We start from the raw sequence: 56,365 nt of genomic DNA, 5'->3' as shown, positions 1-56,365 counted from the left end.
ACTTTATCGTCGTCGACGACGATGGCGTTATCTAGACTGCCGCCCAGCGCTAGATTGTTTTCGCGTAGAAATTCGATGTCCTTCATGAAGCCGAAGGTACGGGCGCGACTGACTTCCTTGACGAAGGTGGTCGAAGAAAAATCCATCACCGCCGTTTTCAAGTGTTCGGAAAACGCCGGGTGCTCAAAATCGATCGTGAATGTCACCTTGAAGCCTTCGAAGGGTTCGAAGGCCGCCCATTTATCGCCTTCCTCGACCCGAATCGCCCGCTTGATGCGAATGTATTGCTTGGGCACGTCCTGTTCGACCACGCCGGCGGATTGCAACAAAAACACGAAGGGACCGGCGCTGCCGTCCATGATCGGTACTTCGGCGGCGCTGACGTCGATGATCGCGTTATCGATGCCCAGACCGGCCAGGGCGGACAGCAGGTGCTCGACCGTGGATACTTTAACGCCGTCGCGTACCAGCGTCGTCGACAATTTGGTTTCGCCGACATTCTCCGGGCGGGCGGAAATTGTCACCGGTTGGTCCAGATCGACCCGGCGGAAGCGGATGCCGGTGTCCGGATCGGAAGGATGCAGAGTCAGATAGACCTTGTCGCCGGTGTGCAAACCCACGCCGGTGGCCCGGATGGTGTTTTTTAAGGTACGCTGTTTAATCATGAAGTGCCGATAAAAAGGTAAAACAAAGCGGGGAGTCTACCACAGTTTATGCGATAGCTCTCCCCTGGCCCCGGTCCGGTCGCCTCATGGCAAAGCCGGCGTTGCTTAGTCGGCCTGGCGTCTCAAAAAGGCCGGCACGTCCAAGTAATCCAGATCGACATCGTTGCGCGGTTGAGCGCCGAATCGCGATTCGCGGGCCGATTCCTGTTTTTGCTGGCGGATCACGGTCGGTTTTTCCAATTGACCGTAATCGACTTCGCCGGCCGCCACTTTCTTGACCAGACTGATCGGCGCGGCCGCCTTGACTTTTTCGCCCATGCCGGTGGCGACGACGGTGACCTTAACTTCGGTACCCATGGCCGGATTGACCGCCATGCCGATTTTGATGTCGGCATCGTCGGACGCGAAGGCATGCATGATGCTGCCGATTTCGTCGAACTCGTTCAAGCCCAGGTCGCCGTTGGACGTGACGTTCACCAGAATGCCGCGCGCGCCTTGCAGATTGATGTCTTCCAAGAGCGGGCAAGCGATGGCTTTTTCGGCGGCCAAACGGGCACGGTTTTCGCCGCTGGCGACGCCGGTACCCATGATCGCGCTACCCATGTTGGACATTACGGTGCGGACGTCGGCGAAGTCCACGTTCATCAGACCCGGATGGGTGATCAGCTCGGTGATGCCTTGTACCGCGTCCAGCAGCACGTCGTTGGCGACCCGGAACGAATCGACCAGCGAACGGTTATTGCCCAGTGTCGGCAGCAGTTTTTGGTTAGGGATAATGATCAACGAATCGACCAGTTTTTCCAGGTCGCGCAAGCCGGACTCGGCAACCGCTTTCTTTTTGGTGCCTTCAAAGTCGAAGGGTTTGGAGACCACCGCCACGGTCAACACGCCCAGTTCCTTGGCGACTTCGGCGAAGACCGAGATCGCGCCGGTGCCGGTGCCGCCGCCCATGCCGGCGGTCAAGAACACCATGTCGGCGCCGTCCATGACTTCGCGAATACGCTCGCGGGTTTCCTCGGCGGCGGCGCGGCCGACTTCCGGCCGGGTGCCGGCGCCCAGACCCTTGGTCAGTTCCACGCCGAGTTGCACGATGGTATCCACGCTCATTTGTCTCAGGGCTTGGGCATCGGTATTCGCGCAAATGAATTGCACGCCGTCGATGCCGGTTTCCACCATGTGATTGACGGCGTTGCCGCCGCCGCCGCCGACGCCGATGACTTTGATAACCGCCGTGCCGCTACTGTCCAATAATTCATATTTCATTTTTACGCCCTCCAGACAAACAATTAAAAATTACCTTGAAACCAGCTTTTGATTTTCGAAAACAAATCCAGACCTTCTTCGTTCAACCCCAACGCCCGGCCATGATGGTCCTTGCCGTATAGCAGCAAGCCTACCGCGGTCGAATAAATCGGGTTTTCCGCCACATCGGTCAATCCCGACACGTGCAGCGGAACACCCATGCGGACCGGCATGTGGAATATCTCCTCCGCCAACTCCGTCAAACCCTTCACTTGCGAACTGCCGCCGGTGATGACCATGCCGGCGGCGATCAAATCTTCGTAACCGCTGCGGCGCAGTTCGGCCTGCACCAACAGCATCAATTCCTCGTAGCGCGGCTCGACGATCTCGGCCAGATTTTGCGCCGAGATCTTGCGCGGCTCGCGGTCGCCGATGCTGGGCACGTCTATCGTTTGTTGCGGATCGGCCAGTTGGGTCAGCGCGCAGGCAAACTGGCGCTTGATGTCCTCGGCGTTCTTGGTCGGCGTACGTAGTGCGACCGCAATGTCGTTGGTGACCTGGTCGCCGGCGATCGGGATCACCGCGGTGTGCTTGATCGCGCCTTCCGAAAAAATCGCCAGGTCGGTGGTGCCGCCGCCGATGTCGATTAAACACACGCCCAAATCCTTTTCGTCGTCGGTCAACACCGCCGAGCACGAGGCCAGTTGTTCCAGCACGATGTCGTCGACGTCCAAACCGCATTTGCGGATGCATTTGACGATGTTTTGTTCGGCGCTGACGCTGCTGGTCACCATATGTACCTTGGCTTCCAAACGGATGCCGGACATGCCGATCGGCTCCTTGATGCCTTCCTGCTGGTCGATCACAAACTCCTGCGGCAGGATGTGCAGGATTTTCTGATCGGCAGGAATCGCCACCGCCCGCGCCGAATCGATCACCCGGTCGATGTCGTGCTGGGTGACTTCCTTTTCCTTGATCGCGACGATGCCGTGCGAATTCAGACTTTTAATATGGCTGCCGGCAATCCCGGCGAACACCGATTTGATTTGGCAGCCGGCCATCAGCTCGGCTTCCTCGACCGCGCGCTGGATCGAGTGCACGGTCGATTCCAGATTGACGACGATGCCTTTTTTAAGGCCCTTGGACGGTGCCGTGCCGATGCCGATGATTTCGATTTCATCGCCGCCCCGGTACTCGCCGACGATGGCCGCGACCTTGGACGTGCCGATGTCCAGCCCCACTAAAATATTTCGATCTGTCTTTTTGGCCATTTTCGTTTGCTCTGTAAGCGTTTAAATCAAGTTCTTATTCTTTTCCACAATGGCTTTCCAATCGATGGCAGCCACTTCCGGTTTCCAGGTCACCGCGTATCCGTTCGGATAGCGGGTATCGACGCTGGCCATCATGGCCACTTGCTCGGCGCCCAACAAATCCATCGTTTTTAAAAAGCGTTGCATGTTTTCCAGCGGCGCCTTGCGGCCCAACTGCATTTCCAAGCCGCTGGCCAACTTGAGCCGCCAGGCGCGCCGCTCGTTGACGTGAAACTCCGCCAGCTGCAACGATTTATCCTTCAAGACGATATAAACGCCCTTCATGATTTCCAGCAGTTTCTTCTCTTGACCGGACGGACCGGTAATCAACGGCAGATGCCGAAACGGTTCGATATTGTCCGGGGTCAGCACATCGCCCTGCTTGTTTAGCAAGGCATTGCTTCCCCAGCGAACCACCGGCTTGTGCTCGACGATTTTGATATGCACCGCGTCCGGCCAGACCCGCTTGACGTCCACCTTGTCCACCAGCGGCAAATCCTTAATGGCCTGATGAACCGCCTGCATATCGGCATGGTAATAACCCAGCTTCATTTGCGGCGCCAACACCTGTTTCAGGCGCTCCTTATCGGTATATTGAAAGGCGCCCTCGATCTTCACGTAGCGGATCGGCTGGTTGCGCAGCATGCCGGTACTGACTTTTTGCCAGCCCCACCAACCGCCGCCGCACAGCAAGGCCGCGAGCAATAAAGTCCTAAGCCTGATCACCGCTCGCCACCATACTGGTTTCCAAAATTCGCCAGACCAGTTCTTGGAAATCGATGCCCACCGCCTTGGCCGCCATCGGTACCAAGCTGTGGTCGGTCATGCCCGGCACGGTATTGACTTCGATCAATTGCAGCCGGCCGCTGTCGTCGATGAAGGCATCGACCCGGCCCCAGCCGCTGACGCCGACGGTCTGACAGGCTTTCAATGCCAGGGCTTGCAGTTCTTTTTCCCGTTCATTGTCCAAGCCGCAAGGGCAGTGATATTGAGTGGTGTTAGCACGGTATTTGGCGTCGAAATCGTAAAAAGTGTGCGGCGTTTCCAGCCGGATCGCCGGCAGCGCCTCGCCGTTTAGCATGCCTATCGTGTATTCCTGGCCTTGTATCCATTGTTCGGCGTACACATCGCAACGGTATTGGCTGGCCAGTTTCAGCGCGGCAGCCAGTTCTTCACGATTGTGGGCCTTGCTCATGCCGATGCTGGAGCCTTCTTGGGCCGGCTTGACGATGACAGGAAAACCCAGCGCATTGATGCAGGTGTCGAGGTCCTGGTCGCCGGTCAGCAAAAACCAGCGCGGCGTGGGTAGACCGGCGCCTTGCCAGCACAATTTAGTGCGCAGTTTGTCCATCGCCAACGCCGAGGCCAGCACGCCGGAACCGGTATACGGCAATCCCAATGCTTCCAGCACCGCTTGCAACACGCCGTCCTCGCCGCCGCGGCCGTGGATCACGTTAAAAACTCGGTCGAAGCGCTGGCCGGCCAACGCGTCGATCGGGCTGGCGGTGACATCGATCGCCACGGCGTCGACGCCGCCGGCTTTCAACGCCTGGTAAACCGCATTACCGCTGTTCAGCGACACTTCCCGCTCGGCGGCGGTGCCGCCCAGCAACACCGCGACCTTGCCGAATTCGCTCGGGTTTTTGATTTGCAAGGGTTTCATTGTTTCTCACCTATCCGGCAAACTTCGGTTTCCAGCGCAACGCCGAATTGCGCCTGTACCCGGTTTTGGATCAGTTCGATCAGCGTTTCTATGTCCGCCGAACTGGCCTTGCCGCTGTTTTCGATAAAATTGGCGTGCTTCTCCGAGACCACCGCGCCGCCGACCGCGTAGCCTTTCAGGCCGCAGGCTTCGATCAGCCGCGCCGCGTAATCGCCGGGCGGGTTTTTGAACACCGAGCCGCAGGTGGGCTTGTTGGTCGGCTGGCTGGCGTTGCGTTTTTCCAGCAAACTCTTGATGTGTTGCTGACTGGCTTCGCTATCGCCCTTACGCAACAGCAATTGGGCCGATAAAAACCATTCGTCTCTCAGACCTTGCACCGAGCGGTAGGCCACTTCGAATTCGCCGTGATTGCGCAACGCGACGGCGCCGGCGCGGTTGATCGTTTCCACTTTATCGACGATACGCCAGGTTTCGCCGCCGAAGGCACCGGCGTTCATCCGCAACGCACCGCCCATCGTGCCGGGAATCCCGGCCAAAAACTCGGCGCCGACCAGCCCCAGATCGCTGCAAAACCGGGCGACGTGGGCACAGGGCACGCCGGCTTCGACGTAGACGCGTTCGGAATCGAGCAAATACAGGTCTTTCAATCGATTCCGGGTGTGGACCACCGTGCCTTTGACACCGCCGTCGCGCACCAAAAGATTGCTGCCCAGCCCCAACCAATACAAGGGTTCTTCGACCGGCAACTCGGCGATGAACGCGATCAGGTCGGCTTTGTTTTCTGGTACATACAGGCGCTCGGCAGGGCCGCCGACCCGCCAACTGGTGTACTTGGCCAGCGGCTCGTCGGTCAGCAAAGTGCCTTTCCAGGTCGCGGTAGCCATCATGTCGCCAGCCTCTGGGAGGCCAGCGCCTCGGCCAGTTTTTGCGGCAGATCGGCGGCGATCTGGCCGACGTTGCCGGCGCCCATCGTCAAAATCACATCATCCTTGGCAACGATACCGGCCAATATCGTCGGCAAGTCCTCGCGGTTTTGTACGAACACCGGATCGACCTGACCGCGGGTTCGGATCGAACGGCTCAGAGCCTTGCCGTCGGCGCCCGTGATCGGCGCTTCCCCGGCGGAATAGACATCCAGCAAGATCAGCACGTCGACGCCGGACAAGACTTCGACAAAATCCTCGAACAGATCGCGGGTGCGGGTATAGCGGTGCGGTTGAAATACCACCACTTTGCGGCGTGTCGGCCAGGCTTGGCGCAGAGCTTCCAAGGTCGCGGCCAATTCGCGCGGGTGATGACCGTAGTCGTCGACCAGCGTCAGCTTGCCGCCGGCAAATTCGATGTCGCCGTTGATTTGAAACCGCCGACCTACGCCCTTGAATTCGGCCAGACTTTTGACGATGGCCTCGTCGGCCACGCCCAGCGCGGTGGCGATCGTGGTCGCCGCCAGCGCGTTCAGCATGTTGTGCCAGCCGGGCAAATTCAGCGTGACTTGCAACGCCGGCAAATTGCCCCAACGCAGTACCGTGAAGTGGGTGCGCAGGCCGTCTTGCTGGATGTCGACCGCTCGCACGTCGGCGTAGCTGCTGACGCCGTAGGTTTTGACCGGTTTGGACACGTTAGGCAGCACGTCGCAAACGCCGGGGTCGTCGATGCACATCACCGCCAACCCGTAGAACGGCAGTTGGTGCAAGAACTTCAGGAAGGTTTCCTTCAGTTTGCCGTAGCTGCCGCCGTAGGTTTCCATGTGGTCCTGGTCGATGTTGGTGACGATCGCCATCATCGGTTGCAGGAACAAAAACGAGGCATCGCTTTCGTCGGCTTCGGCGACCAGATATTTGCCCAAACCGAGCTTGGCGTTGGCGCCTGCGCTGTTCAAGCGCCCGCCGATCACGAAAGTTGGATCCAGGCCGCCCTCGGCCAGCATCATCGTCGTCAAACTGGTGGTCGTGGTCTTGCCGTGGGTGCCGGCGACGGCGATGCCGAAGCGGAAGCGCATCAGTTCGGCCAGCATTTCCGCGCGGGGAATCACCGGAACCCGATTTTCGTAAGCGGTGACGATTTCCGGGTTTTTACGGTCGACGGCGGTCGACGTGACCACCACATCGACATCGGCGACGTTTTCGGCCCGATGGCCGAAATAGACTTTGACGCCCAGGCTTGCCAGGCGATCGGTCACCGGCGATGCCTTGATGTCGGAGCCGGACACGCTGTAACCCAGGTTACTCAACACTTCGGCGATACCGCTCATGCCGGTGCCGCCGATGCCGACGAAATGGATTTTGTCGATATCGCCGAGCGCCTGATTGGCGGCGGGAATGCTGGGGCGGTTCATGACGCGGCCTCTAGGCTAAGCAACTCGGCGCACAAGTCGGCGACGGTTCGGGTGGCGTCGGGGCGGGCGAGGGCCTTGGCGGCGCGGCTCATTTCAGGTAATGCGGTCATCGCTTGTTGGATAGCCTTGCGCAGATTTTGCGCGTTCAATTCGGATTGCGGCAGCAGCAGCGCGGCGCCGGTCTCGGTTAAATAGCGGGCGTTGGCGTTCTGATGGTCGTCGATCGCGTGCGGCAACGGCACGAATATCGCCGGCAGCCCGCATGCGGCGACTTCGCTGACCGTCATCGCGCCGGCCCGGCAAACGATCAGATCCGCCCATTGGTAGGCGCCGGCCATGTCGTCGATAAAGGCGAGCGCTTCGGCGTTTATTGCCAACTCGCGGTAACGCGCGGCGACCTCGGCTTGCATGGCGCCGCCGGTTTGGTGTTTGACGTCCAGTTTGTCCAGGCCGGCCAGGGCGTCCGGCAGCGTCTCGTTCAAGACCTTCGCGCCCTGACTGCCGCCCAGCACCAGAATCCGGACATTTCTGCCGGCGCTCGGCGTCCATTCGGATTTATCGGCGATTTCGGCGAAAGCCTGTCTGAGCGGATTGCCGGTACAGATGGCGCCGACGTCACTTTCGAAGCTGTTCGGAAACGCTTCCAATACCTGGCGGGCCGCCAAACGGGCTAGCCAGCGGTTGGTCGTGCCGGGCACCCGATTTTGTTCGTGGATTATCAGCGGGATGCCCAACCATTTCGCCATCAAACCGCCCGGACCGGCGACGAACCCGCCCATACCTAAAACCAGGTCGGGATGGCGTTGCCGCAAGATGGTTCGCGCCTGCCAGCAGGCTTTTAGTAAACGCAAGGCGCCGGCCAGCTTAGCGAGCAAGCCCTTGCCGCGTAGGCCGGCCACGGCCAGCCAATCGATTTCGAATCCGTGAGTAGGCACCACCTTGGCTTCCAGGCCTTTTTCGGTGCCCAGCCAACTAACCCGCCAGCCGCGTTCGCGCAACTCTTGGGCGACGGCCAATGCTGGGAAGACGTGGCCGCCGGTGCCGCCGGCCATGATTAAAATGTGCTCGCTCATACCGGCCGCCCTTTCACGTTGTTCTTGTTGTGTTCGGTTACTTCATAATGAATCCGAAACAACACCGCCACCGCTCCGCACATGACGATCATGCTACCGCCGCCGTAACTCATCAGCGGTAAGGTCAAGCCCTTGGTCGGCAGGATGCCCATGTTGACGCCCATGTTGACGAAGGCTTGAAAGCCGAACCAAATGCCCAGACCGTAAGCCACCAGGCCGGAGAACTGCAGGCCGGCGAGTTGGGCTTGCTCGCCGATCGCGAAGGCACGGATCAACAACGCCGTGAACAGGCCAACCACCAGAATGACGCCCAACAAGCCGAGTTCCTCGCCCAATACCGAAAACAAGAAGTCGGTGTGGGCTTCGGGCAGATAAAACAGTTTTTGCAGACCGTTCCCGAGGCCAACCCCGGCAAACTCGCCGCGGCCGAAGGAAATCAGCGCCTGGGTCAGCTGATAGCCGCTGTCCCTGGCGTGTTCCCAGGGGTCCAGAAAGCTGATCACCCGCTTCCAGCGATACGGCGAGGTGTAGGCCAGCATCGCGGCGGCCATCGAAACCGAAGCTACCAGCACGACAAAAGGCGACAAACGCGCGCCGCCCAGAAACATCATGCCCATGGCGATGATCAAAATGACCACGGCCGAACCGAAATCCGGTTCCAGAAGCAGCAACATGCAGGCTACCGAGAACAGCATCAACGGTCGAAGCAGGCCGAAAATCGAGCGTCGGACATGATCGCCGTGCCGAGTGATATAGCCGGCCATGTAAATGACCGAAATGAATTTGACCACTTCGGAAACCTGAATCCGCAGGCCGAGTATCGATAGCCAGCGAATACTACCGTTGACGCGGACGCCGACCCCCGGCACCAGCACCACCAACAGCAATACCAGTCCGGCGATGAACAGCGGCTGGCCCATTTTTTCCCAACTTTTCATCGGCACATTCAATACAGCGGCGGCAAAACCCAGGCCCAGCGCGATGTGCACCAATTGCTTAAACGGAAAATGCGAAATGTCTTCCGCCATCTTGACGCCCAAATGTAGCGAGGCGGACACGACCATGATGAAGCCCACGCCGAGCAGGCTGAAGCAAGCCAGCATTAACACCGGATCGACGTGGAGCCGATTTTGCGCGCGGGGTTTCGGGGTCGGTTTCAGCATGACGGCAGTTCCATCACCGCTTCGGCGAATTTGTTGCCGCGATCCACGTAGCTGCGGTATTGATCCAGACTGGCGCAAGCCGGCGACAGCAATACCGTGTCGCCTTCGCCGGCCAGACCGGCGGCGATTCGGACCGCCTCCTTCATATTGCCGGCGAAATGAACCGGCACGCGCTCTTGCAACGCGGCGGCGATCAGATCGGCATCCTTGCCCATCGCGACGACCGCCTTGGCCTTTTCGGCAACGGTCGGTGCCAGTTCGCTCATGTCGGCGCCCTTGGCGTCGCCGCCGGCAATTAGAATCACTTTGCGTTCGTAGCCTTGCAACGCGGCGATACAGGCGCCGACGTTGGTGGCCTTGGAATCGTTGACCCAGTGCGCGCCGGCTTTTTCGGCGATTTTCTGCATTCGGTGCGGCAGTCCCTTGAACTTGCGTAATGCGTCGCACATCGCGGTCATGCTCAAACCGACCGCTTGGCCCAGCGCCAGCGCCGCCAACGCGTTGGCGAGGTTGTGGCTGCCCTCCAGGCGCAAGCGATTGGCGGCCATCAGGGCTTGCTCGCCGTGCATCAAATAATCGGTTTCGCCGCGACGCAGATAGAAGTCGGCGGTGTCGCGGATCGAGAAGGTCAGGCAGGGGCGGTCGGCTTCGCGCATCGCCATCACCAGCGGATCGTCGAGATTCAACACCATCGCGCCGTCGCCCCTGAATACCCGTTGTTTTTCGGCGGCGTAGTCGGTCATGCCGGCGTGGCGATCCAGATGATCCGGGGTGACGTTCAACACCGTCGCGGCCGTGGCGTTCAGCGCGGTGGTCCGTTCCAACTGAAAGCTGGACAATTCCAGCACGTATAGATCGGCGTCTTGCTGCAATAAATCCAGCGCCGGCGTGCCCAGATTGCCGCCAATCGCGGTTTTAACCTCGGCCGCGTTGCCCATGTCGCCCAGCATGGTAGTGACGGTGCTTTTACCGTTCGAGCCGGTAATCGCGACGACCGGCTTGTCGGTCGCGCAAGCAAACAAATCGATATCGCTGATGACACGGACACCAGCTTGTATGGCTTGGCAAATCGCGGCCTCGGCCAGCGACACGCCGGGACTGATGACCAGATGGGTGGCGACGGCCAGGGCCGATTGATCGAAACCGCCGGTGAACACCGGCACGTCAGGCATTTGTTCGCGCAAGACATCGATCAGCGGCGGATTTTTCCGGCTGTCGACGACCGCGAATTTCAACGGGGTTTTTTGCAGGAATTGGGCAACCGACAGGCCCGTTGCGCCCAGTCCGACGATCAACAGCTTGCTGTTCGCCGCGGTCAGCGCGAAGTGGTGTTCAAGTTTGGCCAGTAACGCGTCGATGTCCATGCTTATCTCAGTTTCAGGGTGGCCAGGCCGATCAGCACCAGGATGACCGATACGATCCAAAAGCGGACGATGATGCGGGGTTCCGGCCAGCCTTTCAGTTCGTAATGGTGATGAATGGGTGCCATCAGGAATACCCGTTTCTTGCGGGTTTTATAGGAGGCAACCTGGATGATGACCGACACGGTTTCGACGACGAAGATGCCGCCCATGATGACCAGCACGATTTCCTGACGCACCAAGACCGCGACGATGCCCAGCGCGGCACCCAGGGCCAGCGCGCCGACATCGCCCATGAAGACCATGGCCGGATAGGCGTTAAACCATAAAAAGCCCAGGCCCGAGCCGATCAGCGCCGCGCAAAACACCACCAATTCGCCGGAGCGGGGAATGTGCGGGATTTGCAGATATTGAGCGAAATTGGCGTGGCCGGACAAATAGGCGAAGATCGCCAGCGCGGCGGCGATCATCACGGTCGGCATGATGGCCAGGCCGTCCAGGCCGTCGGTTAAATTGACGGCATTGCTGGAGCCGACGATGACGAAATAAGTCAGCACCACGTAACTCCACCCCATGTCCAGCGTGACGTGTTTGAAAAACGGTACGATGAATTGGGTTTCGGCGGGGACTTGCGCCGTGTTGTACAAATAAATGCCGGCCGCCAGCGCGACCACAGATTGCCAGAAATACTTGGCCCTGGCGGACAAGCCGTCGCTGTTGCCGAGCAGCACTTTTTTATAATCGTCGATGAAGCCGATCACGCCGTGCGCCAAGGTCACCACCAATACTACCCAGACGTAACGGTTGTTTAGGTCGGCGCACAGCAAGGTGCTGATCGCCACCGAAAACAAGATCATCGTGCCGCCCATCGTCGGCGTGCCGGATTTGGACAAATGGCTTTGCGGACCGTCGTCGCGCACGCTTTGGCCGATTTTGCGGCGAGTCAGTCTTTCGATCATCGCCGGACCGATCAAAAACGACATCGCCAACGCGGTCAACACGCCCAAAATCGCGCGGAAGGTCAGATAGTGTAAGACCCGGAAACCGCTGTCCAAACTGCTGAGGTAGTCTGCGAGTAAAAGTAACATTAGGCTGCTCTAAAGGGGTGGGTGAGCGCCGCCGCGACGTTTTCCATCTTCTGGGCCCGAGAACCTTTCACCAATACGGTTTCGGAACCGGCCAGCGCGGTCGTCAGCGCGTCGATTAATTGTTGTTGTGTGTCGAAATAATCGCCGCCGGCGCCGAACGCGGCGACGGTATGGCGAGTCAGTTCGCCGGTCGCGAACAGGCGCGTCACGCCCGCGGCTTTGATTAATTCGCCCATCTCGCGGTGGAGTCGCGGGCTTTCCGGCCCCAGTTCGCCGAAAGCGCCCAGCGCCAGCCATAGCGGCCGCTGCCGGACAGGTACCGCGTCTAGTGCGGCTTTCAACGAGGCTGGATTGGCGTTGTAAGTGTCGTCGATGACGATATTGCCCAGCTTTCCTTGCAAGGCCTGCATGCGGCCGGTCACGGACCGCAGTTGTTCCAGGCCGCGCCGAATGTCGGCAAGCGGAATGCCGAATTGCAGGGCCACGGCGGAAGCGGCCAGCGCGTTTTTGACGTTATGGGCGCCGGCCAGCTTTAGGTGGATGGTCAGGCGCTCGGCGCCGGTGATCAGGTCGAAATGGGTGTCGAAGCCTGCCGGGTCCAACGCGGTTTCGATCCGTTCGGCGCGAATATCGGCGGCTGGCGTCAAGCCGAACGACACAGTCTTGCGCTGGCCGGCCAAGCTCAGCCAGTAGTCGTAGTAGGCGTCATCGCGATTTAAAACCGCGATGCCCGCCGCGCCTAGATTCTCGACGATTTCACCCTTGGTTCTGGCCACGCCGTCGGTATCGCCGAAACCTTCGATATGGGCGGGGCCGACGTTGGTGATGACGCTGACGTCGGCCTGGGCACGCCGGCTGGTGTAGGCAATTTCGCCGGGGTGGTTGGCGCCCATTTCGATGACGGCGTAGCGGTGGGATTCACGTAATTTCAACAAGGTCAGCGGCACGCCGATGTCGTTGTTCAAATTGCCCTGAGTGGCCAGTGTTTCGCCTTGGGTGGCGAAGATGGCGGCGAGCATTTCCTTGACCGTGGTTTTGCCGTTGCTGCCGGTGACGCCGGCTACCCGCACCGGTAATTGCCGGCGCCAGTGGCCGGCCAACTCGGCCAACGCCAAATGGCTGTCGGCGACGACGATTTGCGGCAGGCTCGATTCGACCGGGCGCTCGACCAGCAACGCCGCCGCGCCGGCCGCTTCCGCATTGGCGGTGAAATCGTGACCGTCGAACTGGCGACCCTTGATCGCGATATATAAATCGCCGGGCTGTAAGGTACGGGTGTCGATGCCGACGCCGCTGATCGTTCGATCCGGTCCGGTCAAGCTGCCGGCCACGGCCGCCGCGATGTCTATCAGGTTTAGGTTCACGGCGCCCTCCATTCGGCCAGCGCTTGGCGAACCACGGCCTGGTCGCTGAACGGCCATTTGACGCCGGCGATGTCCTGGTAGTCTTCGTGGCCTTTGCCGGCCACGACGATGCAGTCGTCGGCTTGGGCTTGTTGTATGGTGGTGACGATGGCGGTGGCTCTGTCGTTGATTACGGTAATTTTTTGGCTTTCGCAGCCGCTTAAAATATCTTTGATAATGTCGGCCGAAGCTTCGTGGCGCGGGTTGTCGTCGGTAACGATGACCTGATCCGCCCAGGTTTCGGCGATACGCCCCATTTGCGGCCGTTTACCCTTGTCGCGATCGCCGCCGCAGCCGAACACGACTTTCAGTCGGCGAGCGCCCTTGACCGCGCGCAAGACTTTTTCCAAGGCGTCGGGGCTGTGCGCGTAATCGACGAATACCGTCGGCTTATCCTGGCCGCCGAAGCGTTCCATGCGGCCGGCAATCGCGCGTAAATCGGCCAGTTTGGCGACCGCGCTTGCAAACTCATGGCCGGTCGCCAGCAATACGCACAACACCGCCAACAGGTTTTCCAAGTTAAAATCGCCGGCGATGCCGGTCACGGCGCGTAGGCGTTGCTTTTGGTACACCGCGTCGAATGCGATGCCGTAGGCGTGGTACTCGATGTTTTCCGCGACCACGCCATGTGCGTCCGCCAGGGTTTTGCCGGATTTGCTGTAAGTCCAGTGCGTAGCGCTCGGCGCGATGCTCGCCAAAACTTCGGCGCTGCAGGCGTCGTCGAGGTTGACTACCGCGAATTGCAGCGTCGGCCATCCGAACAACTTCAACTTGGCTTGCAGGTAGTCGGCCATCGTGCCGTGGTAATCCAAGTGGTCGCGGCTTAAATTGGTAAACACCGCGCCGGCGAATGTCATGCCGTTGACTCGGCCCTGTTCCAGTCCGTGCGATGAGACTTCCATTGCCACCGCGCGTTTGTTCCGCCGCAGCAGTTCGGCCAACATTTGTTGCACCGCCAATGCGTCCGGCGTGGTGTTGGCGGTCGGCTGCAAATTATCGACCTCGCCCCAGCCCAACGTGCCGATCACACCGCAAGCTTCGAGCGCTTGGGCGATCAGTTGGCTGCAAGTGGTCTTGCCGTTGGTGCCGGTCACGCCGATGACCGTCAAGCGGTCGGACGGCTTTTGGTAAAACCGTGCGGCGATGTCGCCCAGGCTCTCGCTCAATCCGGCGACCGCGACGGCGGTTATTCCGGGCGTAACGGCCGCTTGTTCCGGCCGGCCGGCCGGGTCGTAAACGATGGCAATAGCACCGTTAATCAGCGCTTGGCCGGCATGAGTCAGTCCGTGTTGGTTCGAGCCGTTCAGCGCGATGAAGGCGTCGCCGGGGCGAACTTGCCGGCTGTCCAAGGCCAGACCGGCGATGTCGATATCGTCGGTGGCGGTGGCGTAGCCTGAAAGTAGCTCGGTCAATTTCATCGTTTGCTCAACAGTAAATGCATGGTGTCGACGCCGTCCGGTTCGACCCCGTAAACCCGCAATGCGCCGGCCATCACCCGCGAAAACGCCGGGGCGGCGACCAAACCGCCGTAATACTGGCCGCTGGTCGGCTCGTCGACGACGATCGCGATGATGAAGCGCGGGTTGCTGGCCGGCGCCATGCCGACGAACACCGACAGGTATTTGTCTTCGGTATAGCCGCCGGCCATCGCTTTTTTGACGGTGCCGGTCTTGCCGGCAACGCGGTAACCTTCGACGCGAGCCTGGTAGGCGGTGCCTTCCTTGCTGATCACGTGTTCCAGCATGTCCCGAACTCGGCGGGCGGTTTCCGGTTTGAATACGCGTTGGGCGTCCGGGTCCTCGTCGCGCTTCAACAAGGTGACCGAATGCAGCACGCCGTCGTCGGCCAGCGCGGTATAGGCGCGGGCCAATTGCAATACCGAGGTCGAAACGCCGTAACCGAACGACAGCGTCGCCTGGTCGAATTCATGCCAATTCTGATAATCCAATAGCGTGCCGCTGGCTTCGCCCGGAAAACCGACGCCGGCCGAGGTGCCGAAGCCGAGTTTGCTGTAAATTCCCCAAAAATATTCCGGCGGCATCGTCATCGCGATTTGGGTGACCGCGATATTGCTGGATTTTTGCAATACATGCGTCAAATCCAATGTGCCGTAGTTATGCACGTCCTTGACGACGTTGCGGCCCAGGTGATAGGCACCGTGGGTTTCTATCATCACGTTCGGGCTGATATAGCCGCCGTCCAAAGCCGCCGCGACGACGAAAGGCTTGACCGTCGAGCCGGGCTCGAAACTGTCTACCATCGCCCGGTTGCGATAACGGTTGCTGCTCAGTTCCTTACGGTTGTTCGGGTTGAACGCCGGTTGGCTGACCGTGGCCAGCACGTCGCCGTTTTTGGCGTCCAACACGACCAGCGAGGCCGAATGCGCCTTGTTTTGAAGCATGGCGTTTTGCAATTCCCGATATGCCAGATACTGGATGCGCTCGTCTATGGTCAGGACCAAATCCCGGCCGGGTACCGCTTCTTCGATATTTTCGACATCCTTGATAATTTGGCCCTTGCCATCCTTAATCACCCGTTTTTTGCCGGGCTGGCCGCGCAAGATATGTTCGTAGCCGTGCTCCATGCCTTCCTGGCCGACATCGTCAATGTTGGTGAATCCCAACAAATGCCCCGAAACCGCGCCGGCCGGATAATAGCGCTTGAACTCGCGCTCGAAATACACGCCGGTAATATCGAGTTCCTTGACTTTTTCAGCCACATCCGGATTGATCTGCCGGCGGAGATACAAAAAGCGTTTGTTGGCGTCTTTCTCTTTTTTTAACTGCGCCCGTAATTCCTTTTCCGGATAGCCGAGGATTTTCGCCATCGGCGTCAGCTTGTCCTGTTCGGCGTCTTTCAATTGTCGCGGATTGACCCAGATCGATTGCACCGGCGTGCTGATCGCCAGCGGTTCGCCGTTTCGATCCTGAATTTGGCCGCGATAGGCCGGCACCGGTACGATGTCGATGTGCTGCATGTCGCCCTTGTCTTGCAGGAACTCCTTGTCCAGCACCTGCAAATACACGGCACGACCGATCAAGGCCGACATCGCCACCAGCATCAACGTCAACAACATGCGGCGTCGAATCACAAAATCTGAACTTTGCGGCAACCCGACCGCCCCCGTGGTAATACGCATTTACGGTTTTATGTAGATGATTTTGTCCTGCGCTGGCAACGTCAACATCAGCCTTTGCCGGGCCGCGATCTCCACTCGGTTTTCCTCGGTCAAGGTGGTCAATTCCAGTTGCAAGCGACCCCATTCCACTTCGTAATCGTCAAGTTCCTTTTCCTTTTTCTGAATTTCCATGAATAACAGTCGCGATTCGTACTTGCTGTAGATCACTGCTATCGCCGAGATCAGCAACATCGCCACTAACGCCGTCAGGAAAATATTTCGAGCGATAGCCATCAGCGTTTCTCCGCCACGCGCATTACCGCACTACGCGCGCGGGCGTTGGCTTGCAATTCGTCGTCCTGGGCGCGGATCGCCTTGCCGATTTTGCGCAGTCGGCCTTGCTCAATATCGCGCTCCCGGACCGGTAATTTGCCTGGGTCGTGCTTCGCGCCGGCCTCGTCGCGGATAAAGTTCTTCACAATGCGGTCTTCCAGCGAATGAAACGAAATCACGACTAATCGCCCCTCAGGCGCCAACGCCTCCAACGCCAGCCGCAGGGCGGTGCGTAACTGTTCCAATTCCTGATTGATTTCTATCCTGATGGCCTGGAAACAGCGTGTGGCCGGGTGTTTGTGTTTGTCTCGGAACGGCACGTTGTCTTCGATTAGTTTGGCCAATTGCGCTGTCGTCGTCAGCGGGTGCGATTGCCGCTGGGTGACAATGGCCTTGGCTATTCTGCGCGAATAGCGTTCTTCGCCGTATTCGAAAAAAATTCTTGCCAGTTCCGATTCTTCTACCTTGGCCAGATATTCGGCGGCCGTCGGGCCGCGTTGCGAGTCCATGCGCATGTCCAACGGGCCGTCGCGGAGAAAACTGAAACCGCGTTCGGCCTTATCCAGTTGCGGCGAAGAAACGCCCAAATCCATCAAGATGCCGTCCAATTTGCCGTGACAGCCCGATTGCTCCGCCACGGTAGCCAGCTCCGAGAAGCAAGCGTGATGAAGGCTGAAGCGCGGATCCGCTTTCAGTTCGTCGGCGGTCGCGCTAACAATCGCATCGTAATCGCGGTCCGTGGCCAATAGTCGGCCGGATTCGCCAAGCCGGGTCAAGATACCGCGGCTGTGGCCGCCTCTCCCGAAGGTGCAGTCCAGGTAGACGCCGTTAGGTTTTATCCGGAGTTCCCGCAGGGCTTCTTCGTATAAAACAGTCTGGTGGCCGGACATCCCGGTCAGAACGACAAGGAGCCGAGTTCTTCAAGGCCCTCGGTGTCGTTGCCGTCCATCCACTCCTGTTCCTTGGCCTTCCAGGCTTCGTCGTTCCAGATCTCGAACTTGTTCAGTTGACCGACCAAAACAATATGTTTCTCCATGCCGGCAAACTCTCTGAGCTTTTCCGGCAGCAACAAGCGGCCCTGAGTATCCATTTCACATTCGGAAGCGTTGCCAATCACAAATCGGCGCAATTTGCCGGCCATCTTGTTAAGTGTCGGCAGCTTGCTGATGGTTTGTTCGAGTTTTTCCCACTCGGGAAGCGGGTACAGCCACAGGCAGCCCGGCTCGCCTATGCATTTGTCGTCGACGGCGACAGTCACAACCATTTGGCGGTCACAGCACTCTTGTAACTCCTCCCGGTACCGAGTAGGAATCGCAACGCGCCCTTTCGCATCCAAACTGATTGAACTAATGCCTCGAAACAAGATACGCCTCAAATTTCCAAAAAATTCCCTTTTAAACCACTTTATAGCACTTTTGTACCACTATAGTTTTCAACGGTGGGTTAGTCAAGAGGCATTTAGATTAAATTCTTTCTTTTTCTACAATGACTTAGACAGGATTGGCTGGGAAAAACCCCGAAATCCAGGGAAACGAGTGAAACTCGATTTTTATCAAAACCTTAACGGGAATTTGTTAGGCAACGCACAATCCGTGGGGCGTAATGCCCCTGTTTTTAAAATGAATTGCGTATTGATGACCGGGAGGTCGGTGCGACAGGTCAATATTCCGACTTCGGATTACGACCCAGCAGATTTTGAACGGCTTGTAGCGGAGCGAGCTGATTGAACAATACGTTGTAAACCTGCTCGGTGATGGGCATTTCGACGAGATGTTTTTGTGCGAGAGTCTGGGTCAGGCGCGCGGCGGAGATACCTTCCACGGCCTGATTAATGTCGGCCAGCGCCTGACTTTGGCTCTTACCCTGTCCCAAGGCTAATCCGAAGCGGCGATTGCGCGACTGGTCGTCGGTGCAAGTTAGAATTAAATCGCCCAGACCGGCCAAACCCATGAAGGTATCCGGCTGGCCGCCCAAGCGAATGCCGAGGCGGATAATTTCGCTAAGGCCGCGGGTAATCAACGCGGAGCGCGTGTTCGCTCCAAAACCCAAGCCGTCGGCAATGCCGGCCGCTATCGCCAGGACATTTTTACACGCGCCGCCGACTTGCACGCCGACGATGTCGGTACTGGTATAAACTCTAAAGCGTTGATTGTGGAGAATTCCGGCCAGTTCGGCCGCGAAAGGTTCGGAAATCGATGCAACGGTGAGCGCGGTGGGTAGGTCGTCGGCGACTTCCCGAGCGAAGGTTGGGCCCGATAGTACCGCCGTCGCCGCGCCATGCCCCAGAACGTCGGCGGCAACATCGCTGAGTAACGCACCTTCCGCGCCGTCAAAGCCTTTAGTCGCCCAGGCAATTTTCGGCGACTCGTCTAGCATCGGTTTGATTGCGGTCAAAGTGTCCCGGAACGCGTGACTGGGAACCGATATCAGCAAAATGTCGCTGAATTCAACCGCCTGTTTCAGATTGCTGGTGACGGCCAGGTTGGCCGGAAACGGTTTGTCCGGCAGATAGCGCCGGTTTTGCCGATCGGTATTTAGGTCGGCCACATGCCGTGGATTGTGAGCCCACAGCATGGTAGCGCTGCCGTTTCTGGCGGCTTGAATCGCCAGAGCCGTTCCCCATGAACCGGCACCGAATATGCTGATCGCGGGCGGCATTAAAACAGCTTAGTTTAAGGTTTTATCTTCAGGAGCTTGCTGAGCTTGAGCTTGTTGTAATTGCTGCATATACAGCGCGTCGAAATTGACCGGAGCCAGAATCAATTGTGGGAAGCCGCCCTTGCTGACCAAGTCGGAAATGACTTCTCGAGCGTAAGGGAACAAAATGTTGGGACAGAAGCTGCCTAGCATCGGCCCCATTTCCTGATCGGTGAATCCGGCGATCATGAAAATGCCCGACTGATTGACTTCAACTAAAAATGCGGTGGCCTCGCCCACTTTGACGGTAACCGTCAAGGTCAGCGACACTTCGTAAACCGAGGTGTCTATCGCGTTGACATGGGTGCCCAGGTTCAAGTCCAGCGTGGGTTCCCATTTTTGGGTAAAGATTTTCGGCGCGTTGGGGGTTTCAAAAGAAATGTCCTTGGTATAAATCTTTTGAATGACGAACTGCTTGTCGGTCTGGGCGTTGATTTCGGCCATGAGTTTCCCTTCGGTGTTGTGGGTTAGGATTGAGTTTTGCTGATTTTGACCGGCAGTTTATAGTCTTCCCAGGATTGCATTCCGCCGGTCATGTTAAATACTTGTTCGAAACCCGCCTTGGTCAGCGTCTTGCATGCCGCCGCCGAACGCGCGCCGGTTTGGCAGGTGACGATTACCGGGTGTTGTTTGTGTTTTTCCAGCGAGGCCAGCTTCTCCTCCAGTTTGCCTAATGGGATGTTAATGGCGTTCTCGATGTGGCTTTTGCCGAATTCGTTCAACTCCCGGACATCCACCACCACGCTGTTGGTATTGTCCATCTTGGTCACCGCAATCAGCGGGGAGATGCTTTCGAATTTATTGAACGAGTTGGAAATCAAATCCTGGATCAGCAAAAAAATGACGCAGACCAGCGAAAAGGCAAGCAAATAGTGGTTGGTGGCAAATTCGATATATTGGTCCATCGTTAAATTCTATTGAGGTTTCGGAAACTAAAATTCAAGTGCTGCAAAACACGCTGCGCATCATTTGGATCAGGTGTATTACGCGTTCGTCGTCGATAAAATAGTAAACGCGGTTTGCTTCCTTTTTGTAATCAAGGATGCCTTTGTCCCGCAAAATGGCCAAATGCTGGGAAATGTTGCTCTGGCTAGTGCCGACCTGCTCCACAATATCCTGGACGCTAATTGAGTTGCTGCCCAACACGCAAAGAATTTTGAGGCGTAACGGGTGAGACATCGCTTTCAAGCAGCAGGCGGCGCGACTGATGTCCTGGTCGTCGTAGGAATTGCTGTGGTCTATTTCTTCCATTGATCCCGAAATGAGCTAAGAATTGGGCGGCGAGTCAGGTGCTTTCAAGCGATGACACCATCTCTGTGCTGTATAATGCCGAAGCACAAGCCTTTGGCCTATCGCCAGAAACCGCAGCAGTCAAAGGCGTGCAAATCTAACAGAGTGAGCCTTCGAATTCAATACCTTGGCTCATGGCTGCCAAAATATAGTCTTCGTGCAAATCCGGTAAATGGCGGCGCGATTTTTCCTTATAGATAAATGGTCCATGAATGGTGAAGTGTAAAACCGCGGGGATTTTGGCTTCCGGTAGGACGGCAAGGGGCAAGGATGGCGCCTAATATTCGGGAACATATGCCGAGCGTGCCCGTTTTGATGCGAGCGTCCTATCTTTTTCGGGTTATGGCCTGAACCATGCGTGTTTGCCTGCGTTTGTCGATTCTTCTGGCAGGATTGAGCCTGGCAATTCCGGTTTGTGCCGAGAATACCGATAGCCGAGATTTGGCCGAGATTCATGACAAGATTCAACACGTCGGCGGCGACGTACGCGAGCTGGAAGCGGAAAAAAGTCGATTGCTAGATCAACTGCAAACACTGGAACGGCAATATGGCGAGGCTGCCAATGCGTTACGCACCATTCGCGTGGAGATCAAGGCGCATGAACAATCGCTGCAAGAGATACGAACCAAACTCGCCGACACTCAAAGAGATCTGCGTAATCAGGAAAAAGGATTGGCGGGATTGATCCGTGCGGTCTACGCGATGGGCGGAGACAGTAAAGGCTTACAAGTCGTGCTGAACCAGCGTGACCCGGCTCTGTCTGGGCGGATGCGGGTGTATTCGGATTATATCGGCAAGGCGCGCTTACAGAAACTGCACGCGATCGCGGAGGATAGCCGGATTCTCGGGCAGTTAGAAGCGCGAAACGACACCGAATCCCAACTGCTGCGAGTCTCGCTCGAGAAGAAACAGGAGGAGGCCGAGTCCATGCGGATGCTGAAAGTCCAGCGCGAGCAATTATTGGCGAGCCTGGAAAAAGAACACGCCGAAAAGCGGCATTTATTGGATCGTTTAATCGGCGACGAGAAAAAATTACAGGCGTTGGTGGCATCGTTGCAAAAAACTGATGATAATGCCGAGAGAGTTGCCCCGCCGGCGCCGGAACCTCCGGCATCAAGCCCACTCAAACAGCCTGGAAAACCGCCGGAGCAGATTCGCTCCGTCAAGGAACCGGAGGCGGGGCGTCAACCCTTCCCGGAGTTGCAAGGTCGGTTGCCTTGGCCGGTGCAAGGCGCGGTCGTCGAGCATTTCGGGTCACGTCGGTACGAAACCAGCTGGGATGGCGTGGTAATCAGTGCGCCCGAAGGCGCCGAAATTCGGGCAATTACCGCCGGCCGGGTTGTTTATGCCGATTGGCTGCGCGGTTACGGATTGATGATCATCATCGATCACGGGCACGGTTATTTAAGCTTGTACGCGTTCAACCAAAGTTTGCACAAGAGTGTTGGCGATCATGTCAAATCCGGCGAAGTCTTGGCTTCGGTTGGGCGCAGCGGCGGACGTTCTCAGGCGGCGTTGTATTTTGGGATCAGGAAGCAAGGCCGGCCAGTCGACCCAGCACAGTGGTGCCGGAAGCCAGCCAAGGGTTAATCTATTTACAGGAATCAGGTCGTTGGAGCTTTAATACAAATGTTAAATAACAGAAATCTTTTAATTTTACTGGTCGGCTTTATCTTAGGTTCGGCGATTAGCCTGTGCAGCAGCGTTTGGGCGGAAAAGCCCGCGCCGGCGGCGGCCAAGGCCGACGACCTGCAATCGTTGCCGTTCGACGAGTTGAGAACCTTTACCGAGATTTTTGGGCGGATTAAACAGGATTACGTCGAACCGGTATCCGATAAAAAGTTACTGGAGGATGCGATTCGCGGCATGTTGTCCGGCCTCGATCCGCATTCGGCTTATCTGGCCAGCGAGGAATATAAAGAGCTGCAAGAGGGCACGACCGGTCAATTCGGTGGGCTGGGCATCGAGGTCGGGATGGAGAACGGATTTGTCAAAGTGGTTTCGCCGATCGACGATACGCCGGCTCAAAAGGCCGGCATCAAGGCGGGCGATTTGATCGTTCGCTTGGATGACAAGCCGGTCAAGGGAATGACGTTGGCGGATGCCGTGAAAGTGATGCGCGGCGAACCGGGCACCGACATCGTGCTAACGGTCATCCGCGAAGGCGAGGAAGCGCCGTTGAAATTTACGCTGACCCGCGACATTATCAAGGTTAAAAGCGTCAAAAACCGTTTGCTGGAGAAAAACTACGGCTACTTGCGGATCAGCAGTTTTCAATCGGGCACCGGCCAAGGCTTGCTGGACGCACTGGACGAATTGAAGAAAGAAAACGAAGGCCCGCTGAAAGGCTTGGTGTTGGATTTGCGCAATAACCCCGGCGGCGTGTTGAACGCCGCGGTCGATGTCAGCGATGCCTTTATAGAATCCGGTCTGATCGTCTATACCGAAGGCCGAATCAAGAATTCTGAAATGCGTTTTAATGCGACGCCGGATGACGTTATTAACGGCGCGCCCATCGTCGTGCTAATTAACGGCGGCTCGGCTTCGGCATCCGAAATTGTTGCAGGAGCGCTGCAAGACCATAAGCGCGCGATCATCATGGGCGAAAAATCGTTCGGCAAGGGTTCCGTGCAAACCATATTGCCTACCAGCAATGGCGCGGCGGTGAAGCTGACAACGGCCCGTTACTTCACGCCTTCGGGTCGGTCCATCCAGGCGGAAGGTATCGAACCCGACGTCACGCTGGCCCGCTTCAAGCTGGAGGCGTTGGATAAGGCCAAATTGGAGTCGATCAAGGAGGCTGATTTGACCCACCATTTGACCAACGGGAATGCGAAACCGGATAAAAAAGCGGACGAGGACGATAAGGAAGACGCCAAGGACGTATTGCAAAAAGACGGTAGCGACACTGAAACCGAAGTGCGTGACTATCCGTTGCATGAGGCGCTGAATTTGCTGAAAGGCATCGCCATCATCAAGAAGTAGGCGGCTGCGTAGTCGCATAAAAAACCCGGCTGGCCGAGAGGTCGCCGGGTTTTTGTTTGTTTACGGCGCGGCGTTTAAACGTCCGCCCCGAGTAGTAGTGTGGGTGGCTTCAACGAGCCGAGGGTTGATAGGTAACGCTAAAATCGTTAAACGCTGCCAAGGCGACTTGGGCTTGCGCTTCATCCGCTAGCGCGAAAGTGTCCACGCCCACGCGGGAAAGGTAAAAAACCTGATCCGCCGAAAATTGGCCGACAGCCCTGATTTCGCTCCTGTACCCGTATTTATCGCGCAACAACCGGACCAGGGAAAAGCCTCGGCCGTCCGTGAAGGTTGGGAAATCCACCTCGATCAGCGAAAAATTGGGTAGGTCGCCGGCGAGGTCGCCGATATTGTCATCGGGCTCGATGCGCACGCCGGTTTGACCTGTCCGGCCGGAAAGGACGGCTTTATCATTCAGCCAGCGTTGAAGAGTCACGGTGACGTCGCTATCGCCGGGGATCTCGGCATCGTCAGCGAGAAACCGCCAGGCGTCCGTGGTTAATGTACGGTCTTTAATGATTTGCATAAACTTTTGCTTTGAATGGTTCTAGGCCAACGCGGTAGACGGTTTGCAGAAAAGCTTCGTTTTCCTGACGCAGTTGCAAGTAGACATCGAGTATCGTTGTGATCGCGGCCGTAATTTGGGCTTTGGCGATTGCCGGACCCAGGCGTTCGCCGATCGCCGCGTCATTTTCCGACGAGCCGCCGAGCGTGATTTGGTACCACTCTTCGCCATGCTTGTCGACGCCTAGAATGCCGATGTGGCCGACGCTTTGATGGGCGCAGCCGTTCATGCAGCCGGACATATTGATCTTCAGGTCGCCGACGTCGTGGATGTAATCGATATCATCCAGGGCTTCGTTGATTTCCTTGGCCACGCCGATCGATCCGGCGTTGGCCAGCGAGCAAAAGTCCAGTCCTGGGCAGCAGATCATATCGGTGACGGTGCCGATATTCGGCGTGGCTAGCTTAAGCGCGTCCAATTGCCGCCAGAGTTGGTACAGACTGGCTTGCTCGACATCGGCCAGCACCAGATTTTGCCGGTGCGTGCTTCTGATTTCACCGAAGCTGTAGCGATCGGCAAGCTCGGCCAGTGCGTCCAGTTGTTCCGAGGTAATGTCGCCGGGTGGCGAATCCGGCGCTTTCAACGACACGTAAACCCCGCGATAGCCCGGGATTTTGTGCTCGACGGTATTGTGCTTCACCCACTTCGCAAAACGGCCGTCCTCGGCTTGTTTCGCCGAAAAGCCGGTATCGTCGCCGGTAAAGTCGCGGTAGGGTGGTGGCGCGAATTGCGCCTTGATTTCCTCGATACGCTCGTCGCCGAGCACCAAGGAATCGCGGATTCTGAGCCATTCCTCCTCGACCATCGCCGTAAATTTTTCCAATCCGGTTTCCTTGACCAGGATCTTGATGCGGGCCTTGTATTTGTTGTCGCGCCGACCAAACAAGTTGTAAATCCGCACAATGGCTTCCAGGTAGGACAGCAAATGCTTTTTCTCCAGAAAGCCTTTGACGGTTTGACCGATAATCGGCGTTCTGCCCAAGCCGCCACCCGCCAAAATTCTAAAGCCGGTTTCACCCTGCTCATTTTTTATCAGGTAGACCCCGATATCGTGGAATTGCACGGCTGCGCGATCATGGCCCGCGCCGCTGACCGCGATCTTGAATTTACGCGGTAAATAGGCGAACTCGGGGTGCAAGGTTGTCCATTGCCGAATAAGTTCGCAATAAGGGCGCGGATCTTCTATCTCGTCCCGGCATATGCCTGCCAAATGATCCGAGGTGGTGTTGCGCAGGCAGTTGCCGCTGGTTTGAATCGCATGCATTTGCACGGTCGCGAGCTCTGCGAGTAAATCGGGTACTCGGGAAAGTTCCGGCCAGTTGTATTGAACGTTTTGGCGTGTCGTAAAATGGCAATAGCCGCGATCGTAGTCGCGCGCCACCGACGCAAGTTTGCGTAATTGTCGAGACGACAGTAATCCGTAAGGCACCGCGACGCGCAACATTGGCGCGTGCGTTTGGATATAAAGGCCGTTCATTAGGCGTAGCGCGCGGAACTGATCGGGGTCCAATTCTCCGTTCAAAAATCGCTCGGTCTGCCCGCGGAACTGCCGGACTCGCTCTTCGATAAGTGTTTGATCTCTTTGATTGTATTGATACATTTAGGTGGGCGGATCGCTTTACTGACTAATTTGATAGGTAATTGAATATTATACTCGCTGGGATTAAATGACAAAGAATATTGTATGGTGGTACCATGCCCGGTTAGATTTTTCCGCTTTTGATAACGACTAGAACATAATAGAGGATAAGGGGGCTATCTTGTTGCGCGCATTGTTGATTTTGGCCGGTTTGTTGTTCCTACCGGAACTCGCCATGGCCGAAGAATTTAAGAATCTGGGGCTGACCGGAACCGAGCGGGGCGTCTATACCGTTCTGATTTTCCTGGTTGCATACGGTTTCGTGATGGCCGAGGAATTTACTCATTTGCGCAAATCGAAACCGGTCATATTCGCGGCGGCGGTCATTTGGGCGCACGTGGCGATTTTGGCTCACGACGCCGGCGTATCCGGCGAAGAGCTGCACAGCGCATTCGAGCACGACCTCAAGGAATATGCCGAATTGATGCTGTTCCTGCTGGTGGCGATGACGTATATCAATACCATGGCCGAGCGCAACGTCTTCGAAGCGTTACGATCCTGGTTGATCAGAAAGCAGTTCGGCTACAAACAGCTGTTCTGGATCACCGGCATCATCACCTTTTTCCTGTCCTCGGTAGCCGACAACCTGACGTCTGCCTTGCTGGTCGGCGCCGTGGTCATGGCGGTCGGCGCGGATAACGAAAAATTCGTCTCTGTCGGTTTCGTCAATTTGGTGATTGCCGCGAATGCCGGCGGCGCGTTTTGCCCATTCGGCGACATTACGACCCTGATGGTTTGGCAAGCCGGTTATGCCGAATTTTTCGACTTCTTCAAGTTGTTCATTCCTTCGGTCGTGAATTTCGTGGTGCCGGCGTTTTTCATGGCGCAAGCGGTTCCAAGCGGACAGCCTGAAGCAACCAACGAGGCCGCAGTTGAATTGAAGCCCGGTGGTTGGGTGGTGTGCGGTTTGTTTGGCGTTACCATCGGTTTGGCGGTTAGCTTCAAACAGTTTCTGCATTTGCCGCCGTTCATGGGCATGATGGCGGGTTTGTCCATCCTGATGCTATTCATTTATTACGTAAAGGTTCGTTTCTCCGCGGCTGATGAAGTGCGTCTCGATGTCTTTGATCGGGTAAAAGAAGCTGAGTGGGATACGTTGCTGTTTTTCTTCGGCGTGGTTTTCGCTGTCGGCGGTCTGGGTTACATCGGTTATCTGGAGTTGCTGTCTGCCGCGATGTACGACGGCTTGGGCCAAACCACCGCCAACATCCTGGTCGGTGTGATATCCGCCGTCGTCGATAACATTCCGGTGATGTTCGCGGTGCTGAACATGAATCTGGACATGGACTTGTACCAATGGTTGTTGGTGACATTGACGGCTGGCGTCGGCGGTTCGCTGTTTTCGGTCGGATCGGCCGCGGGTGTGGCGCTGATGGGGCAGTCCAATCATAAGTACACCTTCTTCAGTCACTTGAAATGGACGCCGGTTATCGCCGCCGGCTATGCGGCTAGTATTTTGACCCATTATCTGATCAACGGCTAAGCGCCGTCGGTCGGATTGTCGTTGTAAACCAAGGAAAGCGCGTGTCAAATACTTCTGGTAGTTGGCACAGCGCTTTTTTTGTTTATACCCGGCCGAGGGTCGCGGCGATGATCTTTCTGGGTTTTTCGGCCGGCCTGCCTTTTTCGTTGATTTCCACGACACTTTCCGCTTGGTTGGCCGACGAACATGTCGATTTGTCGGTCATCGGCTACTTCAGCTTGGTCGGCGTCGCTTATTCCGTCAAAGTGGTGTGGGCGCCGGTGGTCGATCGTTTGCCGCTACCACTTTTGGATTCCTGGCTAGGGCGGCGGCGTAGTTGGATACTGAGCGCGCAACTCGGCATCGCGGCCGGCCTATGGGCGATCAGCGGCGCGGATGTGGTAGGTCACTTGGCGGATGTCGCATTGCTGGCCGTATTGGTGGCTTTTTGCTCGGCGACCCAGGATATCGCCATCGATGCCTATCGAATCGAGGCGGCCGCTGTCCGCTTTCAAGGCGCGATGGCCGCCATGTATGTGTTTGGATATCGCTTGTCGTTATTGGCCGCCGGAGCCGGTGTTTTTTATATCGCCGAATTCGCCAGTTGGCGATTGGCTTACCAAGTCATGGCCGCGTCGATGTTGTTGGGCATTATCACGACGCTGCTGGTTAAAGAGCCGTCTCACAAGCAAGCGGCTGAAGAGCGGCTGTTGGAAGCATCGCTTGAATCGGCGCTGGGTGTCGCCGATTTGTCTTCGCCGCTCAAGCGATTGGCGGGGTGGTTGTCGGATGCGGTGCTCAGCCCGTTTGTTGAGTTTTTCCGGCGAAACGGCAGAACCGGGTTGCTGATATTGCTGCTGATCGCGGTTTACAAGATGAGCGACATCGCGATGGGCGTGATGGCAAACCCCTTTTATCTGGAACTGGGTTTCAGTAAAAAGGATATTGCCGACGTCAGCAAAATTTTTGGCTTTTTCATGACCATCCTCGGTACTTCGCTGGGCGGGGTTCTGGTGATGAAGTTCGGCATCATGCGACCTCTGTTGCTCGGGGCCGTGATTGTAGCCGCCACCAATTTGCTGTTCGCCGCATTGGCGGTTGTAGAGCCGGATACCCGCTTATTGGCCGGCGTAATCAGCGCCGACAATCTTAGCGGCGGCATTGCCTCGGCGGCTTTCATCGCCTATCTGTCCAGTCTGACCAATACGGCCTACACCGCCACCCAATACGCATTGTTCAGCTCGTTGATGACCTTGCCGGCCAAATTGATCGGCAGTATTTCCGGCGAAGTGGTCGCGCAGTTCGGTTACCATGCTTTTTTCGTGTATTCAGCCGTGATCGGCCTGCCTGGGGTAGTGTTGGTGCTTGTGCTGATGCGCTTGCCGACGGCCAGCCCGGACAAATAACAGCGGATATGGCGACAGGCGATACAAGCTAACTTGCCTAACCCAGGTCCAAGATCGGCCAATGAGCGGTTATTGGCAACCCGAGAAATTCGAATATCGTAGATCTTCAAATCCGCGGAGTTTCCGCTGACCCATTCCCGCCGACTTCGCGAGGCTCGCGTTTGAGCCCCTCGCGATCAAAACCCCGGTATGCCAAGCTGCTGGATTTTGACCGCATTATCGCCTTCTTCGTAGGCCAACAATTTGCCGTCCCGCTGCCACAGTTTGAAAGCCAGGGCGTAGGACAAAACCCGGATCGGATAATCGCGCGGCAAGGTTTGCAGATAGGGTTGCATCGTCACGAAATCGGTCGCGCCGTATTGCTGCATGATGAAGCGCAAACCGCCGTTGCGCGGACCGATGTTGTATGCGAGCAAACCCAGAAATAAATCGCCGCGCATTTCCTCCAGATAGTGCTTTAACGTGGCCGCCGCCAAATAAGCGTTATGGCGCGGATCGTTCACTTGCGGCTCCGTCACATCGAGTAAATCGGCGGCTCGACGGGTGATGAACTGGGGGACGGCGGTAATCTGAAACAAGCCTTTACCGCCGTCATGACTATCGCGCGGTAAAAATGACGATTCGGTGGCGGCCACCCCCAGCAACAGGTGCTCGTCGACGCCGATGGCGTCGGCGGCTTCGTGGATCGCCGAACGGTAGGCGTCGGCGCGTTGCAGCAGTTTTTGCAGGCCGCCGATTTCGTGGCGACGGTAAGCGGCGTAAACCTGGTGAGCCAGCGTCACTCGCTCAGCCTCGGACTTGCCGCCAACCAACGTGCGAAAGTGGCCGAATACCGGGGTATAGCCGTCGTGAAACACAAACCACAGCATCCCCAGCGCCAGGCTCAGCGCCAGGCCGGCCGGCAGCCGCGCCAACCGCCGCGCCAATGGCACGCGCAATTGGTACCAGCCGACCAACAACAAGGCCGCTGTCACGATCAACGCCACGACGCCGCCGGCAAACGGTAGCAAGCTGCTAAAAAATCCCGAGCCGGATAACCAGCTCGCTGAATAGCCCAGCACCACCATCGTCGCCAACACGGCGGCCAAGCCCAAGCCGACGGCCTCGGCCGCCAGCAAACGCCAGTCGGATGGCGGGGCCGGCGGCGGTTTACGCCGAGGTTTGCGAGCGGATGGCCCCGCAGGCTTCGGTTTGCGAGCCGGCGCGGCGAGTTTCTTGGGCTTAACGGCAACGGGTCTGGACATCGTGAGCGAATCGGGTGCGGGTTCTGGCATTGTGGCCGGTAAATCGTCTATGCTCGTCGGTCAACGCAACCAGCTTGAGACGAGATCATGGTAACACCAGGCCGACCGGGCGGCGAATCGGCCGATTGCCGCAAGACTGTTTCAATGATGTTCTTACATTCCAAACTGACGGCCTCGGTTGAGCGGCTTGGTCCCGATTGGGTTCTTGGCCGCTCGGTTGGCGATTCTCGGGACGCCTCCGAACCGTTTCGCGGTTCGCCTGAAATGCCGCGGTAGTCAATGTCCAACGAATTCCGCCCAGCTTGGTGGCTGAACAACCGCCATTTGCAAACTATCTATCCAGCCTTGCTGCGCCGCGTCGTGGCACCGATTGACTTGCGGCGCGAGCGATTGGAGTCGCCGGACGGCGATTTCGTCGATTTGGATTGGCTCTACGACCGGCAACCCACACTGGCGATCTTGCTGCACGGCCTAGCCGGCAGTAGCCGTTCGGGTTATATCGTCGGCGTGCAGCGGCGACTCCATCAACTCGGCATCGGCAGCGTAGCCCTGAATTTTCGCGGTTGCGGCGGCGAGATGAATCGGCTGGCGCGCTGCTATCATTCCGGCGACACCGAGGATGTGGATTTTCTCTACCGCACGTTGCGTCGGCGCCTGCCGGACACCGCGTTGGCGGCCGTCGGGTTTTCGCTGGGCGGCAACGTATTGTTGAAATGGCTGGGAGAACGACACGATTCGATTGAGCTGTTCGGCGCCGTCGCGGTGTCCGTGCCGTTGATGCTGAATTTGTGCGCCGACCGCTTGGATAGCGGCCTATCCAGAATCTATCGCGATTATCTATTGCGCGAGCTAAAACAATACATCGTCGCCAAGCGCCGCCATCTGCACCGCCTGGGCCGTATCGAACAAGCCGGCTTGCTCGACGACTTGGGCGATCTGGCGCCGATCCGTTCGTTTTGGGAATACGACGACCGGGTGGTGGCGCGGCTGCACGGTTTCAGCGACGCGCACGATTACTACCGACGCTCCAGTTCGCGCCAATTTCTGGGACGAATCGAGGTTCCAACCTTGATTCTGCAGGCCGAGGACGACCCGTTCATGACGCCGGCGGTGCTACCGGCCGCCGCCGAGTTGGCGTCCGGCGTGACGTTGCAGGTTTGTGGCGGCGGCGGCCACGTCGGCTTCGTAGGCGGCCGTTTGCCGTGGCGGCCGGTATTTTGGCTGGAGCAACGAATCGGCGATTTTCTGCTCGCGCACTTACCGGAAAGTCGCCGCGAAACCGGTGGATAACTGAACCCATCCCGTCCACCAAGGTCTATCGCCGCACTTACAGCCGAGCTTGGCCGCCGTAACTGGCCGCCGAGCGAGTCTGTGGTAGAATTTTCGCCTCTTTTCCCGGACAATTTCGATGGGCTCCGTACAAGCGATTAGACCCTTCCAACTGACAGACCGCTTCGGGCGGGTCGTCAATTACCTTCGGGTATCGATTACCGACCGTTGCGACTTTCGTTGCGTGTACTGCATGGCTGAAGACATGACGTTTCTGCCGCGCAAGCAAATTCTCAGTCTGGAAGAAATCCAATTCATCTGCGAAGCCTTCGTCGGCCTTGGCGTCAACAAGATTAGGGTCACCGGCGGCGAACCGCTGGTGCGTAACGGTGCGTTGGATTTATTACGCAACATCGGCGCCATATCCGGCCTTAACGAATTGGTCTTGACCAGCAATGGCTCGCATCTGGCCGATATGGCCGGCGACTTGCGTGCCGCCGGCGTGAAACGCATCAACATCAGCCTGGACACCCTCGACCCGGTCAAATTCAAAGCCTTGACCCGTACCGGCGAACTTGGCCAAGTGCTGGCCGGCATCGAGGCCGCCAGCTCGGCGGGTTTCGAGCGCATCAAGCTGAATGCGGTCGTCATGAAGGATCGCAACCACGCGGAAGTCGGCGATCTGGTGCAATTCGCGGTCGATCGCGGTCTGGACATCAGTTTTATCGAGGAAATGCCGTTGGGCAAAGTCGATCAACACCGGCGCGGCGACAGTTATTATCCCAGCGAGGCGATCCGCGCCGACTTACGGCCGCGCTTCAAACTCGAAGCCATCGCCGACTCGACCGGCGGCCCGTCGGCGTATTTTCGGGTGGCCGGCAGTACCAGTCGGGTGGGCTTTATCTCGCCGCTTAGCGCCAATTTCTGCGCCGCTTGCAATCGGGTGCGCCTGACCGCCGAAGGCAGGCTATTACTGTGTCTGGGCAACGAACATTCGGTCGATTTGAAGGCGGTGGTCCGCGAGCATCCGGGCGATTTGGCGGTCTTGCAACAGGCTATCGTCGCGGCGATGCGCATCAAGCCGGAAAAGCACGAATTCAACATCCATGAACAGCCGGTCATTCTGCGGCACATGAGCGCGACCGGCGGCTGACCCAGGAGTATCGACATGTCGGACAACAAAGCCTATCACATCATCGCCGAGGCCCGGCGTTACAAGGAAGAGCGCGAAAAAGGCTACCGCGAGCAAGCGCTGAAATTGTTTCCGTGGATTTGCGGCCGCTGCGCTCGCGAATTCGACCACAAGAACTTGCGCGAATTGACGGTGCATCACGTCAACCACGATCACGACCATAATCCGCCGGACGGCAGCAACTGGGAATTGCTGTGCTTGTATTGCCACGACAACGAGCATCAACGCTATGAGGAGCAAGTGCGCTACGGTAGCAAGGGCAGCTCGGACGGCAAGTCGCCGACCGCTACCTTCAACCCCTTCGCGGATCTGAAAAAGCTGATGAACAAAGACTGATGGCCGGCAAATGCGTCTGGGCGCTGGCCAGCGCCAACGAAGAGCATTACCACGACCACGAATGGGGCGTGCCGCTGCACGACGACCGGCGGCTGTTCGAGTTCTTGATTCTGGAAGGCGCCCAGGCCGGCTTGAGCTGGCGAACGATACTGGACAAGCGGCCGGCTTATCGTAGCGCCTTCGACGACTTCGATCCGCTGAAAATCGCCGCCTACGATCAGGGCAAAATCGACAGCCTGTTGCAAAATCCCGGCATCGTCCGCAACCGCCTGAAAATCCAGGCCGCCGTCGCCAACGCCAACGCCTTCTTGGAGGTTAAGCAAGCCTATGGCAGTTTCGACCGCTACATTTGGGATTTCGTCGATGGTCAAACCGTGCAAAATCGGTGGCGCGCTCACGCCGAGATTCCGGCCTACACTGAAGCATCGGCGCGAATGAGCAAGGATCTGCAAAAGCGCGGCTTTAAATTCGTCGGCAAAACCATCTGCTATGCTTATATGCAGGCGGTCGGCATGGTCAACGACCACACCGTCGATTGCTTTCGCCACCCGCAACTTTCGCCCGCCCTTCAATGAATTCACCGCAACCGGACGCCGAATGCCTGGCCTTAATCGCGCGTCTGGATAGCTTGATGCTGGCGACCCGCTCCGAACAACATCACGCTGAAGCCAGTTACGCGCCGTTTCTGTTCGATCGCGGCGCGTTCCACATTTTCGTTAGCGCCTTGGCCAGTCATACCGGTAACCTGCTGACGCATCGTCGGGCCGGCGTTCTGCTGATCGAACCGGAAGCGGACGCCGCGAATCCCTTTGCTCGGCGCCGGGCCAGTTTCGAGTGTCGGGTCGCGGAAGTCGAGGCCGATAGCGGTGAATACGGCAGCGTGCTGGATTCGATGCAGCAACGCTTGGGCGCGACCGTGGCATTGCTGCGAAGCTTGCCCGATTTTCGGTTGCTGGCGCTGACCCCTATCCACGGCCGGTATATCGCCGGCTTTGGCCAGGCTTACGATTTGGATACCCGCCGTTTCGGCGAATCCGCTGATTAGAGGCTTTCGACCTAAAACAGCGCCTCTATCATGCCTGCCGCACTGAAACTTATATTGGCGAATTTGACGGTGGCGCTGGCGTATTTCGTTGGCGGTTACCTGGGTGGCCTGCTAACGACGCCGCCCAACTACGCCAGCCCGGTGTGGCCGCCGGCCGGCATCGCCCTGGCCGTGACGCTGGTTTACGGCAAAACCATCCTGCCCGGATTGTTCCTCGGCGCGTTGGCCGCGCAGGTCCACGCCTTTTTAAACCCAACGCTATTCGAAGATAATCTGGCTCCATTGTGGTTGGGCGCTACCGCCGCGCTCGGCGCCTGTGGACAAGCCCTGCTGGGCGCTTTTTCGATCCGGCGCTGGCTGGGGCAATTCAATCCCTTGATGGATAGCCGGCACATCGTCAGTTTTTTTGCATTGGCCATCCTCAGTTGCCTGGTTTCCGCGACGGTCGGCTGTACCTACTTGTTCAGCAGGGGATTGGTCGCGCCGGCCGATCTGGCCTTCAATTGGGGCGTTTGGTGGGTCGGCGATTCGATAGGCACGGTGATTTTCACGCCGCTGTTGTTACCCTTCATTGCCGCGCCGCGCCACGTTTGGCGGCGTCGGCGGGTGTCGGTGGTGATGCCGCTCCTGGTCTGCGTCGGTTTGGTCGCCGCCGCCTTCGAGTTTAACCGGCACCAAGAGATTCAACGTCTCCGGGATGGCTTCGGCAAGCAAACCGCATTGCTGAGCGCGACGCTGCGCCAACACATCGCCGATCACCTGTCAGTCAACCGCACGTTGCGGGCGCTATTCGACAGCAATAAATTCATCGGCCGCGAGCAATTCAACGTGTTCGGCCAAGCGCTGCTCGAGGCTCATCCCGAGTTTTTAGCGCTGGAATGGTTGCCGCTGGTGCGCGCCGAAGATCGACTGGGTTTCGAAGCCCAGTATCGCCTAGATGTACTCGAGTATTCCGCCGGCGGCTGGTTGGCCGCCGAACACCGCCCTTACTATTTCCCCCAACTCTATCGGGTCGGCAACAGCCAGCCCGATGGCTTCGACGCCGCGAGCGAACCCGAGGCCGCCGCCGCGATTCTGACGGCGGCGGGCAGCGGCGAATCGACATTGGCCCGCCGCGGAGATCGCGCTTGGGCGCTGTATACGCCGGTATACGCCAGCGGCGTCGGTCGGTCCGCGTCCGAACGCCGAGCCGGATTAATCGGTATGCTCGCCAGCGTGTTCACGTTGAGCGACGAAATCGCCCATCCGCGCGCGCTACTACCGGACAGTCGGCTGGTTCTGGCGATCAAGGAGGGCGATACTCCGCTATTCGACAATCAAACCCAGAACCGCTTCGACAGTCTGCATTTGCCTGCTTTCGAAAAACGAGAAACCATCGCTTTTGCGGACCGTCTTTGGACCTTGATTTATCGGCCGGCGCCCGAGTTCTATGCGCTTCAGCACACCTGGGACGCGCGTTGGCTGCTGCTTGGCGGCTTCGTGTTCTCGGCCTTGACCGCGTTCGGTCTGATGCTGATCACCGGCCGTACCGCCAGGGTAGAGGAACTGGTGGCGCTGAAGACCCGCGACCTGCTACGCAGCAATCAAGCCCTGAACATCGAGATCGAGCGGCGCAAGCAGCAGGAGAACGAACTGCGCGTCGCCGCGACGACGTTTCAGTCCCACGAGGCCATCCTGATTGCCGATCCCCACGGCGCCGTCGTTCGGGTCAACGACGCCTTTACGGATATTACCGGTTATCCGGCCGAAGAAATCGTCGGTCGCCATGCCAGGCTATTATTGAGCGGCACGCCGGCGCGCAAGATTGGCCGCGGGATTGTTCGCGCCCTGGCGGACAAGAACCAATGGCAAGGCGAGTTTTGGAGCCGGCATAAGGACGGCAAGCCCTTCCCCGGCTGGCTGACCGTGACTGGCGTCCGCGACGACCAAAACTGCTTGTTGAACTATGTGGCCATATTTTCGGACATCAGCGAACAAAAAGCCGCGGAACGGGAAATTCACGAGCTGGCGTTTTACGACCCGTTAACCGGCTTACCTAACCGCCGTTTGCTACTGGACAGGCTGAAACAAGAAATCGCCGCCGCCAAACGTCAGCAGACCTATGGCGCGCTATTTTTTCTGGATTTGGATCATTTCAAGCATTTGAACGATTCGCTCGGCCACAATGTCGGCGACGACTTGCTGACCCAGGTGGCCCGGCGCTTGCGGAATATTATCCGCGAAGAAGACACTGCCTGCCGGCTGGGCGGCGACGAGTTCATCGTCATGGTGCCCGGCCGTTATCACTTGATGGAACAGGTCAGCGATCACGCCGCGATGCTGGCGGAAAAAATTCTGCAGACCATCAATCAACCGTTTCAAGTCTTTGGGGGCGAACACCATTTTTCGACCAGCATCGGCGTCACGCTATTTCCGGAAGCGACCGACCAACCCGAGGCGGTTATCCAGCAAGCCGACACCGCGATGTACCGCGCCAAGGCCAACGGCCGCAACAGTATTAGCTTTTACCGGCCGTCGATGCAGCAGTCGGCCGATCGGCGCCTGACCTTGGAAAAGGAGTTGCGCCAGGCGCTGAAGTCCCGCCAGTTTCTGCTGCATTACCAGCCTCAGGTCGACCACCTGGGCCGGGTGTTGAGCGTCGAGGCGCTGATCCGCTGGCAGCATCCGGAAAAAGGCATGATTTCGCCGGCCGAGTTCATTCCGGTTGCCGAGGAAACCCAACTGATTCTGCCGATCGGCGAATGGGTAATCGAAGAGGCTTGCCGGCAAATCCGCCGCTGGGATCAACAAGCCGTGCCGGTACGCCATATCGCGGTCAATGTCAGCTCCCGGCAATTCCGCCATGCCGGCTTCGTCGCGCGCATTCGCCACATTCTGGCCGAAACCGGCATAGATGCCAGCCGTTTGGTCCTCGAATTGACCGAAGGTTGCGTCATCAGCGACATCGACGATACCGTCGAGAAAATGCGCGACCTGCAAGGCATGGGCATCCTGACCTCGATCGACGATTTCGGGGTAGGCTACTCATCGCTGTACTACCTGAAGAAGTTGCCGATTTCCCAATTGAAAATCGACCAAAGCTTTGTCCGCGACATCGCTGTCGATCCCAACGGCGCGGTGATCGTCGAAACCATCATCAACATGGCCAAGAATCTGGGCTTGAACGTGATTGCCGAAGGCGTCGAAACCCAGGAGCAAATCGAGTTTCTACAGGCCAAGGGCTGCTTGTCCTACCAAGGGTTTTATACCGGAAGACCGGCGTCCGCCGACAGCTTCGGCCGGCGAACGCATCCGGCCGCGCCGCTTACCTGACGCAAGTCGTGGTCGGCTTGGTCCGCAACCAATTGGCTAGACGATTGGCGGCGCTTTGCATGGCGTCGTCCTTGAAACGCATGCCGCTATAGGCCAAGGCCCGCCAGACTTCGCGGGCATCCACCAATTTGTCGCCGCCCAAAATAGTTTCGCCGCTCCAGCACGTGCGGGTATTGCCGTCCGAGTGCAGCACGCCGTCGTCGCCGACTCGGGCGGCCAGCCACTGCGCGGCCAGCTTCAAGTCGGCTTGCAGGGTCTCAGTATGAACGCCGTCATAGCCCGCCATCAGCAGCTCATTGATCTGATTGATCGCTACGGCTTGATAGTGGGTATCCCAACCGGATTTCTCGATGAAATAGCCGGCGGTACCGTCGAATTTTTCCAAAGCGGTTTCCAAGTAACCTTCAACTAAATTCAGCGCGAATTCGTCTTCGAACAGGGAGCCGCAGGCTTGATAAGCCACGGCATCGAACAGCAAGCGATTTGCCGCGTAAAGGTCGGCGTTGTACAAGGATTCGTCTTGAGACTCCAACCAGGCCAGTGCCCTGGCCAGGGCGGCGCTGACCGCCTTGCGCTCGGCATCGCTTCCGACTTGGACCGCTGTTTCGCTCGGATATTGATTCAGCGCCTTAACCGCCAAACAGGACTCGCCGAGAAAAAAACTGGCCGCTTGAGCAACGATACCCGGCGTGATCGTGTAGCCTCGCATCGATTCGGGCAACTGGAACGGCACGCTGCCGTCGACGCCTATCGAATCGGCTCCCACTTTCATTGCCATGAAAGCCTTGCGGGCGTCGGCCAAGCGTCCGGCCGCCAACAAGGCCCGCGTGGCCTTGCCGCTATACAGTTGCCAACGCGGGCTGAACATGCCGTTCCATTGATAGTTCCGTCCCAGGAAGTAGTTGCCGGTCGGAGGAATGCCCGGTGTAATGAAGGAAAGACTGTCTTTTAGGAATTTGCCGTAAACCGCTCCGTCCGAGGTTTTAGGTTCGATCGTCGCGCCGGCTGAAGGCGGCGAAGCTTGATTGAGTTGTTCGACCGATATATCCCATTCCGGTGGCACTAGCAGCCAGGCGATGGCTATCGTTAGAATCGCCAACAAGCCGCTCGCCCAAAGTATCCTAGTTTTATTCATACGTTCTCCTGATGTTTCGTTGTAATTGCATTTGGCTGCCGGGCTACTCCGGCGACGGCTGTCCCGAAACAGCGCGAAATTTAATGTTAGGCGCTCCAAATTCGCGTTTGTTGCATGCCCGCGCAACAAACCTTCTCCAATCGGCGGCGGCTGAGCTAAAATCCGCGCGACACAAAACTTACGACTTAAACCGATGAACGTCAAAAATTGTTTACTCAGCGTAGTGTTTTTATGCATTGGCAATGCGGCGTATGCCGATAAGACGCCCATTCGCCTGGGTACCATGGCGGCCGGTACCCTGAACTGGGAATTGGCGGCGATGCGCGACCAGGGCTTGCTGGAAAAAGCCGGCTTCAGCCTGGAAGCGGTGGCGATCGCCAATCAGCAGGCCGGCAAGGTGGCATTGCAAGCCGGCGCGGTCGACGTCATCGTCTCGGACTGGATTTGGACTTCCGCAATGCGCGCGGAAGGCCACGCCTACAGTTTTTATCCCTATGCCGATACCTCCGGCGTGTTGTTGGTCCCGGCGGATAGCCCGATCAAAACCCTAGCCGATTTGCCCGGTAAAAAACTCGGCGTGGCCGGCGGCGAGCTCGATAAGAACTGGCTGTTACTCCAAGCCTTGGGCAAGCAACAGCAACTCGACTTGAACGCCAGCGTCGAGAAAGTCTACGCCGCTCCGCCGTTGCTCGGCCAGCAATTGCAGAGCAAACGGCTGGACGCCTTGCTGACCTATTGGCAGTTCGCCGCGCATCTGGAGAGCCTCGGTTACCGAGCCTTGCTTAGCGGCGAAGACATCATCGCCAAACTCGGCATTACCGAAACCGTTCCCAGCCTGGGTTACGTGTTCAAACAGGACTGGGCTGATTCGCATAAGACCGATTTCTTGCAGTTTCTGACCTTGAGCCGGCAAGCTCGCGATACTTTGTGCAGCTCCGATGTCGCCTGGCAAAAAATACTACCGCTCACCGACGCCGCGACGCCGACCGAGCAAGACCGCTTGCGTCAGCGCTATTGCCAAGGCCGGGTGGAAGCCTGGGGCGCTCCGCAACAAGACGCTGCTCGGGCCATTTTCACGCTATTGCACGGCTTAAGCGGCAATAAGTTGACCGGCGGCGCCGATCGTCTCCAAGCCGGGACATTCTGGTCGACCGACTGACCGTGGCGGTACCATTTTGCTTGCCCCGCGTTGCGGTGCCTCTGGCCTCGCTGGCGCTCCTGATCGCGCTGTGGAGTCTGGTCGCCACGGCGGCGGCCAATCCCAGCCTACCGCCGCCCAGCCGTGTCGCTGTCACCCTTTACCGGGCAGTAGCTTCCGGCGAATTGCCTTATCACTTAGGCGTCACGCTACTACGCCTTTCGATCAGTTTTACGATCGCGATGTTGTTGGGCTGCGGACTGGGCTTGGTACTCGGCCGGCATAAAAAGCTGGATGCCTTTTTCGACAACTGGTTGGTGTTATTTTTGAACATCCCAGCCCTGGTCACCATCATCCTATGTTACGTCTGGTTCGGTCTGTCCGAATCCGCGGCGATCCTGGCGGTCGTCATCAACAAATTGCCCAACGTGGCGGTGACGATACGCGAGGGCACCCGCGCGCTGGACCGGGATTTATTGGACATGGCCCGCAGCTACGGTTTCAGTCCCGCCAAAACCCTGCGGCACGTCGTCTGGCCGCAACTGCATCCGTTCGTGATGAGCGCGACCCGCTCCGGTCTGGCGCTGATCTGGAAGATCATCCTGGTCGTCGAGTTGCTTGGCCGCGGCAACGGCATGGGCTATCAATTGCATCTGTTTTTCCAGTTGTTCGACGTCGCCAGCTTGTTGGCTTATACGATTGCGTTCGTCGCGGTGATTCAACTCTTGGAATGGCTGGTGCTCAGACCGCTGGATGCCAAGGCGCGACGGTGGCGGCGATGACCGATATAGAAATCAGCGTCCTCGACAAAACTTACCGACCCGAGCATGCCGCCGACCGCCAGCATAAGGCCATCGCCGATTTGCAGCTTCGGGTGGCGCGCGACCAGTTCGTCTGCCTGCTGGGACCGTCCGGCTGCGGCAAAACCACGCTGCTGAACATGATTGCCGGCCTGGACAGCCAGTACCAGGGCCAGATTCGCATCGGCCGCCTCGCGAGCCGGCCGAAAATCGGCTACGTATTTCAGAGTCCCAGATTGCTGCCGTGGTACGACGTGCGCCGCAACATCGAACTGGTCTTTCCCGCCAAACCGCCGACCGAATTGATCGACGCCTTGCTGGACGCGATGCAGCTCGGCGATGTTCAGCACGAATTTCCCGAGCGCCTGTCGCTCGGCATGCAACGCCGGGTGGCGATCATACGCGCCTTCGCGATCGATCCGGACTTGCTGTTGATGGACGAACCCTTCGTGTCGCTGGACGCGCCGAGTGCCCGTCAGGTCCGTAACCTGTTATACACGCTGTGGCAACAGCGCCCGCACACCGTGTTGTTCGTCAGCCACGATTTGCGCGAGGCCATCGCATTGGCCGACAGGCTGATTTTTTTATCCCCATCGCCGATGCGCATCGTCGCCGACATCGTGGTCGACATTCCCCGGCCGCTCCGAAATGACGAAGTTCAAATCGAAACCTTCCGGGGCACTTTGTATAGTCGGCATCCCCAGATCGCCGACCTGCTGTAGCGTGAAAACCGTAGCCGCCGAATGGGCGGTCGAAGAACTCATCAAAAAATCGCGTTTCATCGGCGTCGTTTGCCCCTGCTCCCGGGAACGCGATGCGCTGCTGTTTATAGAGAGTTTACGCGTTCAACATTCCGGCGCCAGTCACGTCGCCTTTGCCTACCGAGTTCTCGGAGCGGACGGACTGATCGGCCGCTGCAACGATGCCGGCGAACCCAGCGGCACGGCCGGCAAGCCGATTTTTCAACACTTGGACGGTAAGCAATTAATCAACCTATGCGTCGCGGTGGTGCGTTATTACGGCGGCGTCAAGCTTGGGGTCGGCGGTTTGACCCGCGCCTATGGCAGTCTCGCCAAGCAGGTCATCGACGCCGCGCAAATCGTTGAACATATCGAATTCGCCGAGTGCGAACTATCCCTGGATTACTCGCGTCTCCAAATGCTGGACTACCATTTGAAAAAGCTGGACGGCGTTATTGTCCACCAAGATTTCGCCGATTCGGTGACGTTGCGCGTCAAGCTGCCCAAACACCAACTCGCCGCGCTTCAGGCGCTGATTCGGATTTAGCCCGTCAATCAAATGGCCACGCGTGGACGCCGGAATCATACCGGTCGCAACCTAACTTATTCTGTTGCGAATCATCAACATTCAATTTATATCTGGCACAGATGACAACTTGATGGCAACATTGTATCCAAATTTGAAACAAAGCATCTACGAATTGCTGTATTGTAAATAAAACGCTTGGGCCTTATAGTGAAGTCGTGTTCATTGCATTCGACTGTTTCAGTCTAGGAGTCCAAATGAAATCATCCAAAAACCTTTACCGTGACATTCTGACCGGCCTGTTTTTCACGACCGGCGTGTTTGGCTTTATGTCCGGCGAATTCGTGATTTCCACGATGCTGTTTGGAGCCGCCACGATCTCGAGCAACCTCGATTTCAACGGCTCGTTTCGCGCCTAGTTTTTAGTTGTACCTCCTCGTTGTTTTTTAAGCCGTTCGTTCCATAGCTCTGTGCTTGTCCGCTGCCCCTCACTCCGGGGCGGCGGGTCTTTTTCGTTACTCTCCCCACTGGTTTCTCTATTCGCCGCTCCAAGCCGGCGCTGCCTAGCTCCGTCGCTTGATGGTAAAATCTTCGAATATTCACTGCAGACCACGCCAAACCGATGACGACCGCCCCCGCCGCACTTTACGAATCTTACCTGCCTCATCTTAAACTGCTGGGTCGCGGCAAGGTCCGCGATATGTACGAAATCGACGCAGAACATTTGCTAATCGTCACGACCGATCGGATGTCGGCCTTCGATGTGATCATGCCCGACCCGATTCCGGGCAAGGGACAAGTCCTAACTCGGGTGTCCAACTTCTGGTTCGCCCGGATGCGCGACATCATTCCCAACCATTTGAGCGACGATTTGTCACTGGCCGACGTGATTCCGGACCCGGCCTTGCGGGCACCCGTCGAGGGCCGGGCGATCATCGTCAAACGGCTCAAACCATTGCCTATCGAGGCCATCGTCCGAGGCTATCTGATCGGCTCCGGCTGGAAAGACTACCAGCGCACCGGCCAGGTTTGCGGCATCGCGCTCCCTGCCGGCTTGCAACAAGCGCAGCAACTGCCCGAACCGATCTACACGCCCTCGAGCAAGGCCGAGGTCGGCGTTCACGACGAAAACATCAGCTTTGCCGATACCGTTAACCTGGTCGGCCGCGAAGTCGCCGACCAGATTCGCGATGTCAGTATCCGGCTTTACAGCAGCGCCGCCGAATACGCGCTGGCGCGCGGTATTATCATCGCCGACACCAAATTCGAATTCGGCCAGGACGACAGCGGCAAGGTCTATTTGATCGACGAAGCGCTGACGCCAGACTCGTCGCGCTTCTGGCCGGTCGAGCAATACCAAGTCGGCATTAGCCCACCCAGCTTCGACAAGCAATATTTGCGCGATTACTTGGAAACCCTCGACTGGAACAAAACCGCCCCCGGCCCAAAACTCCCCGAGGAAGTCAGCCGCAAATGCGCCGAAAAGTACCGGGAAGCCGAGTTGAAGTTGGTCGGAGTCTAGCAGGCCAATACTGCGGTCGGCGCGGCATATCGACGGGCCGACCGAGGTTTCAGGATTCGAATAGTTTGAGCCAGGGCGCGTATCATACGGATAGTCGAAAAACTACGATACTTCGCCGAAATAGCTCTTACACAACAGGTTACGGGTAAGCCAAGATGCGGCACGGATTGTAAACCGGTTTTGACGCGGGCAAAAGCTGCCAGAAAGTTGATTGTTCCCATGCAAAAATGCTGGCTGATAACTGTCGATTACAACATTTGGAACTGGATATGTTCTGAAAGCGTTGAAGCAGTGGGGATGTGATGGCGGTCTCCTAATCAATGACGAGCCATTCGTGTGGGGAGTCATAGCCGGGCGGCACGATGGCATTTATTGTCTGTTATTGGGGTGTTTTATTCTGAACTGTCCCGACAATGTCCCAGGACTGATTCTAGCGGGCTCAAAGGCCTTATAACTTATTGACTTAAATGGTGCCGGCAATAGGAATCGAACCTACGACCTTCGCGTTACGAGTGCGCTGCTCTACCTGCTGAGCTATGCCGGCGTGTGATGGGTTATTTGTAGATGGTTTTCGGGTCTTTCAGGATCGGGTCGACGGCTTGCCATTCGCCGTCTTTCAGGCTGCGGTAAAAACAGCTTTCCCGGCCGGTGTGGCAGGCGATGCCGCCTTCCTGCTCGATTTTAATCAGGATCACATCCGCATCGCAATCGAGTTGGATATCGAGGACTTTCTGCCGGTGACCCGATTCTTCGCCCTTGCGCCACAAGCGCTGACGAGAACGCGACCAGTATACCGCAAATCCTTCTTGTTCGGTAAGCGCCAGCGATTCCCGATTCATCCAGGCGAACATCAAAATTCGGCCGCTAAGATGGTCTTGGGCAATGACCGGTACCAAGCCGTCCTCGGTCCAGGCGATTTCGTCCAGCCAGGCGCCGCTCACAGTCTGACCTCGATGCCGCGCGACTGCATGTGGCGCTTGGCTTGCTCTATCGTGTATTCGGCGAAGTGGAAGATACTGGCGGCCAGCACCGCGTCGGCCTTGCCTTCGATAATGCCGTCGGCCAGATGGTCGAGGTTGCCGACGCCGCCGGAGGCGATCACCGGAATCGGTACCGCTTCGCTGATCGCGCGGGTCAGCGGTAAATCGAAGCCGGACTTGGTGCCGTCGCGGTCCATGCTGGTCAGCAGGATTTCGCCGGCGCCGTAGGTTTGCATTTTGACGGCCCATTCGACCGCGTCGATGCCGGTCGGTTTGCGGCCGCCGTGGGTGAAGATTTCCCAGCGGTCCGCTGCGCCGTCCTGACTGACTTTTTTGGCGTCGATGGCCACAACGATGCATTGCGAGCCGAATTTGTCCGCCGCTTCCTTGACGAATTCCGGCCGGAATACCGCCGCGCTGTTAATGCCGACTTTGTCGGCGCCGGCATTCAACATGCGGCGAATGTCGTCCAGGACGCGAATGCCGCCGCCGACAGTCAGCGGGATGAAGACCTCGCCGGCCACTTTCTCGACGACGTGTACCATCGTCGCCCGGTCGTCGTGGGTGGCGGTGATGTCCAAGAAGGTGATTTCGTCGGCGCCCTCGCGGTCGTAGCGGCGGGCGATTTCCACCGGATCGCCGGCGTCGCGGATGTCGACGAATTTGACGCCCTTGACGACACGGCCGTTATCGACGTCCAGGCAAGGAATGATGCGTTTGGCTAGGCTCATGCTGCTTCGATTAAAGATCGGCGCCACTGAAGGATTCGGCCAGTTTCTCGCCTTCGGCGAAATCCAACGTGCCTTCGTAAATCGCTCGACCGGTGATTGCACCCATGATGCCTTCGTGAGCCACCTCGCCGAGCGCGCGAATATCGTCCAGATTGGTAATGCCGCCGGAGGCGATGATCGGGATATTCACGGCGCGAGCTAGTTTCGCGGTGGCTTCGACATTAACGCCTTGCATCATGCCGTCGCGGGAAATATCGGTATAAATGATCGCCGAGACACCGTTGGCTTCGAATTTTTGCGCCAGGTCGATAACATCGTGCCGCGACAGCTTCGACCAGCCGTCGATCGCGACCCGGCCGTCCTTGGCGTCGAGGCCTATGATGATATGCCCCGGAAACTCGATCGCGACGTCGCGGACGAAGTGCGGCTCGCTGACCGCCTTGGTGCCGATGATGACGTATTGCACGCCGGCTTCCAGATAGGCTTGAATCGTGTCTTCGTCGCGGATGCCGCCGCCGATTTGCACCGGCACCTCCGGATAGGCTTCGACGATGGCGTGGATGATTTCGGCATTTTTCGGCCGGCCGGCGAAGGCGCCGTCCAGATCCACCAAATGCAAGCGTTTGGCGCCGGCTTCTACCCAGCGTCCGGCCACCGCGACCGGGTCTTCCGAAAATACGGTGTCGTCTTCCATACGACCTTGACGCAAACGCACACACTTCCCTTCTTTCAAGTCAATTGCGGGTATCAGCAACATAGTTCAATCTCGGAGGTTAAATCACTGGGTCTGTAGTTACATCGAGGCTGGAAATTAGGCGGTTCCGTCCCAATGCAAAAAGTTTTGCAACAATTGCAGGCCGACGGTCTGGCTTTTTTCCGGGTGAAATTGCACGGCGAATATCCGGTCCTGGGCCAACGCGCAGGCGAACGGAGTCGGGTAATCGGCCGTTGCCGCCGTCCGCTCGGAGACGTCGGGTACGGCAAAGTAGCTGTGAACGAAATAAAACCGGCTGTCTTGCGGGATGCTTTCCCAAAGTGGATGCGGCTGCTGGCGGACTCGGTTCCAGCCCATATGCGGAATTTTCAGCACTTGGCCGGCACCGTCGGTTAAATGGTCGGCAAAACGGCGAACACGACCCTGAATCACATCCAAGCAGGCCACGCCGTCGTTTTCCTCGCTATCGGTTAGCAGAGCTTGCATACCCAGGCAAATACCCAGCAGAGGCTTCTCGGCCGCCGCGCTGGCTATCACGCCGGCCAGACCGCTGGTTTTCAAGGCTTGCATGCAATCGCGAATGGCTCCAACGCCTGGAAATACGATGCGGTCGGCATCGGTAATGATCGCCGGGTCGGCAGTGACCCGAATCTCGGTCGCCGGTTCGGCATGCTGAAGCGCTTTGGCGATGGAATGCAGATTACCCATTCCGTAGTCGATAACGGCAACTGTCGACATAATGTGATACAGGTTTTGGGGTCGGGTTGGACTGAGAAAGCCGGAATTATAGACTGCCTTTGGTGGAGGGCATGATGCCGGCCATGCGCTCGTCGTGGCTGATCGCCATTCTGATCGCGCGGCCGAATGCCTTGAACACGGTCTCGGCAATATGGTGGGCGTTGCCGCCTTTCAGGTTGTCGATGTGCAACGTGACGCCGGCATGATTGACGAATCCCTGGAAAAACTCCTTGAGCAAATCGACATCGAAGCTGCCGATCAGCGCCCGTTTGAACTCGACTTCGTAAAACAGGCCGGGCCGGCCGGAAAAGTCGACTACGACGCGCGATAGCGATTCGTCCAACGGGCAGTACGCGTGGCCATAGCGGAAAATGCCTTTCTTGTCGCCCAGGGCCTGGGCGAAGGCTTGGCCCAAGGTGATACCGATATCTTCGACGCTGTGATGGGCGTCAATGTGCAAGTCGCCGTGAGATGCGATGTCGAGGTCTATCAAGCCGTGTCTGGCTACCTGATCCAGCATGTGATCCAAAAACGGCAATCCGGTCCGGAATGAGGTCTTGCCGTTTCCGTCGAGATTGACGGCGACTGTGATCTGGGTTTCGAGCGTGTTGCGCTCGACCTGGGCGGTGCGTGGGTTCATGCCTGAAAACCGTGAGTAATTGCCGATTAGTTTACGTGAATAAGACCGCTACGCCAAACTCTTGCTGGCAATTTCGTAAACGTCCTTGGACAGATGCTCGGTTTCGACGATGCGCCGTAATTCGCGTGTCATCAATGCCTGTCTGTCGGTATCGTAACGCCGCCATTGGGCGAAGCCGCCGACCATCCGCGCGGCGATTTGCGGATTCAAGGTATTCAACTCAATGACGCGATCCGCCAAAAACCGGTAGCCGTCGCCGTTTCTGACATGGAAGTGCAGCGGATTGGATTGGCTGAACGCGCCGACCAGCGAGCGCACCCGGTTGGGCGTTTTCATATCGAAGGCCGGATGTTGCATCAAGCTTTGCACGGTGGCGAAGGTCTCGGGCATATGACAGGTGGCTTGCAAGGTAAACCATTTGTCGACGACCAGCGCCTCGCGTTGCCATTGCCGGTAAAAACTATCCAGACAATCGGCTTTGGCCGGATTGCGGCTGTTGACGACCGCCGACAGCGCTGCAATCTGGTCGGTCATGTTGCGGGCGCTACGGAACTGGGTTTCGGCCAGAGCGTAACTATCCGGCTTTTCCAGCGCGGTCAGATAGCTCAGGCAGGCGTTTTTCAGGCGACGCCGTCCGACCGCCGAGGCATCGAAACAGCCCGACTCGTCCTGATGGTGTTCGGCGTACACGCGTTGGAATTCGGCGGATAGCGCGGTGGCCAGCGACAGACGCACGAATTCGCGGGCTTGGTGGATGGCTTCGACATCGACCACGGCCATCTGGCCGCCCAAATAACCTTCGTCGGGCAGACTCAGCAGCAGGGCGCGGTAGGACAGATCGGCGCCGGCGTCGGCCAGAATCGCCCGGAATGCCTCGATCAACACCGGGTTGGCCGTCAGCGTCCGGCCGGCCTGAATATCGGCGATTAATCCGAAAATAATCCGCGAAACCAATTGCTGGCCGGCTTCCCAGCGGTTGAAGGTGTCGCCGTCGTAACTGAGCAAAAACGCCAGTTCTTCCGGGTCTCGGTCGATCTTCAAGGTGACCGGCGCGGAGAAGCCGCGCAGCAGCGAGACGATCGGCTTTTGGGTCAAGCTCTCGAACACAAAGCGTTGTTCGGCTTCGGTCAGGCTCACGGTCGCTTCTTCGCAAAATTCGCCTCGGTACTGGAAGCGCGCCGGGCTACCGTCCGCCGCCAAGAAGCCCAGCTTGATCGGCACGTGCAGCGGCAATTTTTCCGGTTGATTCGGCGTCGGCGGACAGCTTTGCTTGACGGTCAACGTCAACTGACCGGCGTCGAACGCTTGCTCGACCTCCAACACCGGCGTGCCTGCTTGAGAATACCAGCGGCGGAATTGGGTCAGCTCGACGCCGTTGGCGTCTTCCATCGCCTTGACAAAATCCTCGCAAGTCACCGCTTGGCCGTCGTGGCGCTTGAAATACAGGTCGCAGCCCTGGCGAAATCCGGCCGCGCCCAGCAGGGTGTGCAGCATCCGCACCACTTCCGCGCCTTTTTCGTAAACGGTCAGCGTGTAGAAATTGTTGATTTCGATATAGGCTTCCGGCCGGATCGGGTGGGCCAGCGGGCCGGCGTCCTCGGCGAACTGGCGGGTACGCAGCATGTTGACGTCTTCGATGCGCTTGACCGCCGGCGACGAGCGGTCGCCGCTGAATTGCTGGTCGCGGAACACCGTGAAGCCTTCCTTCAGACTCAATTGAAACCAGTCGCGGCAGGTCACCCGGTTCCCGGACCAATTGTGGAAATACTCGTGGCCGATCACGCCCTCGATGTGTTCGTAGTCGCTGTCGGTGGCGGTATCGGGCCGGGCCAGCACGAACTTGGTGTTGAATACGTTCAAGCCCTTGTTTTCCATCGCCCCCATATTGAAATGGTCGACCGCGACGATCATGTACAAATCCAGATCGTATTCCAGGCCGTAGGTCTCCTCGTCCCAGCGCATCGCGTTTTTCAGCGATTGCATCGCATGGCCGCATTTGTCGACGTTATGAGCTTCGACGAAGATTTCCAGCGCGATGCGCCGGCCGCTCACCGTCGTAAATTCGTCGGCGACGCATTCCAATTGTCCGGCGACCAGTGCAAACAAATAACAGGGTTTAGCGAAAGGGTCTTCCCACGCCACCCAATGCCGGCCGCCGTCCACGTCGCCGGCGCCGATTTTGTTGCCGTTGGACAGCAGCACCGGATATTTGGCCCGGTCGGCGATCAGCTTGGTGGTAAACCGACTCATCACGTCCGGTCGATCCAGAAACCAGGTGATCTTGCGGAATCCCTGCGCTTCGCATTGGGTACACAGCATGCTGCTGGAGAGATATAAGCCTTCCAGCGCGGTGTTGGCTTGCGGATCGATGATGTTTTCGATGTTGATTCGAAACGGCCGATCGCCGGGCACCCGGTGTATCGTCAGCGTTTCGTCGCTCAGCGTGTAGTCGCAGGCCGCCAGCGCTTGGCCGTCCAGCAAGATACCGACCAATAGCAGCTCTTCGCCGAACAGCGTCAGCGCCTCGCTCGCGCTCCGGCTGTCGGGGTTGCGCCGCACGTCGAGGCCGGCGCGGACCACGGTGCGTTGTTCGTCCAGCTCGAAAACCAATTCGACCTGATCGATCAAATAGTCCGGCGGGGTGTAGTCTTTCAGGTAAACGGTTTGCGGGGTGGCGTCGCACATGCTTATCGGTCGTCGGTTTTCACCGGTTGGGGTTTAGGAGAAATCAGCCAATAGGTCAAGCCCAAGGCCAGGATCACCGTCGCGATCGCGACGATGTAATGCCATTCGAGTTCCTTGAAGTCCAGCATGATGACCTTCCTGGCCACGGCCATCAACGCGGTAGCGATCACCATTTTGATCGGCAATGCGTCGTGTTTGATGTAAACGGTGATGTTGACGAAGATTTCAATCGCGATCAGCACCGCCATGAACGAGCCGAAAATCACCAGGATGTCGGAGACGGTCAGCATCATGAACGGCGCTTCGACCAGTTTTTGAAACATCACGTAGGCGACGTCGGCGACGCCCCAAAGTATCACCAAAACCATCAACACCGCGAGAATGCGCACCGCGAAATGGATCACCGCGTGCAAGATTTTGATCATCGCGTCCTCTACCGGCGGCGGCAATTTGACTTCGCCGTCGCCGTCGCGGGAATTTCTGCCGCCGGTCGGGCGGGGAGCGGACGCCGGCGCCGGTGAACTCGGGCGAACGGGCGGTTTATCCATCGGAACCTCCAGAGTATTGTAGTGCTGCTTTGGCGATGGCCGCCCAAGCCAGTAAAAACGCGACGCCGCCGAACGGCGTAATCATGCCCAACCAGCTTAGATTAAAAATCGCCAACAGATACAAACTGCCGGAAAACAAAACGATGCCGATCAATAAGCTCCAGCCCGCCCAGCGCAAATAGCGGTGTTCCGGCATCACACCGACCAGCGCCAAGGTCAGCGTATGCCACATGTGGTAGCTTACCGCCGTCTTGTAGATGTCCAAGCCGTGTTCGGACAAGACGTTTTTCAGCCCGTGCGCGCCGAACGCGCCCAGGCCGACGCCGAGGAAACCGCAAATCGCCGCATAAAACAAAAACCGGCGTTGGCTCATTTCTCCAACAGCCTTGGCATCAATTGCACCAGATTGCAGGGTCTGGTGCGGTAATCCAGTTGGTCTTTGATCAGCGCGTCCCAGGCGGTGCGGCAGGCGCCGGACGAGCCGGGCACGCAGAAAATGTAAGTGGCGTTGGCAACGCCGGCCAGTGCCCGCGATTGTACTGTCGAGCTTTTGATGTCCTGGTAGGAAATCATCCGGAACACTTCGCCGAAACCGTCCAAGACCTTGTCCAGCAGTGGCTTGACCGCTTCCGGCGTGCCGTCGCGGCCGGTGATGCCGGTGCCGCCGGTGGTAATCACGGCGTTGACGTCGGCATCCGCGATCCAGTGGCTGATCGCCGCGCGAATTCGATAAATATCGTCGGGGACGATGCGTTTCTCGTGAAGATTGTGGCCGGCGGCCAGCAAGCCGTCCACCAAGGTTTTGCCGGACACGTCGTCCGCCTCGGTGCGGGTATCGGACACGGTCAATATCGCGATATTGATTGGAATGAATGCTCTGCTGTCGGTCACGGCGCCTGCTCCGGATTGGCAATGGTCCCGCATTCTAAGAAACCCGCGCCGGCACTGCAAGCGACGTTCCCGTGTGCATTTGGCGAATGCCTGGTCATCAAAATCGGCTATGCTGTCGATTCCGCCGATTGACGGCCCTTCAATGCCCTCGTCGCATCCGAGTCCGCCATGCTTCCGCCCAATTCCCGCTACGAAAAACTGGCCAGTCTGGCCGCGTTCTGTCTGCTGTTGTTCGCTTGCTATCAAGTGTTGCGGCCGTTTTTCTTCGACCTGTTGTGGGCGGCAATCCTTTGTTACGTGACTTGGCCGCTGTACAGCCGTTTGCGGAGCTGGAATTTGAGCGCCAACCGGGCCGCGATTGCGATGGTGGTGCCGATAGGGGCGCTGTTGCTGACGCCGTTTGCCGCCGCGGGTTTTACATTTACCGATGACATCAATCGGATGTTGCAATGGTTGAACCAGAGCGCTCACGAATGGCCGGCGCCGCCGGTTTGGCTGCGCGGCTTGCCGTTGATCGGCGACAGTGCGGCCGATAGTTGGCAGGCCTTCGGCGAAGATTCCAGCCGCATCGTCAATTTTGCCCGTCAATACGCCCTCGGCGCCGGCGGCTGGCTGTTGCAACAAAGCATCGGTCTGGCCGGCGAATTGCTGCATCTGGGCTTGAGCATCCTGGTGTTGTTTTTCTTCTATCGCGACGGCGAGCATGTCGCCGGCCATGTGGTGATCGCCGTCGAGCGTTTGGCCGGCGAACGCACCCAGCGGATTCTGCACATCGTTCGCAGCAGTTTGCTGGCCGTGGTTTACGGCATACTTGGCACCGCGCTGGTTCAAGCGCTGGCGTCGATGCTGGGCTTTGTGATTGCCGGCGTGCCTTACGCCTTCGTGTTGGGCGTGTTCGCTTTCTTTTTGATGATCATCCCGGCCGCCGGCACCGTGGTTTGGCTGCCGATCTCGTTATGGCTATTGGCGGAAGGCGAAACCGGCTGGGCCATCTTTATCGCGGTCTGGTTTTTGGCCTTCGTCGGTACCATCGATAACTGGTTGCGGCCGTTGCTAATCAGTCGGGAGGTCGAACTGCCGTTTGTTTTGATTGTGTTCGGCATTTTCGGCGGTTTGTTGGCATTCGGCTTTATCGGGGTTTTTCTGGGGCCGACGCTATTGGCCACCAGTTATGCGTTGTTGCTGGATTGGTTGATCCGCACCGAACAGGAAACGCTTGCCGAATCCGACAAGCCGCCTCGCGAGGCTGGAGACGACCAGGCTTAAGCCGCGACTGTTCAGATCGGCGTCGGCCCTCTACAATCGCGCTTGCATATCCATTCGACCTGTTTGCCAAAAGACGACTCCCATGGCCTGTCGCGACGATCCGACCGAACCGAAAAAACTCGACCGCCGGGAGCTGATTCGCTTGCAGGAACAATACGGCGAATTGGTCCGCGACCTGATGACCGAAGATCCCGAACGGGTGATTCTAAAACTGGTGGGCCGCGGCAACGCCTATCTGACCGAGCTGGCCGCGTTGCGGGCGCATCACGCCTCGGTCAGGTTAAGAGCGATTGCCTTGTTGGAAAACCCGAGTCGCACCGTGCTGCAACGAATTGCCGTCGATGAAGCGGACAGCGAGTTCGGTAAAGCGGCGCGAGTCAGACTAGAGACGTTAAGTCTGGACTAGTCTGCTAGTCGAGCACGTCTTTGAGCATGGAGGCAGATTTCCATAGTAAAAGCCACTGCCAAATCGGATAATTACCGCCGCTAATTTTACTTTCCACACATCACCTAGCCCGTGATCGACGCGGCTGACTTTGGTTTTTGACTGATGACCGTTCTCCAAAAAATCGACCCCGCCCACATCAAAAGTTTTATTCGTCGCCAAGGCCGAGCTACCGCCGGCCAAAAGTTGGCCTTGGAAAGCCATTGGGATAAATACTGTCTGTCACCCGATGCGGAATTCAACGCCGAGCAGATCTTTGGCCGGTCCGCGCCGCTGATTGTCGAAATCGGGTTTGGCAATGGCGACAGTTTGGCGGCGATGGCCGAAGCCAATCCCGATTTGAATTATCTTGGTATCGAAGTGCACCGGCCCGGCGTCGGCCATTTGATGATGTTGCTGGAGCAGCGGAGCATCGCGAATGTGCGGATTTATCATCACGATGCGATCGAGATTTTGGAACGGAAGATTCCGGACCGTTGCGTGGCGGGCGTACATCTGTTTTTTCCCGACCCTTGGCATAAACGTCGCCACCATAAGCGGCGCATCGTTCGGCCGAGTTTTTTAGCGTTGCTGAACCGGAAATTGGCGACCGGCGCTTACTTTCACGCCGCGACCGATTGGCGGGAATACGCAAAAGACATGTTGGCGACGCTATCGGCCGATGCCGGATTGAACAATGCCAGCCCGACCGGTGATTATTGTCCGCGCCCGGACTATCGGCCGCTCACCAAGTTCGAGAATCGCGGCCTTCGACTGGGTCACGGGGTTTGGGACTTAATCTTCACCAAAATTTGAGTTTAGTGAGCGTCGCTAAACCGGTCGACCACGAGCTTGCCGCCGGAAATCACCAAATCCGGATATTCCAGCAATTTCAGATTCTCGGTGGGATCGCCGCGCACCGCGATCAAATCGGCCGGTGCCCCCGGCATTAAACTGCCGAGCAAGGCTTGGTTTACATGTAAACCCGCCTTGGAGGTGGCGGTGCGCAGGACTTCCAGTGCATCCATGCCGGCAAGGTGCCGTAAGTACAGCAATTCCTGAGCGTCTATGCCCCAAGGAATGTCGGGATGGGCGATTTCCGCCCCGTACAAAAATTCGCCGCCCAGCGCCGCGAAGCGGCTGGCATTTTTTGCGACACCGGCGCACTGCGCCAAGGTATCTATCGTTGAAACCATCTTGACGCCCTGAGCGACGGCGCGCCTTAGTTGGGCCTCGGGCAGCTCTTCGCAAGGCGTGTGCGCCCATTCGTCGACGCCGGCCTCCAACGCAATTTGCGCGCCGCGCGGCTCGGCCAGATGGGCCGTGACTTTCCGATTCAGCGCGTGTGCTTCGGTAACGATGGCTTTGACAATGTTCGGGGTCAACATCGGCCAGGATTTCGCCGCAGCCGAGTGAGTCTTGTCGTGCTGGTGAGCGTGTCCGTGCGCATGATGGTTCGACCAGGGGGCGCCGGTTTCGCCGCCGGGCTCCAGAGCCACCTTGATCACGACGGCGCCGCCGGCGACCAGCTCACGGACCGTCGCCCTGGCCTGTTGCTCGTCGCCGACCGGAATGGCAATGTCGGCCTCGCCGAGGCTGGGGATAGGGTAGCCGGCCGGCGCGGTGATAATCGGCCCCGACGTCATGAGTCTTAGATGACCGTCGCCACCGTAAGGTGGATGCAAAGGGCCGCCGACATCGCGCACCGTGGTGATGCCGTGGCTCAGTACCGTGTCGGCCGGCACTTGTCGATAAGTGAGATGGGCGTGCAACTCGATCAGTCCCGGCAACAGCGTGGCGTCGCCTAGTTCCAGAACCTTGGCTCCGTCGGCGGGCACCGCTTCCGCGCTATCCAGTTTGGCGATCCGGCCTTGTTCAATCCGAACCGCGGCATGGGTATGCACGGTATAGCCGTCGAAAATCCGCGCGGCGCGGATCAACAAGGCTTGATCGGCAGCGGCGTTCGGCGCCGTCAATGCGAGGGTCAACGCTGTCGCCAGCGAAGCGGTGGGTATGGAAAATCCGGTGGATGTGGTCATCGAATCAGGCTGCGGTGGTTAATGTGCTTGAGCCCAGGCGCCGAGCCTTATATCCGGCTCGGCGGGCGGAAACGCTGCCTAGGGCGGCGACCGGCCGCTCCAGGCAGCGTAGTTTAGAAACTGGCGGCGACGCCGACCTGGCCCCAGATGCCCGGCATTTCATAGCCGGGACGATAGACATAGCGTTTGTCGAACAAGTTTTCGACGCTGACAAACACTTCGCCCTTTTTGCCCAGCTCGGAGATGGGCAGCGCCAGCCGAGTATTGGCGACCGTGAAGGCTTCGACGCGTTGGGTGTTCACGTCGCTGATGTTGCGGCTACGATTCAGCGCCCAGGTGCGCGATTGGTATTGCAAATCGAAGGAGAAGCGCAACGGGCCGATCGGGCCGTTGATGCCGGCGGTGACCGCTTGCTCCGGCGTGTAAGGTAGATTCTCGATGCTGGGATTCAGCAAGGTCAAGCCGGCGAACAAGCTCCAGTCGGCGACCAATTCCTGTTTGATCGAGGCTTCCAGGCCGCGCATCCAATACGCGCCATAGTTTAGATAAGCGCCTTGGCTGACGTCGAACACATAGCGATTTTTGACGTTGTCGATAAAAAAGCTCAAATCGATTTGGGTGGATTTGAACGGCGATGCCTTCAAACCGACTTCGGCGTGATCGACACTTTCCGGCGCCAAGCCTTGCCAGCCTTGCGGCGAGAAGCTGAAGAACGGCACGTTAGCCAGCGCGCCGGAATTCGCGGCGGCGTCGATGCCCGGATAATTGACGCCGTTGGACACGTTGCCGAATAAGGTCAAGTTCTCGGAGACCAACGACAAGCCGGCATGCGGCGAAACCTTGGAAGCGTAATGGCTATGGTCGTAAAAGCGCACGCCGATCGAAGGTACCAAGGTCCAGTCCTTGTTCAGCACCAGATCGTGGCTAAGCGCGACGTAAGGCGTGGTCAAACGGAAGGTTGGCGTCGTGAACTGATAAATTTGCTCGTCCGAACCCGGAATCAAGTTATTGATCTTGCCGTTCAGCCATTCGTTGTCGATGCCGGCCAGCAATGTAGCGCCCTGCCAAGGCGAAAATTGCTCCTTCCAGCGGAAGCCGTCCATGCTGTATTGCGACAACAAATTGGAGCGGGCGCGCGGCGCGGAAGCGAATGCCGCGCCGGTCCAGCCGGACCAGTAAACGCCCTGGTTCAGCCAATTGCCGTCGCCGCCGTTATGGTACAGCGTGAATTTGCCCTGCCAACTGCCGTGCTGATGGCTGAGGCTGGCGGCCACCATGCCGGCCACGGTGTCGTATTCGCCGATCGGCGCTGTCACCCCGTATTGACCGGGATCGCCGGCGCGGTTGTCGGCGTACAAAAAGGTCACGTCCGAGCGCCAGTTGGCGTTGAATTGATAGCCGGCCTTGCCCAGTACATTGCGCAATTCGCCGTAGCCGTTTTGGCGGTTGCCGTCCGACTTGGCGTAGCCTTGCGCCACCGAAAAGTCGAAGTCGCCGTATTTGCCCTGTACGTCGGCCTGTTCGATGATGGTGCCGAAAAAACCGCCCGACAAACGGCCGCTACCGTGCAATCCGTCTTCGACCGCAGTCTTGGTCCGCAGATTGATCGAGC

General features: G+C 57.9%; 55 protein-coding genes and 1 tRNA gene (2 of these 56 only partly in view). 19 read left to right on the top strand and 37 right to left on the bottom strand.

The window, feature by feature from the left end; genetic code table 11:
* From lpxC to BJL95_RS15025, 21 genes are all read right to left on the bottom strand, one after another.
* Positions 1 to 665, bottom strand: partial view of a UDP-3-O-acyl-N-acetylglucosamine deacetylase gene (gene lpxC / locus BJL95_RS15125; protein ID WP_064028470.1) — the 5' portion only. Its footprint begins 262 nt before the window's first position; the window shows 665 of its 927 coding nt (coding positions 1–665); the start codon lies at positions 663 to 665; the stop codon falls past the left edge of the window.
* Between the two features lie 105 nt (positions 666 to 770).
* Positions 771 to 1,928 carry a cell division protein FtsZ gene (gene ftsZ, locus BJL95_RS15120; RefSeq protein ID WP_064028472.1) on the bottom strand — a complete coding sequence of 386 codons (1,158 nt, stop codon included), beginning with the start codon at positions 1,926 to 1,928 and terminating at the stop codon, positions 771 to 773.
* A 23-nt stretch (positions 1,929 to 1,951) separates the two neighbouring features.
* Entirely contained in the window at positions 1,952 to 3,178 is a 1,227-nt protein-coding gene (ftsA, locus tag BJL95_RS15115; RefSeq protein WP_064028474.1) for a cell division protein FtsA, read from the bottom strand.
* A gap of 21 nt (positions 3,179 to 3,199) precedes the next feature.
* Positions 3,200 to 3,943, bottom strand: coding sequence for a cell division protein FtsQ/DivIB (locus BJL95_RS15110; RefSeq protein WP_064028476.1), 744 nt, complete (start codon positions 3,941 to 3,943; stop codon positions 3,200 to 3,202).
* Entirely contained in the window at positions 3,930 to 4,880 is a 951-nt protein-coding gene (locus tag BJL95_RS15105; protein ID WP_071159067.1) for a D-alanine--D-alanine ligase, read from the bottom strand. The genes BJL95_RS15110 and BJL95_RS15105 overlap by 14 nt, the downstream gene beginning before the upstream one ends.
* A complete protein-coding gene (gene murB, locus BJL95_RS15100) occupies positions 4,877 to 5,767 on the bottom strand; it encodes a UDP-N-acetylmuramate dehydrogenase (RefSeq protein ID WP_064028480.1) in 891 nt (296 codons plus the stop codon). Before murB ends, BJL95_RS15105 begins: the two co-directional genes overlap by 4 nt.
* Positions 5,764 to 7,215, bottom strand: coding sequence for a UDP-N-acetylmuramate--L-alanine ligase (gene murC, locus BJL95_RS15095; protein ID WP_064028482.1), 1,452 nt, complete (start codon positions 7,213 to 7,215; stop codon positions 5,764 to 5,766). The genes murB and murC overlap by 4 nt, the downstream gene beginning before the upstream one ends.
* Positions 7,212 to 8,288, bottom strand: coding sequence for an undecaprenyldiphospho-muramoylpentapeptide beta-N-acetylglucosaminyltransferase (murG, locus tag BJL95_RS15090; RefSeq protein ID WP_071159065.1), 1,077 nt, complete (start codon positions 8,286 to 8,288; stop codon positions 7,212 to 7,214). The genes murC and murG overlap by 4 nt, the downstream gene beginning before the upstream one ends.
* On the bottom strand, positions 8,285 to 9,451 hold the full coding sequence (gene ftsW / locus BJL95_RS15085; RefSeq protein WP_071159063.1) for a putative lipid II flippase FtsW: 1,167 nt from the start codon (positions 9,449 to 9,451) through the stop codon (positions 8,285 to 8,287). The genes murG and ftsW overlap by 4 nt, the downstream gene beginning before the upstream one ends.
* Positions 9,445 to 10,815: a UDP-N-acetylmuramoyl-L-alanine--D-glutamate ligase gene (gene murD / locus BJL95_RS15080; RefSeq protein ID WP_071159061.1), complete on the bottom strand. Its 1,371-nt coding sequence runs from the start codon at positions 10,813 to 10,815 to the stop codon at positions 9,445 to 9,447. The genes ftsW and murD overlap by 7 nt, the downstream gene beginning before the upstream one ends.
* Positions 10,816 to 10,817: 2 nt before the next feature.
* Positions 10,818 to 11,900, bottom strand: coding sequence for a phospho-N-acetylmuramoyl-pentapeptide-transferase (gene mraY, locus BJL95_RS15075; RefSeq protein ID WP_064028490.1), 1,083 nt, complete (start codon positions 11,898 to 11,900; stop codon positions 10,818 to 10,820).
* A complete protein-coding gene (gene murF, locus BJL95_RS15070; protein ID WP_071159280.1) occupies positions 11,900 to 13,264 on the bottom strand; it encodes a UDP-N-acetylmuramoyl-tripeptide--D-alanyl-D-alanine ligase in 1,365 nt (454 codons plus the stop codon). The genes mraY and murF overlap by 1 nt, the downstream gene beginning before the upstream one ends.
* Positions 13,261 to 14,721: a UDP-N-acetylmuramoyl-L-alanyl-D-glutamate--2,6-diaminopimelate ligase gene (locus BJL95_RS15065; RefSeq protein ID WP_071159059.1), complete on the bottom strand. Its 1,461-nt coding sequence runs from the start codon at positions 14,719 to 14,721 to the stop codon at positions 13,261 to 13,263. Before BJL95_RS15065 ends, murF begins: the two co-directional genes overlap by 4 nt.
* Positions 14,718 to 16,442, bottom strand: a complete 1,725-nt coding sequence (locus tag BJL95_RS15060) for a penicillin-binding protein 2 (protein ID WP_064028494.1) — start codon at positions 16,440 to 16,442, stop codon at positions 14,718 to 14,720. Before BJL95_RS15060 ends, BJL95_RS15065 begins: the two co-directional genes overlap by 4 nt.
* Positions 16,443 to 16,715 carry a cell division protein FtsL gene (ftsL, locus tag BJL95_RS15055; protein ID WP_064028496.1) on the bottom strand — a complete coding sequence of 91 codons (273 nt, stop codon included), beginning with the start codon at positions 16,713 to 16,715 and terminating at the stop codon, positions 16,443 to 16,445.
* A complete protein-coding gene (rsmH, locus tag BJL95_RS15050; RefSeq protein ID WP_071159057.1) occupies positions 16,715 to 17,644 on the bottom strand; it encodes a 16S rRNA (cytosine(1402)-N(4))-methyltransferase RsmH in 930 nt (309 codons plus the stop codon). Before rsmH ends, ftsL begins: the two co-directional genes overlap by 1 nt.
* Positions 17,645 to 17,649: 5 nt before the next feature.
* Positions 17,650 to 18,117, bottom strand: a complete 468-nt coding sequence (gene mraZ, locus BJL95_RS15045) for a division/cell wall cluster transcriptional repressor MraZ (protein ID WP_064028500.1) — start codon at positions 18,115 to 18,117, stop codon at positions 17,650 to 17,652.
* Positions 18,118 to 18,413: 296 nt separating this feature from the next.
* Positions 18,414 to 19,412: an NAD(P)H-dependent glycerol-3-phosphate dehydrogenase gene (locus BJL95_RS15040; protein WP_071159055.1), complete on the bottom strand. Its 999-nt coding sequence runs from the start codon at positions 19,410 to 19,412 to the stop codon at positions 18,414 to 18,416.
* A gap of 9 nt (positions 19,413 to 19,421) precedes the next feature.
* Positions 19,422 to 19,895 carry a protein-export chaperone SecB gene (gene secB, locus BJL95_RS15035; RefSeq protein ID WP_064028504.1) on the bottom strand — a complete coding sequence of 158 codons (474 nt, stop codon included), beginning with the start codon at positions 19,893 to 19,895 and terminating at the stop codon, positions 19,422 to 19,424.
* Between the two features lie 23 nt (positions 19,896 to 19,918).
* Complete coding sequence (locus BJL95_RS15030) at positions 19,919 to 20,356, bottom strand: rhodanese-like domain-containing protein (RefSeq protein WP_064028506.1); 438 nt, start codon at positions 20,354 to 20,356, stop codon at positions 19,919 to 19,921.
* Positions 20,357 to 20,390: 34 nt separating this feature from the next.
* Positions 20,391 to 20,702 carry a metalloregulator ArsR/SmtB family transcription factor gene (locus BJL95_RS15025; protein WP_064028508.1) on the bottom strand — a complete coding sequence of 104 codons (312 nt, stop codon included), beginning with the start codon at positions 20,700 to 20,702 and terminating at the stop codon, positions 20,391 to 20,393.
* Positions 20,703 to 21,095: 393 nt separating this feature from the next.
* Here BJL95_RS15025 and BJL95_RS15020 point away from each other — a divergent pair, with 393 nt between their 5' ends.
* A complete protein-coding gene (locus tag BJL95_RS15020; RefSeq protein WP_071159053.1) occupies positions 21,096 to 22,331 on the top strand; it encodes a murein hydrolase activator EnvC in 1,236 nt (411 codons plus the stop codon).
* 39 nt (positions 22,332 to 22,370) lie between these two features.
* Entirely contained in the window at positions 22,371 to 23,726 is a 1,356-nt protein-coding gene (locus tag BJL95_RS15015) for a S41 family peptidase (protein WP_071159051.1), read from the top strand.
* A gap of 109 nt (positions 23,727 to 23,835) precedes the next feature.
* On the opposite strand, the gene BJL95_RS15010 is transcribed toward BJL95_RS15015, so the two are convergent.
* Both BJL95_RS15010 and BJL95_RS15005 read right to left on the bottom strand, forming a co-directional pair.
* Positions 23,836 to 24,291, bottom strand: coding sequence for a DUF934 domain-containing protein (locus BJL95_RS15010; RefSeq protein WP_071159049.1), 456 nt, complete (start codon positions 24,289 to 24,291; stop codon positions 23,836 to 23,838).
* On the bottom strand, positions 24,278 to 25,930 hold the full coding sequence (locus BJL95_RS15005; protein ID WP_071159047.1) for a nitrite/sulfite reductase: 1,653 nt from the start codon (positions 25,928 to 25,930) through the stop codon (positions 24,278 to 24,280). Before BJL95_RS15005 ends, BJL95_RS15010 begins: the two co-directional genes overlap by 14 nt.
* Positions 25,931 to 26,144: 214 nt before the next feature.
* Between BJL95_RS15005 and nhaD the strand changes: the two genes are divergently transcribed.
* Positions 26,145 to 27,452 (top strand): sodium:proton antiporter NhaD, encoded by a 1,308-nt coding sequence (nhaD, locus tag BJL95_RS15000; RefSeq protein ID WP_175463725.1) that lies wholly within the window; start codon positions 26,145 to 26,147, stop codon positions 27,450 to 27,452.
* A 41-nt stretch (positions 27,453 to 27,493) separates the two neighbouring features.
* Positions 27,494 to 28,837, top strand: coding sequence for an MFS transporter (locus tag BJL95_RS14995; RefSeq protein WP_254786811.1), 1,344 nt, complete (start codon positions 27,494 to 27,496; stop codon positions 28,835 to 28,837).
* A gap of 176 nt (positions 28,838 to 29,013) precedes the next feature.
* Here BJL95_RS14995 and BJL95_RS14990 read toward each other — a convergent pair whose 3' ends face one another.
* Positions 29,014 to 30,081, bottom strand: a complete 1,068-nt coding sequence (locus BJL95_RS14990) for a lytic transglycosylase domain-containing protein (RefSeq protein WP_071159043.1) — start codon at positions 30,079 to 30,081, stop codon at positions 29,014 to 29,016.
* A 279-nt stretch (positions 30,082 to 30,360) separates the two neighbouring features.
* Here BJL95_RS14990 and BJL95_RS14985 point away from each other — a divergent pair, with 279 nt between their 5' ends.
* From BJL95_RS14985 to BJL95_RS14960, 6 genes are all read left to right on the top strand, one after another.
* Positions 30,361 to 31,371, top strand: a complete 1,011-nt coding sequence (locus BJL95_RS14985) for a hydrolase (protein WP_071159041.1) — start codon at positions 30,361 to 30,363, stop codon at positions 31,369 to 31,371.
* A 118-nt stretch (positions 31,372 to 31,489) separates the two neighbouring features.
* A complete protein-coding gene (moaA, locus tag BJL95_RS14980; RefSeq protein WP_071159039.1) occupies positions 31,490 to 32,503 on the top strand; it encodes a GTP 3',8-cyclase MoaA in 1,014 nt (337 codons plus the stop codon).
* Between the two features lie 15 nt (positions 32,504 to 32,518).
* Positions 32,519 to 32,878 carry a YajD family HNH nuclease gene (locus tag BJL95_RS14975; RefSeq protein ID WP_064029196.1) on the top strand — a complete coding sequence of 120 codons (360 nt, stop codon included), beginning with the start codon at positions 32,519 to 32,521 and terminating at the stop codon, positions 32,876 to 32,878.
* Positions 32,878 to 33,453, top strand: coding sequence for a DNA-3-methyladenine glycosylase I (locus BJL95_RS14970; protein WP_071159037.1), 576 nt, complete (start codon positions 32,878 to 32,880; stop codon positions 33,451 to 33,453). Before BJL95_RS14975 ends, BJL95_RS14970 begins: the two co-directional genes overlap by 1 nt.
* A complete protein-coding gene (locus BJL95_RS14965) occupies positions 33,450 to 33,923 on the top strand; it encodes a HugZ family protein (RefSeq protein ID WP_064029200.1) in 474 nt (157 codons plus the stop codon). The genes BJL95_RS14970 and BJL95_RS14965 overlap by 4 nt, the downstream gene beginning before the upstream one ends.
* A 30-nt stretch (positions 33,924 to 33,953) precedes the next feature.
* A complete protein-coding gene (locus BJL95_RS14960; protein ID WP_071159035.1) occupies positions 33,954 to 37,235 on the top strand; it encodes an EAL domain-containing protein in 3,282 nt (1,093 codons plus the stop codon).
* Here the strand turns inward: BJL95_RS14960 and BJL95_RS14955 are convergent.
* Positions 37,228 to 38,370, bottom strand: a complete 1,143-nt coding sequence (locus tag BJL95_RS14955; protein WP_064029204.1) for a hypothetical protein — start codon at positions 38,368 to 38,370, stop codon at positions 37,228 to 37,230. The genes BJL95_RS14960 and BJL95_RS14955 overlap by 8 nt on opposite strands.
* 193 nt (positions 38,371 to 38,563) lie before the next feature.
* On the opposite strand from BJL95_RS14955, the gene BJL95_RS14950 reads away from it, so the two are divergent.
* The 6 genes from BJL95_RS14950 (at position 38,564) to BJL95_RS14930 (ending at position 43,096) form a co-directional block, all read left to right on the top strand.
* Positions 38,564 to 39,529: an ABC transporter substrate-binding protein gene (locus tag BJL95_RS14950; RefSeq protein WP_064029206.1), complete on the top strand. Its 966-nt coding sequence runs from the start codon at positions 38,564 to 38,566 to the stop codon at positions 39,527 to 39,529.
* A 20-nt stretch (positions 39,530 to 39,549) separates the two neighbouring features.
* Complete coding sequence (locus BJL95_RS14945; protein WP_064029249.1) at positions 39,550 to 40,290, top strand: ABC transporter permease; 741 nt, start codon at positions 39,550 to 39,552, stop codon at positions 40,288 to 40,290.
* Positions 40,287 to 41,030, top strand: a complete 744-nt coding sequence (locus tag BJL95_RS14940) for an ABC transporter ATP-binding protein (RefSeq protein ID WP_064029208.1) — start codon at positions 40,287 to 40,289, stop codon at positions 41,028 to 41,030. Before BJL95_RS14945 ends, BJL95_RS14940 begins: the two co-directional genes overlap by 4 nt.
* A gap of 1 nt (position 41,031) precedes the next feature.
* Positions 41,032 to 41,595 (top strand): YigZ family protein, encoded by a 564-nt coding sequence (locus BJL95_RS14935; protein ID WP_071159033.1) that lies wholly within the window; start codon positions 41,032 to 41,034, stop codon positions 41,593 to 41,595.
* Between the two features lie 236 nt (positions 41,596 to 41,831).
* Positions 41,832 to 41,993: a hypothetical protein gene (locus BJL95_RS25220; protein WP_168028338.1), complete on the top strand. Its 162-nt coding sequence runs from the start codon at positions 41,832 to 41,834 to the stop codon at positions 41,991 to 41,993.
* A 203-nt stretch (positions 41,994 to 42,196) separates the two neighbouring features.
* Positions 42,197 to 43,096, top strand: coding sequence for a phosphoribosylaminoimidazolesuccinocarboxamide synthase (locus BJL95_RS14930; protein WP_071159031.1), 900 nt, complete (start codon positions 42,197 to 42,199; stop codon positions 43,094 to 43,096).
* A gap of 468 nt (positions 43,097 to 43,564) precedes the next feature.
* Here the strand turns inward: BJL95_RS14930 and BJL95_RS14925 are convergent.
* The 10 genes from BJL95_RS14925 to moaB form a co-directional block, all read right to left on the bottom strand.
* Positions 43,565 to 43,640: transfer RNA gene (locus BJL95_RS14925), tRNA-Thr, on the bottom strand.
* Between the two features lie 10 nt (positions 43,641 to 43,650).
* Positions 43,651 to 44,037: a phosphoribosyl-AMP cyclohydrolase gene (gene hisI / locus BJL95_RS14920; protein WP_071159029.1), complete on the bottom strand. Its 387-nt coding sequence runs from the start codon at positions 44,035 to 44,037 to the stop codon at positions 43,651 to 43,653.
* Positions 44,034 to 44,807 (bottom strand): imidazole glycerol phosphate synthase subunit HisF, encoded by a 774-nt coding sequence (gene hisF, locus BJL95_RS14915; RefSeq protein WP_064029254.1) that lies wholly within the window; start codon positions 44,805 to 44,807, stop codon positions 44,034 to 44,036. The genes hisI and hisF overlap by 4 nt, the downstream gene beginning before the upstream one ends.
* Before the next feature lie 10 nt (positions 44,808 to 44,817).
* Positions 44,818 to 45,564 carry a 1-(5-phosphoribosyl)-5-[(5-phosphoribosylamino)methylideneamino]imidazole-4-carboxamide isomerase gene (gene hisA / locus BJL95_RS14910; protein WP_064029231.1) on the bottom strand — a complete coding sequence of 249 codons (747 nt, stop codon included), beginning with the start codon at positions 45,562 to 45,564 and terminating at the stop codon, positions 44,818 to 44,820.
* Between the two features lie 54 nt (positions 45,565 to 45,618).
* Positions 45,619 to 46,260 carry an imidazole glycerol phosphate synthase subunit HisH gene (gene hisH, locus BJL95_RS14905; protein WP_071159027.1) on the bottom strand — a complete coding sequence of 214 codons (642 nt, stop codon included), beginning with the start codon at positions 46,258 to 46,260 and terminating at the stop codon, positions 45,619 to 45,621.
* 46 nt (positions 46,261 to 46,306) lie between these two features.
* Entirely contained in the window at positions 46,307 to 46,900 is a 594-nt protein-coding gene (hisB, locus tag BJL95_RS14900; protein ID WP_064029236.1) for an imidazoleglycerol-phosphate dehydratase HisB, read from the bottom strand.
* 48 nt (positions 46,901 to 46,948) lie between these two features.
* The gene (gene pepN, locus BJL95_RS14895) at positions 46,949 to 49,585 is read right to left on the bottom strand and encodes an aminopeptidase N (protein ID WP_071159025.1); all 2,637 of its coding nucleotides are present in this window, start codon (positions 49,583 to 49,585) and stop codon (positions 46,949 to 46,951) included.
* A 2-nt stretch (positions 49,586 to 49,587) separates the two neighbouring features.
* Positions 49,588 to 50,133 carry a phosphate-starvation-inducible PsiE family protein gene (locus BJL95_RS14890; RefSeq protein ID WP_083386058.1) on the bottom strand — a complete coding sequence of 182 codons (546 nt, stop codon included), beginning with the start codon at positions 50,131 to 50,133 and terminating at the stop codon, positions 49,588 to 49,590.
* Positions 50,126 to 50,506, bottom strand: coding sequence for a DUF423 domain-containing protein (locus tag BJL95_RS14885; RefSeq protein ID WP_071159023.1), 381 nt, complete (start codon positions 50,504 to 50,506; stop codon positions 50,126 to 50,128). The genes BJL95_RS14890 and BJL95_RS14885 overlap by 8 nt, the downstream gene beginning before the upstream one ends.
* Complete coding sequence (moaB, locus tag BJL95_RS14880) at positions 50,503 to 51,057, bottom strand: molybdenum cofactor biosynthesis protein B (protein WP_175463724.1); 555 nt, start codon at positions 51,055 to 51,057, stop codon at positions 50,503 to 50,505. The genes BJL95_RS14885 and moaB overlap by 4 nt, the downstream gene beginning before the upstream one ends.
* A 135-nt stretch (positions 51,058 to 51,192) precedes the next feature.
* Here moaB and BJL95_RS14875 point away from each other — a divergent pair, with 135 nt between their 5' ends.
* The 3 genes from BJL95_RS14875 (at position 51,193) to trmB (ending at position 53,530) form a co-directional block, all read left to right on the top strand.
* Positions 51,193 to 52,290: an AI-2E family transporter gene (locus tag BJL95_RS14875; RefSeq protein WP_071159022.1), complete on the top strand. Its 1,098-nt coding sequence runs from the start codon at positions 51,193 to 51,195 to the stop codon at positions 52,288 to 52,290.
* An 82-nt stretch (positions 52,291 to 52,372) separates the two neighbouring features.
* Positions 52,373 to 52,696 carry a hypothetical protein gene (locus BJL95_RS14870; RefSeq protein WP_071159020.1) on the top strand — a complete coding sequence of 108 codons (324 nt, stop codon included), beginning with the start codon at positions 52,373 to 52,375 and terminating at the stop codon, positions 52,694 to 52,696.
* A gap of 144 nt (positions 52,697 to 52,840) precedes the next feature.
* The gene (gene trmB / locus BJL95_RS14865) at positions 52,841 to 53,530 is read left to right on the top strand and encodes a tRNA (guanosine(46)-N7)-methyltransferase TrmB (protein ID WP_064029247.1); all 690 of its coding nucleotides are present in this window, start codon (positions 52,841 to 52,843) and stop codon (positions 53,528 to 53,530) included.
* A 2-nt stretch (positions 53,531 to 53,532) separates the two neighbouring features.
* On the opposite strand, the gene BJL95_RS14860 is transcribed toward trmB, so the two are convergent.
* Both BJL95_RS14860 and BJL95_RS14855 read right to left on the bottom strand, forming a co-directional pair.
* A complete protein-coding gene (locus BJL95_RS14860; RefSeq protein WP_071159018.1) occupies positions 53,533 to 54,753 on the bottom strand; it encodes an amidohydrolase family protein in 1,221 nt (406 codons plus the stop codon).
* Between the two features lie 113 nt (positions 54,754 to 54,866).
* Positions 54,867 to 56,365, bottom strand: partial view of a TonB-dependent receptor gene (locus BJL95_RS14855; protein WP_083386056.1) — the 3' portion only. The gene runs 481 nt beyond the window's last position; the window shows 1,499 of its 1,980 coding nt (coding positions 482–1,980); its start codon lies off the right edge, out of view; its stop codon occupies positions 54,867 to 54,869.

Origin of the sequence: Methylomonas sp. LWB, assembly GCF_001856095.1 — a bacterium.
Lineage (GTDB): Bacteria > Pseudomonadota > Gammaproteobacteria > Methylococcales > Methylomonadaceae > Methylomonas > Methylomonas koyamae_A.
This window is presented reverse-complemented; position numbering and strand designations above follow the sequence as displayed.

What these genes read in the sequence shown, in the direction of transcription:
- ftsZ (WP_064028472.1), bottom strand. Translation starts at nt 1,928, where the DNA reads ATGAAATATGAATTATTGGACAGTAGCGGCACGGCGGTTATCAAAGTC.
- ftsA (WP_064028474.1), bottom strand. Translation starts at nt 3,178, where the DNA reads ATGGCCAAAAAGACAGATCGAAATATTTTAGTGGGGCTGGACATCGGC.
- BJL95_RS15105 (WP_071159067.1), bottom strand. Translation starts at nt 4,880, where the DNA reads ATGAAACCCTTGCAAATCAAAAACCCGAGCGAATTCGGCAAGGTCGCG.
- murB (WP_064028480.1), bottom strand. Translation starts at nt 5,767, where the DNA reads ATGATGGCTACCGCGACCTGGAAAGGCACTTTGCTGACCGACGAGCCG.
- murC (WP_064028482.1), bottom strand. Translation starts at nt 7,215, where the DNA reads ATGAACCGCCCCAGCATTCCCGCCGCCAATCAGGCGCTCGGCGATATC.
- murG (WP_071159065.1), bottom strand. Translation starts at nt 8,288, where the DNA reads ATGAGCGAGCACATTTTAATCATGGCCGGCGGCACCGGCGGCCACGTC.
- ftsW (WP_071159063.1), bottom strand. Translation starts at nt 9,451, where the DNA reads ATGCTGAAACCGACCCCGAAACCCCGCGCGCAAAATCGGCTCCACGTC.
- murD (WP_071159061.1), bottom strand. Translation starts at nt 10,815, where the DNA reads ATGGACATCGACGCGTTACTGGCCAAACTTGAACACCACTTCGCGCTG.
- mraY (WP_064028490.1), bottom strand. Translation starts at nt 11,900, where the DNA reads ATGTTACTTTTACTCGCAGACTACCTCAGCAGTTTGGACAGCGGTTTC.
- BJL95_RS15065 (WP_071159059.1), bottom strand. Translation starts at nt 14,721, where the DNA reads ATGAAATTGACCGAGCTACTTTCAGGCTACGCCACCGCCACCGACGAT.
- BJL95_RS15060 (WP_064028494.1), bottom strand. Translation starts at nt 16,442, where the DNA reads ATGCGTATTACCACGGGGGCGGTCGGGTTGCCGCAAAGTTCAGATTTT.
- ftsL (WP_064028496.1), bottom strand. Translation starts at nt 16,715, where the DNA reads ATGGCTATCGCTCGAAATATTTTCCTGACGGCGTTAGTGGCGATGTTG.
- rsmH (WP_071159057.1), bottom strand. Translation starts at nt 17,644, where the DNA reads ATGTCCGGCCACCAGACTGTTTTATACGAAGAAGCCCTGCGGGAACTC.
- BJL95_RS15040 (WP_071159055.1), bottom strand. Translation starts at nt 19,412, where the DNA reads ATGCCGCCCGCGATCAGCATATTCGGTGCCGGTTCATGGGGAACGGCT.
- secB (WP_064028504.1), bottom strand. Translation starts at nt 19,895, where the DNA reads ATGGCCGAAATCAACGCCCAGACCGACAAGCAGTTCGTCATTCAAAAG.
- BJL95_RS15030 (WP_064028506.1), bottom strand. Translation starts at nt 20,356, where the DNA reads ATGGACCAATATATCGAATTTGCCACCAACCACTATTTGCTTGCCTTT.
- BJL95_RS15025 (WP_064028508.1), bottom strand. Translation starts at nt 20,702, where the DNA reads ATGGAAGAAATAGACCACAGCAATTCCTACGACGACCAGGACATCAGT.
- BJL95_RS15020 (WP_071159053.1), top strand. Translation starts at nt 21,096, where the DNA reads ATGCGTGTTTGCCTGCGTTTGTCGATTCTTCTGGCAGGATTGAGCCTG.
- BJL95_RS15015 (WP_071159051.1), top strand. Translation starts at nt 22,371, where the DNA reads ATGTTAAATAACAGAAATCTTTTAATTTTACTGGTCGGCTTTATCTTA.
- BJL95_RS15010 (WP_071159049.1), bottom strand. Translation starts at nt 24,291, where the DNA reads ATGCAAATCATTAAAGACCGTACATTAACCACGGACGCCTGGCGGTTT.
- BJL95_RS15005 (WP_071159047.1), bottom strand. Translation starts at nt 25,930, where the DNA reads ATGTATCAATACAATCAAAGAGATCAAACACTTATCGAAGAGCGAGTC.
- nhaD (WP_175463725.1), top strand. Translation starts at nt 26,145, where the DNA reads ATGGCCGAAGAATTTAAGAATCTGGGGCTGACCGGAACCGAGCGGGGC.
- BJL95_RS14990 (WP_071159043.1), bottom strand. Translation starts at nt 30,081, where the DNA reads ATGTCCAGACCCGTTGCCGTTAAGCCCAAGAAACTCGCCGCGCCGGCT.
- BJL95_RS14985 (WP_071159041.1), top strand. Translation starts at nt 30,361, where the DNA reads ATGTCCAACGAATTCCGCCCAGCTTGGTGGCTGAACAACCGCCATTTG.
- moaA (WP_071159039.1), top strand. Translation starts at nt 31,490, where the DNA reads ATGGGCTCCGTACAAGCGATTAGACCCTTCCAACTGACAGACCGCTTC.
- BJL95_RS14975 (WP_064029196.1), top strand. Translation starts at nt 32,519, where the DNA reads ATGTCGGACAACAAAGCCTATCACATCATCGCCGAGGCCCGGCGTTAC.
- BJL95_RS14970 (WP_071159037.1), top strand. Translation starts at nt 32,878, where the DNA reads ATGGCCGGCAAATGCGTCTGGGCGCTGGCCAGCGCCAACGAAGAGCAT.
- BJL95_RS14965 (WP_064029200.1), top strand. Translation starts at nt 33,450, where the DNA reads ATGAATTCACCGCAACCGGACGCCGAATGCCTGGCCTTAATCGCGCGT.
- BJL95_RS14960 (WP_071159035.1), top strand. Translation starts at nt 33,954, where the DNA reads ATGCCTGCCGCACTGAAACTTATATTGGCGAATTTGACGGTGGCGCTG.
- BJL95_RS14955 (WP_064029204.1), bottom strand. Translation starts at nt 38,370, where the DNA reads ATGAATAAAACTAGGATACTTTGGGCGAGCGGCTTGTTGGCGATTCTA.
- BJL95_RS14950 (WP_064029206.1), top strand. Translation starts at nt 38,564, where the DNA reads ATGAACGTCAAAAATTGTTTACTCAGCGTAGTGTTTTTATGCATTGGC.
- BJL95_RS14940 (WP_064029208.1), top strand. Translation starts at nt 40,287, where the DNA reads ATGACCGATATAGAAATCAGCGTCCTCGACAAAACTTACCGACCCGAG.
- BJL95_RS25220 (WP_168028338.1), top strand. Translation starts at nt 41,832, where the DNA reads ATGAAATCATCCAAAAACCTTTACCGTGACATTCTGACCGGCCTGTTT.
- BJL95_RS14930 (WP_071159031.1), top strand. Translation starts at nt 42,197, where the DNA reads ATGACGACCGCCCCCGCCGCACTTTACGAATCTTACCTGCCTCATCTT.
- hisF (WP_064029254.1), bottom strand. Translation starts at nt 44,807, where the DNA reads ATGAGCCTAGCCAAACGCATCATTCCTTGCCTGGACGTCGATAACGGC.
- hisA (WP_064029231.1), bottom strand. Translation starts at nt 45,564, where the DNA reads ATGTTGCTGATACCCGCAATTGACTTGAAAGAAGGGAAGTGTGTGCGT.
- hisH (WP_071159027.1), bottom strand. Translation starts at nt 46,260, where the DNA reads ATGTCGACAGTTGCCGTTATCGACTACGGAATGGGTAATCTGCATTCC.
- hisB (WP_064029236.1), bottom strand. Translation starts at nt 46,900, where the DNA reads ATGAACCCACGCACCGCCCAGGTCGAGCGCAACACGCTCGAAACCCAG.
- pepN (WP_071159025.1), bottom strand. Translation starts at nt 49,585, where the DNA reads ATGTGCGACGCCACCCCGCAAACCGTTTACCTGAAAGACTACACCCCG.
- BJL95_RS14890 (WP_083386058.1), bottom strand. Translation starts at nt 50,133, where the DNA reads ATGGATAAACCGCCCGTTCGCCCGAGTTCACCGGCGCCGGCGTCCGCT.
- BJL95_RS14885 (WP_071159023.1), bottom strand. Translation starts at nt 50,506, where the DNA reads ATGAGCCAACGCCGGTTTTTGTTTTATGCGGCGATTTGCGGTTTCCTC.
- moaB (WP_175463724.1), bottom strand. Translation starts at nt 51,057, where the DNA reads ATGCGGGACCATTGCCAATCCGGAGCAGGCGCCGTGACCGACAGCAGA.
- BJL95_RS14875 (WP_071159022.1), top strand. Translation starts at nt 51,193, where the DNA reads ATGCTTCCGCCCAATTCCCGCTACGAAAAACTGGCCAGTCTGGCCGCG.
- BJL95_RS14870 (WP_071159020.1), top strand. Translation starts at nt 52,373, where the DNA reads ATGGCCTGTCGCGACGATCCGACCGAACCGAAAAAACTCGACCGCCGG.
- trmB (WP_064029247.1), top strand. Translation starts at nt 52,841, where the DNA reads ATGACCGTTCTCCAAAAAATCGACCCCGCCCACATCAAAAGTTTTATT.
- BJL95_RS14860 (WP_071159018.1), bottom strand. Translation starts at nt 54,753, where the DNA reads ATGACCACATCCACCGGATTTTCCATACCCACCGCTTCGCTGGCGACA.